Raw genomic sequence first — 57,671 nt, 5'->3', positions numbered from 1 at the left:
AAGCTGCTTCCTTTTTCGTCCGGGTGACCATACAAGTGCTACACATAATCCGCAAAAGCCACTTGTACTTACATATATTCATTTTGATGTCTCCGAAGAGGTGACGGATATTCCGCTGCCCTATCGTGAGCTTACAGAAACCGTTGAATTTGAACATCTGCTTGCTCGGTACGTTCGACTATTTCTGGTGGATACTTACGCCGCTGAGGAAGAAGGGCAGCTTGTACTGAAGCAGCTGATGATTCATCTGCTGAGGGAGGACCGTGTGAAGCCAGTAGAACGTTATGTTAGCAACCATTTGACAGAAATCATTCACGAAATAGCGAACTATGTGAGCCAACATCCGGGGATTGCACATCGAGTAGAGGATCTTGCTGCACGTGCGGGGCTTTCACCGCGGTATTTTTCAATTAAGTTCAAGGAGCTTACGGGTTCTTCTGTGCAGTCTTATGTCATCCGAGCCCGTATTGAGCGTGCTCAGCATTTACTGCTGTACGCGGGAATGAATGTTACTGAGGTAGCAGATGCGCTTGGATATCGTGACATTTTCTTTTTCAGCCGCCAGTTCAAGCAATATACCGGAAAAAGTCCATCTGAGATCCGCTGATTCACTTTTGTTGTTTCAGTTTGTTCAACCAAGGGTAAATACTTTGCAGTTTAGTTTACAGAGAATTTACATAACTTCTTGGAAGGAGACTCTTGGCATGATCATCAGACGCAGAATTTGCAACACGGATTGTAAGAGTGGAGGCGGAGGTATTTTTAGAAACCGCTTAAAACGCTTAAAGCAGGCGAATGCTTTTGTCGTGGATAGCTGGTTCTAATTGAACAAGCAAGCATAGAATTGCATGATATGACTAAAAATATAAATAGCCGGGGCCGTGAGGCATCCGGTTTTTTTGTGTTGTTAGAAAATGATATATATAATGAATTTAAGTCGAAGATTAGAGTAACTGATGGGCATTTCATCGTGCCTCACGTTGTATTTTGTACAATAGATTGAATCTAATAGCAGTCGAATTTGAATTCTGTGGCATATCTTACATTCAAATTCAGAAGAAACAGCCTTTCTAGAGATTATCACGATAATCTATTGCACGAAGTACAATGTAATGTATCTTCAAGTGAAAGTTAAGATTTTCTGTTGCACATTCTGCAATGAAGCGTACGCTCATTTACCACAATATCCACACACCATGCACGCTCCATGCACGCTCCATGCACGCCTCATTCACGTACCTTTGAGGATGTTTAATAGGCCTAACTATGAGGTAGCAGTAGATATTTATTTCTACGATTGGGTTATTACTAAGATGAGAGCTTTCTGCGATACGTTTCGCATAATGTTGTTCGTCGGTAGAAAATATAAGGTCCATAGTTGGAAGGAGAGAGAGGAAATGTACGAAATTGTACTTATACGTCATGGTGAGAGCCAGTACAATGTGCAGAATTTGTTCACAGGCTGGAGTGACCCGGATTTAACGGAGAAGGGTATCCAAGAGGCAAAGACTGCTGGCAAGCTGTTGAAGGACGCTGGGTATACATTTGATCTGGCTTTTGCTTCGGTACTCAAACGCTCGATTAAAACTCTTAACTATATACTGGATGAGATGGATTTGCTGTGGATTCCCGTGCAAAAGTCTTGGAAATTGAATGAACGCCATTACGGGGCATTGCAGGGATTAAGTAAAAGCGAGACAGCGCTAAAATATGGAGATGAGCAGCTGCATATCTGGCGGCGGAGTTTATCGGTGAGACCCCCGTTGCTGGAGCTTGATGATCCTAGGTATGCCAGAAACGATATTCGCTACAGCAGTGTTCGTCCGGGAGATATCCCGCGTGGAGAGAGCCTGGAGGACACTGTACATCGTGTAGGCGATTTCTGGGGAAACCGGATCGTACCTCTTTTGCGTAAAAAAGAACGGGTGCTTATCTCAGCCCACGGCAATACGCTGCGTGCATTGATTAAATTTATGGAGGATATTGATGAAGCGGCATTACTGGAGCTCAATATTCCTACAGGAGTACCGCTCGTGTACAAACTGGATGAGGACATGAATCCTATCAGTCGCTTTTATCTAGGAGATCCGGAACAGGTAGCGGCCAAGGCGCTTGATGTTGCTAAGCAGGGACATGTGTAATTGGCTTGTAATAAGTGTATAGGCGTAGCAGGTGTATTGAGTATAACGGGTGTGGCAGGTATAGTAAGCAAAACGGGGCGTACAGGTTAAATAAACGCAACAGGTGTAGTAGGTTATATAAGCGTAACAGGCGTAATAGGTGTAATAAGCATATTAGGGCGTAGCAGGTTGAACAAGCATAACAGGTGTATTGGGTTAAATAGGCGCAACAGGCGTAATAGGTGGGTTACATGAAAAGATAAAAGGACAGCCTTGGGGCTGTCCTTTTTGTTATTAGTGTGTTTGTGACCAATCAAATGTGCGAAAATGGCGCGTTTAAGGTCAGCTGGGTCCGATAGCGTTGAATGCTAACGTTCCACCAATTCTCCGTAGATCCTGACAATGCTCCACCAGCCCTCGACTAACGCTCGACTAGTCCTTAACTAACGCTCGACTAGTCCTTAACTAACGCTCGACTAGTCCTTAACTAACGCTCGACTAGTCCTTAACTAACGCTCGACTAGTCCTTAACTAACGCTCGACTAGTCCTTAACTAACGCTCGACTAGTCCTTAACTAACGCTCGACTAGTCCTTAACTAACGCTCGACTAGTCCTTAACTAACGCTCGACTAGTCCTTAACTAACGCTCGACCAGCCCTCGACTAACTCTCGGCCAGCCCTTAACTAACGCTCGACCATCCCTCAACTAACTCTCGGCCAGCCCTTAACTAACTCTCGACCAACCTCCACCAACGCTCTGCAAATGCTTACGGACTAAGCAGCCGCTATTTGCCCATTTATCGCCATTTGGGCGGAGTTTCGGACTCCAGCGTCGCTATTACTCGAGAATCGACTCTAATATGGTGTTTTTCATGCCAATAGCTGCGGTGGAGTCCGATAGAATCGCAAATGTGTGAAAAAGCCGCGTATAAGGTCAGCTGGGTCCGATAGCAGTAAGCGCACACCTTCCACCAGCTCTCCGTTGATTCTCGACCAACGCTCTACCAGCCCTCGACTAACGCTCTACCAGCCCTCGACTAACGCTCGACTAGCCTCGACCAACCTCGACCAACCTCGACCAACCTCGACCAACCTCCACCAACGCTCTGCAAATGCTTACGGACTAAGCAGCCGCTATTTGCCCATTTATCGCCATTTGGGCGGAGTTTCGGACTCCAGCGTCGCTATTACTCGAGAATCGACTCTAATATGGTGTTTTTCATGCCAATAGCTGCGGTGGAGTCCGATAGAATCGCAAATGTGTGAAAAAGCCGCGTATAAGGTCAGCTGGGTCCGATAGCTAACGATAGCTAACGATAGGTATACGATGGCTAGACGATAGCTAGAGGGTTCACGCCCGCAACTGTGCTCCACACTAAGTTCCAAAAATTAGAGGGCATCTCAGCAGCCATTTTATGGCTGCTGAGATGCCCTCTAATTTTTCTTGGAATTCGCCTAACTCTCCCTACAAAGGTCGATGCAACGTTCCCAGTAGCTCGCCCATTTTTACCTTCGAGTTGACCTCAAGCTTGGGTCTCGGGGTAAAGGTACCGCTTTCCGTGAGCAGCACTACGGTGGAGCCAAACTCAAAATAAGCCAGATCATCGCCTATTTGCCACTCGGCAGCTGTATCATCCGTATAACGGATACTGCTGACGTTCATTGCGCCTACCTTTACTACCGCGGTTTCTCCGTGACTCCCGGCAATATACGTAATGAGACGTTCGTTGCGGTTCAGGACACCCTTCATATGTCGCATTCCGAAATCGTTGACAGGATAGGCCCGTCCGCGAATATAATCGCTCTCCACCTTTTGTCCGGTAAGGGGAGAGTGAATCCGGTGATAATCGGTAGGACTCAAATAAAGAACGAAGAAAAAACCCTTCTTGTACAGCTCCAGATGCGGGGAGTGATTAAGGAGATCCTCGATCTTATAATCCTGCCCTTTTACATTCATAATCGTACCGGCGGTAATACCACCCATAGCAGTAATCGTTGCGTCTACGGGACTAACCAAAGCGTCAGCGTCGGTTGCAATAGGCCGCATGCCCGGCTTCAGCCGGCGGCTGAAAAACTCATTAAGAGTGTGATATTCTCCAGGATTTTTCTCCGCTTGAGCGGAGGGGATTTGATAAGTCTTAATAAATGCCGGGATAAGAAAACGGCTGATTCTACTATGAGAAAAAGATCCCATTAACCGTGAAAGCCACCGGTGTGAGGATAGCTCGGTCATCAGCCGTAGCAATTGTTTTACCATGCCCATCTCCCTTCCATAATGCAGCAGTACGGTTGTATACGGGTCGTCTCTGCTCTGCATTATATTGACATAGAATAGGAGACAAATCAATAACTGTTATATACAGTACTGTTCGTTTCTATTAAAAAACGTGCGTATCCCATAGGTCTGCGATAGCTGTCTTTCCAAATTTCCGTAAGGCCGGCTTTATGAAATCCGTAGCGTTGGTCGCGACCGTTACATTCTATAAAGAAGAGTCGTCCGTCCTTAGTAATGCCTATATCCAGTCCGATATCGGCCAGTCCGGGAAGGTCTTGCTCCAGACACCGTGCGATTGCAAGGCTAAGTATTTCGACAGACATACGGATGTGGGCCGCTGTGGATCTTGAAAAGGATTTTTCGAGCGCCAGGGAGGAGCTTAACGCTTCTCCTCCGCGGGCTATATTGGAGACAAAGCCCCCGGGGGCAGCCAGTTTGGCGAAGAGCCCTGTGACCTGCCAATCTCCTCCCCAGCCGCGCTGAACGGTGACGCGTAGATCAAAGGGACGTCCTCCAATCTCAGCAAGGGGAATACGTTCTTGTACAAGATATGGCACGGAGGTTAGGCGTGCGCGAAGCGCTTGTGGCAACGCCGCCGGATTAACGGGAATACTTCTCCAGCGCTGCATCGAAGGGGAGAGGTAGCTCAAGGTCCAACGCTGAGCTCCCTTGCGGACCAGCCGCATGACCCCATTTCCTATACTTCCACGGCAAGGTTTAAGAATGAGATCGGGATAAAGATTCATCATTTCTTTTAGGCCTGAGACTCTCGTTGTTACGGGTAAATATTCGCGAAGCTCCGTATTTTTTTCAAGCAGCTGATGGATCTCATCTTTGCCGTATCGATTACATGTATTGAAAATCAGGGGATAGTGCTTCAGCAGACGCTGCATCCCAGGGCTGTTTTTGCTGTATATTGCCCGGTTATGGATAACAGCAGGCGTAGGAACAACTACGCTTTTATATCCATTAGCTCCCTTTATATAGGCGGCACTAAAGCCTGTGTCCGTATCGATGTCCGCGAGCTTCAGGAAGCAAGGGACTAAACCGTATGCCGCCGCGGCCTCTTCATAGTTGGCAAGAGACTCCTGTCCTGTTTTTAGCCGGGGAACGCCCCGGTGCATATCGGCATTTAGTAATATTCCAACGAGCTTATGCCCCATGTTTGTTCCTCCTGTTTCATCGGTTACATGATCCCTGCTTTTTCTACTCTTGTCATAGTATGTTTGTACCCGCGTGTCAGGGTGGACGAATGCGCGAAGGCAGATGCCTTTTTTTATACATAATCTTATGAAGGCCTCATCGCAAAAGGGTGTCATAAGCCCATACCGCTGCATATGATGCCTAGGAGAAACATTAGATGGAAGGAGGAGACTGCTTGTGAGGGGTTCCAAAAAAAAGCAGCCGCGCAGTCCACAGAAACGACTCTATTTTGTAGATAATCCCAATAAAGAGGAACTGAGTATGCTGGATACCAAAAGCAGCTCTAGAAGCTCGGGGAATAACAGTGACGGAGTCAGTGAAGCAGAGATCGCGGAAGTTCAGGTAAGTGGGGGAGCAATAGCTGAAGTCGTTCTAGAGGAGCCAACTTCTACTCCAGTTCTACAATTGGAGCCGGAGCTTATAGAGGAAGCGCAGCTTCAGAAACAGGCGGATAATCTTCCTGAAACCGTATGGTTCGCTCCTCCAGAGAAAGAACGTTTTCAGCCCGTTTATACAGATGATCTTTCGGATGCAGCGGTGACCGGAGCCAAAATCGCTCCACGTACCATTGACGGTTCTAAGCTAAAGTTCGGCATTATTGGTACACCTTGGCTGCAAGATTACGCTGTACAGAGTATCAATATCGCGGACAAGGCAGTCACTTCTGCAAAAATCGCACCAGAATCGATTGTGGGCGAGCATTTAGCAGAAGGAAGCGTTAGTGGCGGTAAGCTGCTGGATCATTCGATCAGTGGAGAGAAGCTGAAAAATGGCAGTATTAGTCCAGAGAAGCTGGCTGATCGGATTATAGGCGGCGGTCAAATTGCAGATAAAGCCATTGAGAGCCGCCATTTAAGCGATTTGATTATTACTGCGGATTTACTGGAAGATGGAGCCGTTACTAGTGACAAAATAGGAAGCAGCAGCATCACAAGTCGCCACCTAGCAAACGGCAGTGTTGACCGTTCCAAGCTGGCCGATGCAGCGGTATCTGGCGATAAAATTGCTGATGGTGAAATCAGCAGCTCAAAGCTAGCGGATGCTGTCATTGAAGGCCGCCATCTTAGCGACGCTTTGATAACCGCCAGACATCTGGCCCCGGGAGCGATTGGTTCTGATCAGCTTGCCAGCAAATTGATCGGTAAAGAACAGCTGCAGACGGGTATTATCGAAGGCGGACATTTAGCTGATGGAGCCATAGGCTCCAAGCAACTTGGTGCAGATGTCGTGAGAAGCATCCATTTAAGCCCAGAAAGTGTGAATGGTAATCATATCGGTGATGGCGAAATATCGAGTCGGCATTTGGCTGACCGCAGCATCTCTTTTTTAAAGCTGGCTGAGGGTGCAGTAGGGACTGCACAGTTAGTGGAGCAAGCGGTAACCTCGTCCAAAATTGCTGACCAAAGCATTCTCCCACATAAGCTGGCAGACGAAGCAGTGACCACAAGACATATTGCTAAATCCGCCATTCGCGGACCTCAAATTGCTATGCAAGCCATAACTTCTATTCATCTGGAACGCGAAGCAGTGAATCATTCGCATATAGCTGCGGAAGCGGTCGGCTCGGAGCAGCTCAAGGAAGAAGCTATTCAGACTCAACATTTATCTTCCGGTGCTGTGACTGGAGAACAGCTGGCTTCAGAATCTGTGGGTGGGGAGCATCTTCGTGCACAGAGCGTTACTTCAGCCAAGTTGGCAGATGGAAGTGTGAATGCAGCTAAGCTGGCAGCAGGTGCAGTGATTGGCAGCGCGATTGCGCGTGAAGTAGTCAGTGGTGAACATATCGCTTTTTGTACAGTGGAGGAAAAACATCTGGCGGATGCCAGTGTGAGCGGCCGTGTATTGCAGGATGCTGTGGTAAATAAGGATCATTTGGCCACGGGAGCCGTGGAACGAAGACATCTTGGTGAAAATAGTGTGACTTCCGCTGCGATTCAATCGGGCTCAGTTTCAGGAGATAAGCTGGCTTCCGCTGCGGTGAGAGAAATTCACCTGGCAGCAGGAGCCGTGCAGCCTCATCATCTGGCCGATCATGCAGTGACCTCGTTGAAGCTTTCACCGGAAAGTGTCTCAACGGATAAAATCAGTGATTTAGCAGTCACTTCGGCTAAGCTTGCAGACGGCAGCATAGAATCCAGTAAACTGGCGGCGTCAGCAGTTCAAGCTGAGCATTTGTCGGTAAATGCTGTAAGTTCGAAAACCATAAGCGAAAGTGCCGTTCAAAGTAGACATTTGAATCCCGGCAGTGTCAGTGGAGCGCATATCCGGCCGTTGTCTATCGGGAATGGTCATATCCTTCCGAATTCTATTTCTGCGGTTCAAATCCAAGAGGGCAGTATTAATAGCTCTAAGCTGGTAAAAGGTGCCGTGGATTCTCAGCATCTTTCACCTGGTAGTGTAGACGGCAGCCATCTGTGTATCGATACGATTGAAGGCCGTCATATCCTACCGGGTGAGATCACGCTGGCTCATCTGGCGGAAGAGGTACGTAGCTCTGAGTTGCTGCCAGACGGATGCATAACTGGGGAGAAGCTGGCAGAAGGATCGGTAGATTCCATTCATCTCCTACCTGGAAGTGTGAACGGAAGCCATTTGAATTCGGGTTCTGTCGAAGGTCGACATATCCTACCGGGTGAGGTCACGCTTGCTCATCTGGCTGCAGATGCATATACCTCCGACTTGCTGCCTGAAGGCAGTATTACCGGGAAGAAGCTGGCGGGAGCATCCGTAGATTCTATTCATTTGGTGTTTGGAAGTGTGGAAGGCGGACATCTGAGTTCAGGTTCCGTGGAAGGACGTCATATTGGAAAAGGTGAGATTACCCTAGCTCATCTCGCCGATGAAACCCGAAGCGCTGATCTGCTGCCAGACGGTAGTATTACTAGAGAGAAGCTGGCGGAAGAATCCGTAAGTTCTATACATCTAGTGCCTGGCAGTGTGGATGGTAACCATTTAGGCCCAGACACAGTTGAAGGGCGTCATATCCGATATGGTGAGATCACGCTGGCTCATTTGGCAAAAGAAACACGCAGCTCTAAATTGCTGCCAGACGGTAGTATTTCTGGAGTGAAGCTGGCACATGCTTCCGTAAATTCAAATCATTTAGTACCTGGAAGCGTGGAAGGCGTTCATCTAAGTTCAGGTTCTGTCGAAGGGCGCCATATTGGAAAAGGTGAGATTACGTTAGCTCATCTGGCCGAAGAAACACGTAGCGCTGACTTGCTGCCAGACGGTAGCATCACTCGGGAGAAGTTGGCGGAAGAATCCGTAAATTCTAATCATCTGGTGCCTGGAAGCGTAGATGGCAGTCATTTGAGTCCGGACACAATAGAAGGACGTCATATCCGATACGGTGAGATCACGCTGGCTCATTTGGCCGAAGAAACACGCAGCTCCAATTTGCTGCCAGACGGTAGCATTACTGGGGAGAAACTGGCGAAAGCATCCATAAATTCAAATCACCTTGTATCTGAAAGCGTGGAGGGAACTCATCTGAGTCCGTCTGCAATAGAAGGACGCCATATTGGAAAAGGTGAGATCAAGCTAGCGCATCTGGCGGATGAGGTACGCAGCTCCGAGCTGCTGCCAGACGGAAGCATTACTGGGGAGAAGCTGGCGGAAGCTTCCGTAGAAGCAATTCATCTAGTGCCTGGAAGTGTGGATAGAACTCATCTGAGTCCGTCTGCAGTAGAAGGTCTCCATATTGGAAAAGGCGAGATCAAGCTAGCACATCTAGCGGATGAGGTACGCAGCTCCGAGTTGCTGCCGGATGGCAGTATTACCGGTAAAAAGTTGGAGGGTGGATCTATTACTGCCTACCACTTGGCTCCTGGCAGTGTCTATGGGGGACACTTAGGGGGGAATGCGGTAGATAGCCGCCATATCCGTGCTGGAAGCATTACTCTGAATCATTTGGCAGAAGAAGTGCGCAGCGCTGATTTATTGCCGGAAGGCAGTATAACAGGCGAGAAGATTGAAGTCGGGACGATCCAGTCTTTCCATTTGGCCCAAGGCAGCGTCTCTGGAGGTCATTTGGCCGGGGATGCGGTGGATGGACGCCATATTCGATCGGACAGCATCACCCTGAAGCATTTGGCAGAAGAGGTACGCAGTGCGGATTTGTTACCGGATGGCAGCATTACGGAAGAAAAACTCGCTGAAGGCTCCGTGAGTTCTTCACAATTACAACCATGGAGTGTTTACGGAGAGCATCTTGCTGACAAGATCGTGGCAGATCGGCATTTGCAGCCTGGCATCATCAAATTAGAACATCTTGCGGATGAAACGCGCAGCTCAGCACTGCTCCCGGATGGCAGTATCAACGGAGCTAAGCTGAAGGAAGGCAGTATCGAGTCCGCTCATCTGACAGAAGGTGCAGTAGGGACAACAGAGCTTCAGGATGAAGCGGTAGTAGCATCCAAAATCTCTTCGTTTGCGATTCAAGCCCGCCATCTGGAAGAAGAGAGTGTTCAGGAATATCATATTTCCCCAGGTGCAGTAAACGGGACTCATCTGGCACCGAACTCTGTAAATACAGATCATCTGTCCTTCAGTCCGATTCAGACAGCTGGGAAGCGAGAAGCACTACAGCAGTTTGGAATGACGGCATTTATGTTCAATGGGGATGCAGAGAGTGTAGAGGTGACCGTATCGTTTGATGAGAGCTTTGGGCATACGGGTTATGTGCTTGTTGCCATGACCAATCAGCCTTACTTCTATGCTTCCTTAAAGAGCAGGGCCAATGGAGAAGCGGTGATTCAAGTGGTGCGGCTGCGCGAAACTCCGCATTTCTATGGGGTCATCTCTTGGATTGCTATAGGCGCTCCCTTAGCTAAACCGGCAGCGGATGATCGCGTATTTGATTGAACCTTAAGCAGTTCCTCTTAAAAACAGCAGAGCAGCGAATCTCCTTATTGGAGATCGCTGCTCTGTTTTTTTTGGGGAGGAACGGTACATGTCAGCATCGCCGGGTTCTAATCAATCGCTGTGGCTGCGGCTCTGTCCGATAGCCTGGTAGTCTAAACATCAGATGCCACTACGGACCCAGATGGCGTTATTTGCAGGTTTATCGTTTTTTGAGGCTGGTTTCGGACTTTAGTGACGCTATTGTATAGAGCATTATTGGGTTCTTTTCATGCCAATAGCTGCTATGGAGTCCGTTAATAATCTAAAAGTGTGATAATGCGGCGAATAGGGGCAACTGTGTCCGATAGCGCTAATGTCTAAACATCCGCTGCAGATTCGGTTGTGTCCGATACTGTCCTAACCTAATCGCCCTGCCGCGGACACAATCTGCGTTCGTTACCGCCACAGATTGTGTCCGCGGCAGCTGGCTATGTGCAATGTATCTAAGCCGAAGTTTGGTGGGGAGTACATTTGTCCTGTTTTCAGAACGACAGGAGACAATTGCCGTTACCCTGTACGTTGTAGTACATAAACTGTGTTGTAACCCTCAGCCTGAAGAATTGGCTCTGTAAGGAAGGTGGATGAGCATGAAGCCCAAACGAACTTCTGCCCGCCGCACAGGACGGCGGGTCTCTCGGATGAAGCGGCGGACTTCACGCCCAGTGCGGCAAGTCGCTGTAGTCCCTATAGTTAACCATCCTAATCCCTATGTTTCGGTTATTATTCCAGCCATGAATGAAGCTCAGACCATTGCGGGAGTGATATCTGGAGCCAGAGGGGTCCATCCGCGCTGCGAGGTAATTGTGGTCGTGAATGGATCCACTGATCAAACGGCAGGGATTGCACAATCGCTGGGTGCGCGTGTTATTTCCTATGAGTTGCCGCTTGGACACGACGCTGGCCGTAGTGTGGGAGCTGAGGCAGCCAAGGGCGAAATCCTATTGTTTACAGATGGAGATTTGGTGATACATGCTTCGGGGCTGCGTCCTTACGTCACTGCTGTTAGTGGTGGAGTGGACATAGCGCTTAATGATTATTCCGGTCCGGTCCGGAAGCTGTCCCCCCATCCGGTGGTGCTGTCTAAACATGCACTGAATATTCTGCTTGGCCGTCCAGATCTGAAGGGATGTTCGATGACGGCAGTTCCGCACGCAATCAGCCGCAGAGCACTTGATATTTTAGGGAGCGATTCATTATCACGTCCTCCACTGGCGCATGCCCAGGCAATTCTTAGTGGACTGCAAGTGGTAGCCGCTCACAAAGTACCTGTAGGGAAGTTAAATGCGGTGAGGCGCAAGGAAGACGGCATAGATCCATTGCAGCAGTTGATTACAGCGGATCATATGGAGGCTGTATCCCTCTTGCTGGAACATCGGGGGAACAGAGCGGGCTTTGGCGACGGAACCCGGCGCAGAGAGATGGTGAGATGATGGTTGCAACTTTACGAGGCACAGCAGCTCGAACGGCAAAGAAACGCCCAATCCGTCACAGGTCAGCCAATCGCTCTGTAAAAGCCAACGCTGCTGCTCGCCCGCTTCTGTCTCGGCAATCGAAGGCAGGCAAGGAGACTCTGAAATTACCGAAGTTACGCGGGACTTTGTCAGTCATTATCTCCGCGCGTAATGAGGAGCAGACCTTGTCACGTCTGCTGCATCAGGTTGCACGGCTTGAACCTGCAGAAATTATCGTCGTACTTAATGGCTGCAGTGATAACTCTTTTCCTATTTCTAGACAACATCGTCAAGCCATTGTAGTACACTGCCCAGAGTCTGTCGGACATGATGTGGGTCGGGCTATCGGTGCGAAGCTGAGTCGCGGGGATATATTGCTTTTTCTGGATGGAGATATGGTCATTCCGGCCTCTCAGCTCGTTTCATTCACGGCGGCTGTAGATCGTGGGATTGATGTAGCTCTTAATGATTTAGACTCACTGATGCCTTCTTTTGGATTATGTGATGATGTCACCCGCAGCAAACTGTTTCTGAATTATGCTCTGGATAGGTACGATCTAGGGGTTAGCTCTATGACAGCTGTTCCTCATGCGCTTTCGCGGCATGCGCTTGAGACCATAGGCTACCGTGAATTGATGGTTCCACCTAAAGCCCAAGCTCGTTCTGTATTAGAAAAGTTACGGGTGGAGAAGGTAGGAACGGTAAATGTTATTAAACATAATCGGCTGCGCAAGGCAAATACAGGGGTTGGAAATGCTGTGGAAAAACTGATCATAGGAGATCATGCTGAGGCTCTACATGAGGTTCTTTCCCGGCGAAAAGCTGGCGGTCTGCTAAGTAGTGAGACACAGCGTGAGTACCGCAGACAGGTAGCCGCTTGGAGGAATCGGATATGACGCTGACGAGTATTATTATTCCAACCTACAATGCGCTGCCCTTGCTGCGGGCCTGTGTGGAATCTATTCTTGCCTACACTCCACAGCCTTATGAGATTATCGTAGTGGACAATGCTTCAACGGACGGAACAGACACCTATTGCCGTGCGAATCATATAACGTTTATTTCATTGCCTGACAATCGCGGCTTTCCAACTGCATGCAATTTGGGGCTACAGCTAGCTTCAGGTGATGAAGTTCTGCTGCTGAATAACGATGTAGTGGTGTCTCAAGGATGGTTAACTAATCTGAAGAGAGCTCTATATAGTGCTCCTGATGTAGGTATTGTTGGGCCAGTCACAAACTATGCCAGTGGACGTCAACAGGTGAAGACCGATTATGAAGGTCTGATAGGTTTTCATCAGGCTGCTGAGAGGGCGAACCTTCCAAATCCCCAGAAATGGCTGGAGACGAGACGGCTGGTAGGATTATGTTTTTTATTCAAAAGAGAGCTGCTAACTTCCGTAGGTCTACTGGATGAGAGATTCTCACCTGGACATTACGAAGATGATGATTATTGTTATCGCGCCAGGATAAAGGGATATCGGCTGCTTATCGCCGGGGATTGCTTGGTGCACCATGAAGGAAGTGCAAGTTTCAAGCAAGTTTACAATACCGGACTGCAGGAACTAGTGAAACGAAATCGTAAGGTCTTTACAGATAAATGGAATGTAGACCCTATTAATTTTATGTGAAGTGCAGATCCGAAGGCAAAGGACGTAGATAAAGAGGAGGAAAGTAAGTGAAAGGAGTCATACTGGCGGGCGGAACAGGATCTAGACTTCAACCGCTGACCCGGCTTATGAACAAACATTTGCTTCCGGTCGGCAAATATCCTATGGTCTGTTACGGCATAGACCGGCTTCGCCGGGGAGGAATTACCGACATTCTTCTGGTCATAAGCAAGCAGTCTGCCGGCCTGTACACGGATTTTTTAGGTAGCGGTGCTGCATTTGGTGTATCTCTGACCTATAAAATTCAGGAAGCTGCCGGAGGCATTGCCGAGGCGCTTGATTTAGCAGAAGGGTTCATTTTTCCAGGGGAACGATTTGTTGTATTGCTCGGGGATAATCTTTTTATGGATGATCTGAAGCCTTATGTGGAGAGTTATCTTCGTCAGCCAGCGGGCACTGCAAAGGTGTTGCTGAAGCCGGTGGAGGACGCGCGCAGATACGGTGTACCTGTGTTTGATAGTCAAGATGCGGCATGGATTGCTTATATCGAAGAAAAGCCGGAGCATCCGAAGACCAATTATTGTGTAACTGGTATTTATATGTACGATGAAGCTGTATTTGATATCATCCGGCAGGTATCGCCTTCCAAGAGGGGGGAGCTGGAGATTACCGATGTAAATAATATATACGCCGCTGATCGCAGACTTAGTTATGATGTGCTTAAGGATTGGTGGAGTGATGCGGGGACGTTCCAGTCTTTGCACGAGGCGGGGGAAAAGTTAAAAGATGCACTGCCATAAGGCAGTGCTTTTTTTGTTGTAATCCTGCTATAGATAGCCGCAAGGGCTTTGAAATCACACGTTACTCAGAGGGCTCGGGGGTTGGAAATCCTCCACCAGATTAAATCCTCAGTTTCTTTGTATCTCTCAGAGCCTAGACGCTCCAATACTTTGTGGGAGGCTGTATTATCTTTTTCTGTGTCAGCGATTACATAGACAGCTTGGGGATGGGAGAAAATCCATGCATTAATTGTGTGTAGTGCCTCTGTTGCATACCCTTTTCTTCTATATTTCTCATCAATCCCATACCCTAGAATAACCTCGCCTTTCTCATTCGGGTAACCTTTAAGGATAATGAATCCTATAATACATTGATCTTCCCGATGAACGATGGCCCAGTTCGTTAACCATAGGTAATGGTCGGGGTCCTGCTGCACCTTTTTTAGCCTGATCTGCATAGCATATTGCATTTCATCATCAAGCGCCGCACTGATGGCAACTAAGCCTAATTGTTGCTGTAGCTCCGAATAGTTATCTATTGCTAGCGAGAGCTCTGGGGCAGTTAAAGGTATTAGATCGATACGCTTGCTTTCAAGCTTCATATATTCCCCACCAACCTTTGGTAAACTCAGGATTGCGCATTTCACATTTTAATCCTTTTAAATGTACTTAGCAATAACGTAATTTTTATGTCATTCCAGTCACGAATAGAGCCTTAACTTGTCGAGGATCCCGGCACCGTCCCGGCTCCTGCCGCATATGCTGTAGCAGGGCGTTTGAGCAAAGGAGACATGAAGGTGCAGAGTAAAATAACTAAAGTCCTGCAGCACATGGCCCATACGCACGAACAGATGGCGCGGATTCTAGATGCTGAGCGCCATGTGGCTGTCCGTATGTCGCAAATTGTCCACGATCTGCCAGATGCGGAGCCTGATTTTGATGGGATCAGCGGGATGATCGAAAGCTCAACTCAGGTAAACAAGAATATTATTGCTTACTTGAATGCACTTGCAGATCTGGAAGAAGCGATGGCTGATGGGGTAGGCAGAGTGATTAAGGAATTGAACGGTCAAGAAGAAGAGTAACGCTATAGGAGCAGGAGGCGGAAGATGAGCAGAGAAAAGGCTTATCTGCAAATGCTGGAGTCCACCGCCGCCATCCAGTGGAACGTTGCGTTGATTCTGGAAGCTAAGGCGGTTGAAGCTGAAAAGGTAAAGCAGTGGGCACAGCATCATATCCACGCTAGAGCCTTTGATTCCCACAGTGAGCAACTGAAGGAGTCCCTCTCTATACACGAGGTCATCGTGGAGATGGTCGAAGGGCTGACCAAACTGGAGAACGGACTCTACAGCAATTTAAAAGCAGTGCTGGGCAGTGGTGAAGACGATGGTGGCGGGGAAGGTTTTGGAGACATGTCAGGTGATGGCTTTAGTTTTGGAGAAGACAGCAAATGAGCGGGGACCGTCTCTCTGAACATGCCGTCAAGCTGGAGATGATTCGCTCCATTTCGCGCAGTCAGGCTGCTTTGGCGGCCATCTTGGAGAGCATCGCCGAATTGACGGAGCAATCTGAGTTGACGGCCCGCAAATTGAGCGACAATATCAGGATTTTAAGTGGGTATCAGAGTGCGATGTGCCGGATGATGTCCGGGATTTCACTACATCGTCCTAAACGGGGAATTCCTGCTGCGCCATGGCTGAGCAAGGCATACGCCGTAGGAACCTCCAGAGAACATGGAGCACAGGAGGAGTAGAAGCATGAAGAAAAAAAGCCGCAGAACGCTACGTTCAGGCAGAACCCGTAGACGCACATTGCTGCTCTCGCGGAAGGCAAAAGTTCGTAAAGGGCTAGCCCGTAAATCCCGCAGAGTTCTTGCCCGGAAAACTGCTCGTTATGGGAAGTCGAAAAAAGGCCTATTGCTACGCAAGAAAAGAAGACTTCGTCGTAAGCTTGTTCGTAAAGTAAGGGTTGCGCAGCCACCGGTAATTGTGGTACCCGTGAGCGAGGCTCCGCCTGCACCACAGGTAATTCCGCTCCCCCCGGAGCTGGGCGTTTCGCCGGAAACGCCTCCGGCAGACGCCTTTCAACAGGGCTACACCGAAGCATACAACGTGGGGTTCGACGCCGGTTTCGCCAAGGGCTTCGAGGACGGGCATAAGCTGGAATTCAGCTAGGGGACACAGATGACAAGATCCGCTCCGCCCGTGAGCGGGTCTTGGGGTTTTCGTGCGGACTGGTTTGCTGCGTTGCCGATGTGATAAACTTCATAATGAAAGTGAAAATAATATGAGGTTAAGATGAAGGCAGGGATGATTCATGGGTACTGAGATTCGCAGAGCACGCAAAGATGAGATTGATGAAATTATGGAGCTGATTGCCAAATGCGTACAGGTGATGCAAGCAGGTGGCAGCGATCAGTGGGACGAGCATTATCCGAATCGGGAGATCATCTCCCTTGATATTGAACGTGGTAATCTATGGGTATGTGAGGAGAACAATGCGGTGGCCGGCATTCTAGTGTTGGACGAGCACCAATCCGAGCAGTATGAGAAGATTGACTGGAAAGAAACGCAAGGACCTCATTTAATTATGCATAGATTAGCTGTACATCCCGAAGTTCAAGGGAAGGGAATTGCACGCCGTCTTAGCACTTATGCAGAAGAATATGCTCGCCAGAATGGTTATTCAAGTATCCGTCTGGATACATATGCTAAGAACACTAGGGCACTCGCCCTATATCCAAAGTTAGGTTATGATCGCAGGGGTGAAGTAACTTTTCCGGGGCGCACCGCTAATTTTCCGGTGTTCGAGAAGGTTCTATAAAAGCAGGAAATTCGGAAGCTTAACATAGCAAGAGAACCAGAGGATATCTCATGAGCCATCAAGTGGCTGCTGGGATATCCTCTTTTTTCGTGAAATAACACCTTTCTCTAAACAAAAACTTTGTTTGATTAGGTAGCATTTGCGCTTACGGAAACCCTGCTGCTCAAAAGGCGAAAAATGTGCAAATAGCGTCATCTGGGTCCGAAAGTATCAGTGGCAGAGTATGACTCGACACTATCGGACCCAGATGACCTTAAACGTGGCATTTCACCACATTTGGAATGCTATAGGACTCCAGCGCAGCTATTGGTACAAAACACACCGCATATGGACCTGTTTCGAGGGAATAACGTCACTGGAGTCCGAAATCTTGCTCAAAAGGCGATAAATGTGCAAATAGCGTCATCTGGGTCCGAAAGTATCAGTGGCAGAGTATGACTCGACAGTATCGGACCCAGCAGACTTTAAACGCGAAATTTCCCCACATTTGGAATGCTATAGGACTCCAGCGCAGCTATTGGTACAAAACACACCGCATATGGACCTGTTTCGAGGGAATAGCGTCACTGGAGTCCGAAATCTTGCTCAAAAGGCGAAAAATGTGCAAATAGCGTCATCTGGGTCCGAAAGCATCAGTGGCAGAGTATGACTCGACAGTAACGGACCCAGATGACCTTAAACGTGGCATTTCACCACATTTGGAATGCTATAGGACTCCAGCGCAGCTATTGGTACAAAACACACCGCGTATGGACCTGTTTCGAGGGAATAGCGTCACTGGAGTCCGAAATCTTGCTCAAAAGGCGAAAAATGTACAAATAGCTTCATCTGGGTCCGAAAGTATGGAGCATTATGACTCACCAGTGGTGTGGACGTAGCGAGAGCAGTAGAAGTAGAAGCAGAAGCAGAAGCAGAAGCAGAAGCAGAAGCAGAAGTAGATGTAGATGTAGATGTAGATGTAGATGTAGATGTAGATGTAGATGTAGATGTAGCAGTGTAATAGGTGCGAGGGGAACGTAGAAGTGCAGAAATAAGAGTAGTGTAGGGACAGTAGTAGTAGCAGAAGCAGTAGAGGTAGCAGTGTAATAGGTGCGAGGGGAACGTAGAAGTGCAGAAATAAGAGTAGTGTAGGGACAGTAGTAGTAGCAGAAGCAGTAGAGGTAGCAGTGTAATAGGTGCGAGGGGAACGTAGAAGTGCAGAAGTAGAAGTAGTGTAGGGACAGTAGTAGTAGCAGAAGCAGTAGACGTAGCAGTGTAATAGGCGCAAGGGGAACGTAGAAGTGCAGAAGTAGGAGTAGTGTAGGGACAGTAGTGGTAGCAGAAGCATTAGAAGTAGTAGTAGAGTGGGCGCAAGGAGAATGTAGGAGTGCTGAAGCAGTGGAGTAGGCGTAGTGGAGAAATACAAGAAGCCGAAGCAGTGCAGTAGTAGCAGTTGAGTAGCAGTAGGGTCGGCATAGGTCAGTTAGATGAATAGAGCTTGGCGTACACTACCGGGCTCTGACCAGTCTGCCATACCGCGCTATATGCGCACAGCGGTTTACCACAAGGCGTTAGAGTAAGCAGAGATTGTCCGAAATGGCCGACCTTATCGAACGAAACGGGTGTCTCTTAAGCCATGAAATAGCTCTCGGATAGCTTATTTTCCGTGTTTTCCTGACAGTAAATCTGACGCGATTTACAGGTTAGCGTGATCGAAATTTTCTTGAAACAGAATTATCGTATTCATAAAACGAATTAATGTTATTTTATGTAACGCAAAACACTGATTTTCTTCTATAAAACAGTATTTAAAATACACAATCGATTTTATATGTAATGTATATTGACATATAACATGTCTTTAGATTATTATTGGACTATTCAAATTACAAATGAATAGTCTTTTTTTCGTATATCCTTAATAATTGGTTTAAGGGTCTCTACCGGGAACCGTAAATTTCTGGCTACGAAAATATGCTCAGGCATATTTTTGTGGCCTTTTTGTGTTACAAGCGTGAAGTTGTACTGGAATTAACTCAATGAGGGGGAGAAGGCTATGGGGAATATTTTGATCAAAAATGCCGAAATCATTACGATGAACAAGCAAGAGGAAATTATACACGGGGATGTCCGGATTAAGGATGATCTCATCGTTGAAATCGGCACTGGCCTGATCCCGCAGGGTGACGAGCAGATTATTGATGCTACGAACCGTACATTAATTCCGGGTTTTATCCAGACTCATATTCATTTATGCCAGACGTTATTCCGTGGTAAAGGGGACGATCTGGAGCTGATGGATTGGCTGCGCAAACGAATCTGGCCATTAGAGGCCGCGCATGATGAAGAATCCCTGTATTATTCGGCTATGCTTGGCATCGGCGAACTAATCACCAGCGGCACGACGACGATTGTGGATATGGAGACTGTCCATCATACGGATTTTGCGTTTCAGGCTATAGCTAAAAGTGGAATCCGGGCCTTGTCCGGCAAGGTGATGATGGATCAAAAAGGGGGAGATGTGCCTGAGGTGCTACAGGAGGATACCGCATCTTCTCTGCAGGAAAGTGTCGATCTACTGGAAAAATGGAATGGTTATGGAAACGGCCGGATTCAGTATGCATTTTCTCCACGTTTTGTGATTTCCTGTACAGAGCCTTTATTAACCGAGGTGCGGGATCTGTCCGCAAGATACGATGTGAAGGTGCATACTCATGCGTCTGAGAATTTAGGGGAAATTGAGATTGTGCAGGCCATGACTGGCATGCGTAACATCGTCTATCTGGATCATCTAGGATTAGCCAATGAACGGCTTATACTGGCGCATTGCGTGTGGCTGGATGCTGAGGAGCGGCGGATTTTGCGGGATCGAGGGGTGCATGTAAGTCATTGCCCGGGTTCCAATCTGAAATTGGCCTCCGGAATTGCCGACACACCAGGGATGCTTCATGAGCATGTTTCTCTTAGTCTGGGAGCGGATGGCGCTCCATGCAACAACAATCTGGATATGTTTAATGAGATGCGATTGGCGGCAATTATTCAAAAGCCTCATCACGGACCCACAACCATGGATGCCCGCAGTGTATTCCGTATGGCTACTATTGGTGGGGCGAAGGCCGTAGGGATGGAGGATAAGATCGGGAGTATCGAGGTAGGCAAAAAAGCAGATCTAGTGCTCCTGAATCTCTACAATTTTCATACCTTCCCCTCTTACGACGTAGATCCCATCTCTAGAATTGTATATTCCGCTACGCGGGCAGATGTGGAGACAACGATAATCGACGGGGAGATCGTGATGGAAAAAGGTTTGCTAAAGACTGTGGATAAAGAAATTGTACTAAATGAAGCTAACCGTTCTATTAAAAGATTACTCACGCATACCTCGATCGTTTGAGGGGAGAGGTTGATTCGGATATCATATCATTCGCAGGGGATCACTGATCACTGGACCCCCTGTTTTTTTATGAGAATATATGAACATAAGGGAACTAAAGTGCCTTTTGTGAGGTCGTATTAAGTGAGGTGAAGCTAATTGGAACTGGAAGGTCTTCAGCACAGCGAGACGATGAATGAACAGCAACTAAGAGAAATCATGAGCCGTTACGGAGAGGATATATGGAATTATATCTATTATCTTACCAAAAATTCTGAACAAGCCGATGATCTGGCTCAAGAAGTATTCATTAAATGTTATTACCGGATCGGAACGTACCGGGGGAATTCTTCATTTAAAGCATGGTTGCTTACGATTGCCAGGAATACTGTTTTTTCGCACCGGAAATCGCGCTTTTTTCGTTCCGGCTTATGGGGTGGTGTACAGCCATTGTCCACGGTTGATGTGAAGCAGCGGGATAAAACTATCGAACCTCTTGGCGTAGCCCGATCTGCGGAGATGGAGTATTTGGGTAATCAGTCCATTGGTGAGATATGGGATCAAATTATGGCATTGTCTCCCAAGCTGCGCGAAATATTGGTCCTGGACTTGAAATATGAGCTCTCTATAAAAGAAATAGCTGAACTGATGAACTTGAGTCACGGAACGGTAAAATCAAGATTGCACCGAGCGCGGCAAAAAATTCAGAACAAATTAAAGGAGGTAGAATGATGGAGGATCATAAACCGGAATGGTATGCTCAGGCCCGAAAAGGACCTTTTGGAAATAAAAAGTTTACTATGAGGCATGCAGACAACGTCATTCGCCGAATTCAAGAAGATCAACAGAGAGCGGAATCTTACTCAGGAAAAAGACTACCTGTGCAATTGTTGGCTGTGGCGAGTTTTATTGTATTGTTGGGCATAGGTGTATTCTTTCTGAACGGAAGGTTCCTCGGTAATGAATCAAGCAACCCTGCGCAAACTGAGGTTTCGTCGCATTTCACGGAGGCTGAGCTACAGCGGAACGCAGATCAGGTGATGCAGAGTTTGCTTGGAAAGACTTATCCGCTAGATCACCGGGAATGGCTTAAGGAGCAACAGCAGATATTTTACTCTTACCAGAAAGATGAGGACTCCGCATATATCTGGATCGATTATGAGACAGGAGAACTGGTGCAAACGAAGATGAGCGCGATGCTGACAACTGCGGAGATCGACGCTGAAATGAAAACCCGTGCGGAAGAGATCAAGGGCAAACTGGGTTATGCGAATGATTCAGCTTATGATGTGCTCAGATATGTTGAATATGATGCTAAACAACATTCTGGCGTGAAAATTGAAAATAACTTTAGGGCAGAGAAATGGCGTATCGGATTTGTAAATGGTGAATTCGATTACGCATCAGCCACGCTTGAGGCCTCGGCGGTATCAGAAGAGACGCGTCAAGCTGGGAAAGAGGCATTGAAGATATTGAGAGGTACCGGAGGTGATGAAGAGCTTAGTTTAGTATTTCGGGCTATGGACAAGGATCAGGATACGTTTACGCTGCAATACGGATCCAAGGTTTCGGTTACCTTCGATACGGTTACTAGAAGGATTGAGCAGGTTAGTGATACAAATCCTCGTGCTAGTGATAAAACAGATCCCAAACAACTAACGGTATTAGACCGTGAGCTGTCTCTAATTGATGGGGATCGCCTACGTGAGAAGGCAGCACCTCTGCTGACTAAGATATTTAGCGTTGCTGATGTGGGCGAATATAGCTTGCTTAAAAGAGATCAGGAGCCCGGGAATCTCACCTTTCATAAGCTTGGCAGTCCTGAGATCACTGTATATTATGATAGTGATTTAACGATCTGGAAGGTGAAAGAGGATTTGCCAGCGAGCCAGTCTTAGATTGAAAGGCATAACATAATAGGCTTAAATAGGGAAGTTCCACAGCCGAAAAGGTGCGGGATTTCCCTGTTTGTAATGGGAGCGAACGGTGCACATTTTTGATAAAAAAAGTAAGTATTGTTATACTAGAACAATCTGATATTTTACAGAAAAGATGAATAGATTTCATAATCAGAACAAATGAAAAGGTAAGAGGGGATTAAAACGTGAAAAAGCACGGGCCGAATCGAGCTCAGTTCTATATTGTTGTCCTGCTGCTATGGTTGAAGCTGCTCCTGCTGAGAGTGCTGTTCTTTGATAGAATTGCTTGGGAGTGGATTGCAGCAGATGTTGCTCCAGTCCTCTTCATTATGGGGATTCTGACGGTCATTACTCCTTCGCGGGTGAGAACAGCCGTCTATTGGACATTTAACGGGATATTATCGCTGCTGCTGTTCGCAGCCAGTGTATATTTCAATCACTTTGGTTCTGTTCCTACGTATCTGGCTTTATATGAACTGAATCAGGTATTTCAAGTGAAGGCAAGTGTAGAATCAACGATACAGACTATTGATTATTTATTTTTCGCTGATTTTGTGATCATGGCAATCTATGTCTTGATCCGCAGATGGAAGCATGGAAAAGCCTATCCGCGTGGGCGTGAGCGATTCAGCTCCCGGAACACACGATTGGCACATATGATGGTGATTCTGGTGGCTATTCTTGGAGGTTTTGCTTTATCGGCCAATTCTGTCAATTCTGCGCGGGGAATTACAAATGAACTTGTGCAGGCAGAAAGTGCCGGATTCCTGAATTATGAGGTCGTTGCCGCAATTAAGGTCAAGGAAGATAACAATCTCATTGGAACCGGAGATATTAAGGATACAATCGCGAAGATTGATGAACTGCAAGCTTCCTATCCTTATAGTAGTAAGGCCGCGGGCACAGCACCTGATTATTTTGGCTCGCAAAAGGGCAAAAATGTAATTGTCATCCAAATGGAAGCTTTTCAAAACTTCCCGCTGCATCAATCCCTGAAGGGTCAAGAGCTGACTCCAGTGTTGAACAAGTTGGCAGATGAGGGATTTTACTTCCCCCATGTCTACCAGCAGATTGGTCCGGGCAATACTTCTGACGCTGAATTTATGAGCAACACGTCGATTTATCCAATCGGGACGTTGGCAATGTCCACTGGATTCGGGGATAGAGAACTGCCGAGCCTACCACGTCTGCTGAGAGATAAAGGGTATGAGGCGTACACCTTTCACGTGAATCAAGTGGGCTTTTGGAATCGGAATGAGCTATATCCTGCGCTTGGATTTAACGGCTATTATGATAAAGATTATTTTACTAATGATCATTTTAATGCGTTTGGTGCTTCCGATGAACAGCTTTATATTACGGGTGTCGAGAAACTGGCAGAGCTGCAGAAGAAAGGAACTCCTTTCTACGCACAAATGGTGACGGCGTCCAGCCACCATCCCTTCCAAATCCCGGACTCTTTTAAGAAGATCTCAGTGCCTGATGAGTTAAAAAACACGATGCTTGGCGATTATTTGACTGCTATTAACTATACTGATTATGCCATTGGAACTTTAATAGAGGGTTTGAAGAAAAACGGAATGTGGGATAACACTGTGCTGGTGATGTACGGCGATCATTTTGGCTTGCAGCCGCAGGATGTGCCACCCGAGCAAGTAGAAAGTGCGCTGGGGATTCCATACGATTCCCGGATCAGCCGCTTTAATATTCCATTGATTGTTCATGCACCAGGAATGGAGCAAGGGAAGGTAGTAGAGAGAACAGGTGGACAGTTGGATATTCTTCCTACGATAGCTAACCTATTGGGGGTTTCTTTAAAGGAAGAGGGTTTTACAGCATTTGGTCATGATCTCTTGAACATTGATCGTAATGTGTTAGGGATGCGGTATTATTTGCCTTCCGGTTCTTTCTTTAATGATGATATTCTTTATGTGCCTGGTAAAGATTTTGCTGATGGTGAAGCTGTGTCACTGGATACGCTTAAGCCAGTATCGGATTTCACAAAATATCAGTCTGATTATGAGTATATTTTGAAGCTAATGAATTTGTCCGACGAATATGTGAAGCTGTTACCACAGAGATAGGGGGAATCATGAAAAAGTTCTGGAAACCGGAGTATCTCGTAGGCCTTGCCGGCTGCGGTATCATTATTTATTTGCTATTCGTAGGGCCATTTATTGGTGTTGCCGATAACGGTGATTTTCTGCGTATGATGAATACCATCGGCCTGAACTACTACGACACTGCTGCATCGTATGCCGATCAGTTTTTCAGCTTTAGCCATTCTCGGTTTGCGTATGAGGATTTGTTTAGAGGTTTTTATCCTTCTTCACAGATTTTTATAGTACTTGTGCCGAGATTGATCGGCGGGCTCATCCATGGCAGCTTTTTTGATGTTCGTTTGCTGGGTGCAGTTTATGGGCTTCTTTTACTGGCGGCAACTTGGCTGCTGGTGAAGTATAATGCTCGTGGCTCTTATGTTACAGGGCTGCTGTTGGGAGCAGCTATCTTATTTGTATTTTACGATATCGGGTATGTGGCCTATTTCAACTCCTTGTTTGGAGAACCAGTGTCGATGGTGTTTATGCTGCTGACATTTGCATTAGGATTAAGATTAACCAGCCAAGAGAAGCCAACCACTAAAGGATTAACCTTGTTTTTTATCGCGATTCTGTTTCTGGTCACCTCCAAAATCCAGAATGCACCGATTGGGATTGCCTTTGCTCTGATTTTCTTGCGGTTTATGATGCTTGACGGAGAGGGCAAATGGAGGAAGCTGGCTTTACGTTTTTCGATTGCCATCTTTCTTGTATCCATCGTTTTGTATGTGGCAGCGCCAAAAGATCTGAAGCATATTAATCTGTATCAAACGGTGTTTTTTGGGATTTTAAACGAATCACCGGATGTGAAGGGAGACTTGCAGGATCTCGGATTGCCGGAGCGGCTGGAGGTACTGGCGGGTACGAATTATTTTCAGACCGATACAGTGATTAAGCAGGATGATCCTTCGCTGGTTCCGGACTTCTATGACCGTGTATCTCATAAAGATGTGTTGTTCTTCTATCTGAAGCATCCGGACCGGTTGATAGATAATATGAAATATGCTGCGAGTAACAGCATGGCGATTCGCCCGTATTATCTAGGAAACTACGAGAAAAGCGAGAATAAACCAGCAGGTGCATTATCCTATACTTACAGTGCATGGAGCCAATTCAAAAACAAGTATATTCCGCACACGCTCGGATTTCTCTCCGTCTTCTATCTGGTGTATTTTGCGGGAGCCTTGTTTCAGTATTTCCGCAGCAGAGATATTCGCGGCAAAATTGCCGGCGAGCTGCTGATGCTGCTAGGGCTAATAGGGATTTTCTCCTTCTTGGTTCCGATTCTTGGGGACGGAAGGGCTGACATCGGTAAGCATTTATTCTTGTTTAATGTGTGCTTCGATATGATGGTTGTAGTCATGTTTGGATGGATTGTACACAAGCTGACGGGGATTGCGAGACGCTAATTTCAAGCACCTATCAAACACAAAAAAACACAAAGCAAACAGCAAGTTTCCGATTTGGAGACCTGCTGTTTTTTTAAATATAAGAATTTATATGTTCTATGTTGTAATTAAAGGGACGTCGAAGTCGTGTATGCTTATTCATCTTCAAATAACTCACGCAGCATCCCTTGACGATCGTTCATAAACGCTTTGGTCACGGTATAATGTTCGGTTTCCTCCAAGGCGACGGACCGTATTCCCTCCCCCTCCAAGAGAAAAATTTCAGCACCGGGATAGGACATCAGAATGGGGGAATGAGTTGCGATAATGAACTGTGAATCCTGTCCGACCAGCTCATGCATACGCACCAGCAGAGACATTTGACGTAAGGGGGAAAGCGCTGCTTCAGGCTCGTCGAGGATATAAAGACCGCGGCCGCCGAAACGGTGAACGAATGTAGCTAAAAAAGACTCTCCGTGGGACTGCTCATGCAGAGATTTGCCTCCGTAGGAGTCTTTGATCGGTGGGCCACCGGGTTGTTCATCCAACTCATCAATATAAGAAGCCACATTATAGTAACTCTCCGCACGTAGAAAAAAGCCGTCCTTCGGCCGTCTAACCCCTCTAGCAATTCTAAAATACTCATAGAGACTCGAATGCGAGGAACGAGTGTTAAAAGAAAAGTTTAGCGTTCCACCTTCAGGGTTAAAGCCCCAAGCAGCAGCAATTCCCTCTAACAAGGTTGATTTACCCGTGCCGTTCTCTCCAACAAGAAAGGTCACTGGTTTTTGAAAAATCAGGCGATCCAGCGTTCGAACAGCAGGCAGATGAAAAGGATAGGTTTGAAAGGATGGCACCAGATCACGCAGCAGCTCCGCGTGTCGCAAATACAACGTGGTGTTATTCATAGTTCCCCCCTTGTGAATTTCAAAAAATAATCATCTTCGGACAGATTAGACAGAGATGACAAGTTTAGTGCCTCTAGCTAGACCTTTATAGTATAACAGCATCCAGCGAGTGGATGAAATCTGACGGGGTTCGGGCAAGCCGGGCAAAAGACAGGGTACATCTGCCAATTTAGTTCTAGTAATGACAGATGTCCATGAGGCGAGTGCTGACTCCGCATATAGTTATACTGTCTTGAGAATACAACGGGGCAGGGTGAAGGCCGTGAAAGCAAAAAGGAGAAAACACAAGCGTCCGCGAGATTATCGCGACGGTTATCACGAAGGATATCGTCTCGGCATGTGTGAGGCTGTGCAGCGTCGGAGTACTGTAGAGGTCGAAGCCTGTCGGCCATTTAAGCTAATGTATGTTCCTCAAGGGTTCCATGCAATCGATACTGGGGTAATTGAGGCGCTCCAGCAGCTTGTAAGTGAGCTTGTGATAAGCACTCCAGAAGCTATGCTGGAGACCGCAGCTCGGGAGATGCCCGGGGCAGTGCTGGTTATGAATGGACTGCATGTTTTTCCGGAAAATCATTTAGAACAGATTACAGAAATCAGAAAGCTGGGCATTCGGACTGCGATCTGGTTTGTGGATGATCCTTATTTTACAGAGGATACTTCAGTGATTTGCCGGCATTATGATCACGTCTTTACGCATGAGCTCGGTTGTGTGGAGTTTTATCAATCCTTTGGGGTTCCATCCGTTCATTATTTACCGCTTTGCGTCAATCCAAAGATGTTCTATCCGCGCCGTACGGCACCGCAGTATAAGTACGATATTGTGTTTATTGGCAATGCATTTCATAATCGGACAGCGCTGTTTGATGAACTTGCCCCCTATCTAAAGGATAAGAAGGTGCTGATCGCTGGCGGCTTCTGGGAACGGCTTGCGACTTATGACCAGCTTGCCCCTTTTATTAGCAATGGCTTTATCCCGCCTGAGGAAACTGCGAACTATTACAGTGGTGCAAAGCTAGTCATTAATATTCACCGTCCGTGGGAGGAGGGGCAGGATAACCGGAATAGCTTCCGTTTACCATCACGCTCTATCAACCCGCGTACTTATGAGATCAGTGCCTGCGGTACTATGCAGCTTACGGATGTTCGTGAGGATCTGGGCAATTATTATCGTCCAGGTTATGACTTGGATACTTTTGGCTCTGCTAAGGAATTGCAGGAGAAGATTGAGTACTATCTGAAGCATGAAAAAGAGCGTCGAATATACGCTTTACGGGGACTACAGACAACCATGCGCAACCATACATTCACTGCGCGTTTGCCACATTTGCTGAATGTGATTGCTTCAAGTGTATGAAATCTATAACGGGATAAAGGAGCGAGGATGTTAATGAACAACAATGAATTTATTATGCCTGCACCACCGCTACCTCTGACACCTCCAGAGGAAGAAAAGCTTCGTGGTCGTCTGAGTGGTTTTAAGGGTGGATATGATGAGGGATATTTACGGGGACGGCTTGCGATTTTAGATGGTCGGCCAGAAGAAGTATTTCCCGTACGGAATATTCATGTAATGTATGTGGCTTCTGGTAAAGGATATCCCTACTCTCCATTAGACGATGCAGTCCTCTACGCGCTGCAAAAATTAACCACACAAGTCACGATAACAGATGTGCGTCAAAACTTAGTGGAGTTAGCCGCCGCGCAAAGACCGGATCTGGTACTTGTGCTGGATGGTATGGATTTACCGCTTGAGCAGATCTCCGTTCTTCGGGCTAGCGGAATCAAGACAGCCATTTGGCTTACAGATGATCCTTATTATACTGATTTTACAGTTAAAATTGTGGCGCATTACGATTTTGTGTTCACGCTTGAGCGTAATTGTATTGATTTTTATAAGGGACTTGGCTGCCCTGAAGTTCATTATCTTCCTTTTGCCGCTCACCGCGAGCATTACCGTCCAACTACAACACGTTCACCATTGAATCGCGAAGTTAGTTTTATTGGCTCTGCCTATTGGAACCGGGTTAATTTCTTCCGTGAGATTCTTCCGGATTTGATGAACTATAACACGGTGATTAACGGCATTTGGTGGGACCGTCTGCCTGAGGCGGCACTCTATGGAGATCGGATAGAGATTGGCAAGTGGATGTCACCACAGGAAACAGCGGTAGCTTACAGCGGATCCAAAATCGTTATTAACCTCCACCGCTCGCACATTGATGAAGTAGTGAACAACAATACACTTTCGATTCCGGCGGTATCTCCTAATCCGCGTACTTTTGAAATCGCGGCTACGGGTACGCTGCAATTAGTGGATGCCAGAGATGATATGGGATCTTTCTACAAACCTGGTGAAGAAATTGAGACTTTTGCAAGCCCTCAAGAAATGATGGATAAAATCCGTTATTACCTGACTCATGAGGAAGAACGCCGTGCGATTGCCCTGCGCGCTTTTGAACGGACGCTTAAGGATCACACCTACACTAAACGTATACACCAGCTGTTAACAGTAATTTACGGCTAGGTCATATGCCCGGAAATGGAATGGAAATGTGCGCTTACCAGGGGACAGGTGTCGTGCCGGCATCTGTTTTTCCTCGATATACTGTAGAACCGAACCTCAGCTTATGCCTGTGGCCTGATGAGAAGAAGCAGCGTCTGGAGCGGGCTTGTATAGCGGAGCGGAAGCGACTGGCTAGATTCGAGAGCAGAGGTGAAGCGAAGGGGCGAAGCTCGGGAGCGAAGTGAAATTGACTGACGAGATTCTAGAGCTAAGCGGAAGCGTTGTTGCGAGTTACAGGAGCGACTATCTTCAAGTGAGCTTTTCTGCGAAGGATAGAATTTAGCGAAAGTTTGTAAATTTTTCAAGGAGGTGAATGGCTGCTCCAGGCCCCTCGTTAGGGAGCGCCGAAACGCCATGGCTGACAAAGCTACAATCGTCCTCTTTTCACATGTATCCAATACACGCAGTATTACGGGAGCGGAGAAGCTATTGTTGTTTTTCGCTCAGGAGCTTTCTCCGTACTTTAATTGTATTCTCGTTGCGCCTCAGGACGGCAAGCTGACTTCTCAGGCTCGAAGCTGTGGAATAAGTGTACAGTTGCTTTCGATTCCTCTTTTATATGGAATGTACACTCCTTATGCAGGGTTGGAGGCAGATGCTCAGAAATTCCAGGAAAGCAGGGAGTATCACGAATTAATAGACTGGCTGAATTCCCTGCGCCCGGCGTTTGTTATTACAAGTACCTGTGTGCATGCTCTGCCAGCAATGGCTGCAAAGTCACTGGGCATTCCGGTGATATGGAAAATATCAGAGACGATAACAGACAATGAATATACACCTATTAGTGTAGGGCTGATTCATCGGAATAGTGATGAGATACTAGCAATTTCACAAACAGCTGCAGCTTGCTTTCCAGAGGACGTGAGAGCAGAAAAGGTGATCCAGCTCCCTCCCTCTTGGAATGATAAAGAGATGATGATTGAGGCTTGGAGCAAGCTTCGGAGCGAACGGCGGCGGGAATTGCGGGTTAAACCGCATGAACAGCTGGTCGGTTATATTTCTTCTTTTATCAACAAGGAAAAAGGGCTAGAACATTTTGTGAAAATGGCTGTATTTGTGCACGCGGTTCATCCAAGCTCGAAATTTGTTGTCATTGGGTCAGCTGGCGATAAAAGCTACTATGAGCGTTGTGTCCGCAAGGTGAAGCTTGAGGGACTGTACACCCGGTTTAAATTTGTTGGTTATGCTGAATGCCTTCCATCTGCCTATTGCGCCATGGATGTGCTAGTGGTTCCTAGTCTGATCCGTGAAGGCTTTGGCATGACTGCTCTGGAAGGTATGGCTTTTGGAAAGCCCGTGGTCGCTTACGACTCTGGGGGCTTGCGAGAAATTCTGCACGCAGCGGGCTGCGGCGAAAATCTCGTGCCAGCGTCGGACATTTCCGCGCTGGCAGAAAGAGTCAACGTCATGCTGGCGCAGCCGGGAATGGCGTTGACTCTAGGCAGTCAAGCGCGGGAGCGCGTCGACGCCGTCTATGGTCCGGCGGCATATCGGAGCCGCCTGCAGGGTCTTGCGGAGATGTGGAACCTCCGCTATTACAGCGCACCTGCGGTGCGCGAGGCTGACAGCGTGGTGGTGGAACCACCCGCTGTCCAGCCTGATTTACCCGCAGCGTCGCCGGCTTTGCCGCCGCGAAGCAAGGGCCTGCCAAGCCGCGTCGCCCGCAAGCGGCGCGGCAAAGCCCGGGCGCGCCGGCGAAGCGGGCGCCCGTTGGTTTTGCGCCGCGTTGCTCGCAAGCGGCGTAAAGGTTCTGCCCGGCGGCGCAGCACCGCCGGGAGCAAGCGCCGCCGGGCCCGCCGCGGTGGACGGCGGCGCGCGGCGTAAATGCCTCGATTGCAGCGAAGTAGCAAGCGGAGCGCAAAGAGGGGCATATCTGCTCTCGAATGCAGCGAATTTAGCTAGATGAGCCCAAAGAACGGTATAATTCCCGCTTATTGATCTCATTCCAGCAACCTGAGCCAAATGAGCGGTATAAATCCCGCTTATTGATCTCAATCCAGCAACCTGAGCCCAAAGAACGGTATAAATCCCGCAAAAAGAGCTCAATCCAGCAACCTGAGCCAAATGAGCGGTATAATTCCCGCTTATTGATCTCAATCCAGCAACCTGAGCCAAATGAGCGGTATAAATCCCGCTTATTGATCTCATTCCAGCAACCTGAGCCAAATGAGCGGTAAAAATCCCGCTTATTGATCTCATTCCAGCAACCTGAGCCAAATGAGCGGTATAAATCCCGCAAAAAGAGCTCAATCCAGCAACCAGAGCACAGTCCGCTGACTGAGCCAAGTCAGACCATAATTAAACAGGCAGGGGAGTGAACTCATGAAGATCATGACGATTTTAGGCACGAGGCCTGAAATCATTCGCCTCAGTGTAATCATTCCGCTTCTCGACGAACATGCTGAGCGGCACATCCTGGTGCATACAGGCCAGAACTTCACCGCCAGTCTCAGCGGGATTTTCTTTGCTGAGCTGGGACTGCGGGCACCGGATTATGTGCTGCAGGATAAACAAGCAGGACTAGGCGGCCAGCTTGCCGCCATGTTCGGAGGGTTAGAAAGTATTTTACTAAAAGAACAGCCAGATCGCGTTTTGCTTCTGGGCGATACGAACAGCGCGTTATGCGCGATTTTGGCTGAACGTATGGGAATTCCGGTGGTGCATATGGAAGCGGGCAACCGCTGCTATGACCTCCAAGTACCAGAAGAGAAAAACCGCCGTGTCATCGACGCCGTTTCGACCATTAATATGCCTTATACGCAGCAGAGCAAAAGGCATCTAATCAGCGAAGGTTTCCCCAGCAGGCGTATCGTGTTAACAGGAAATCCGATCCATGAGGTCATGACCCATTTTGAGCACAAAATCCAGACCAGCGACATTCTGGAGCAGCTGAAGCTTACCTCAGGACAGTATTTCCTAGTCACGGCTCACCGTGCTGAGAATGTAGATGATCCAGAGTCCCTTGTACAAATTATGTCGGGTCTTAACGCAGTGGCTGAGCATTTTGGAATTCGTTTAATATGCAGCATTCATCCTCGCACTCGCTCCAAACTTACTGAGCAATTTTCCCTTCCAATGAACCCACTAGTTGAATTTCATGAACCTTTCGGATTTTTTGATTTTGTCTATTTGGAACAGCACGCCTTATGTGCCATCACCGACAGCGGGACTGTACAGGAGGAATGCTGCTTGATGAAAGTGCCAACAGTTACGATTCGCAGAACGACGGAACGTCCAGAAACAGTGGATTGTGGCAGCAATGTAGTCTCAGGTGTAGATCAGAAAAGTATTCTGCGCAGCGTCAAGCTGATGACGGCGCTCAATCGGGATTGGGAGGCACCGGAAGGATACATGACTCCGGATGTTTCGGTCAAGGTAGTTAAATTCTTGCTTGGAGGGAACCTGCATGTTCAATAATAAAAGGATTGTGGTCACAGGCGGAACTGGTTCCTGGGGGCATGAACTAATTAGGCAACTTCTGCCACAAAATCCTAAGGAAATCATCGTATTCTCCCGCAGTGAATCCGCTCAAGTGGCGATGAGCCGGGAGTTTGAAGATCAACGTCTCAGCTTTATCATTGGCGATATCCGTGACAAGGATGCGCTGATTGCAGCCTGCCGTGGCGTTGATTATATCTTTCATCTGGCGGCGCTCAAACATGTTCCAGTCTGTGAAGATCAGCCTTATGAAGCACTCAAAACCAATGTAGTGGGAACTCAAAATGTGATCGAAGCTGCCATTGTAAATGGCGTCGAGAAAGCAATTTACATCTCTACCGATAAGGCTGCGAACCCATCCAACTTCTATGGAATGACCAAAGCGATCGGGGAAAAATTGTTCGTGTATGCCAATCTGATTGGCTCAAACACCCGGTTCGTTACTGTACGCGGAGGTAATGTGCTCGGAACGAACGGCAGCGTAGTGCATTTATTCATGAAGCAGATTAAAGATAAGGGTCAGGTACGCATTACGGATATGAAAATGACCCGCTTCTTTTTTACCCTACGCGATGCTATTACGTTATTATTTAAAGCTTCTGAGGTTAGCTTGGGTGGAGAAATCTTCGTCATGACTATGCCTACCTGCCGAATTATCGATCTTGCTGAGGTGCTGATTGAAGCTTCCGGAGAGTCCAATGTGAGTATTGTCGAGACCGGGATTCGTCCGGGAGAGAAAATCCACGAGATTCTGATGAGCGATTTCGAAAGCTTAACTACCGTTGTCTACGATGAGCAGTATCTAGTAATTCTCCCTACGCTGAACATGCCGGAATTAAAGGCACATTATAGCGCATATCCTCACGTCTCATTCAATAGCTTCAGTTCAGAGACGAATCTGATGGATCGGGAAGAGATCAAAAGCATCTTGATCCGGGGAGGGTTCCTGCAATGAAGCTGCTTATCCTAGGTGGAAACGGTATGGCGGGGCATATGCTGGCGGATTATTTTCGCCGCCAGGGCAAGCATCACGTCTTCCATACAACCCGGGATAAGAGCGATCTTGGCGGGCTGTATGTAGATGCGAACGATATAGCCGGAGTTGAGAAGCTGGTCGATATCGTTTCCCCTCATTGCATTATCAACGCAATGGGGGTTCTCAATCAATTCGCGGAGCGTGACAAAATTGGGGCTTACCACGTGAATGGCTTTCTCCCTCATCACTTGTGGCGAAAGGCGGAGGATGTTCAGGCAAGGCTCATTCATATCAGTACCGACTGCGTGTTCGAAGGAACACGCGGAGGGTACACCGAAGAGGATGCTCCTGATGGAACCTCTGTATATGCAATTTCTAAAAGTCTCGGTGAGGTGCAAAAACCCGGGCATCTTACGATTCGCACTTCCATTATTGGTCCCGAAATCCGCTCTGGCGGTATTGGTCTGATGGATTGGTTCCTGGCGCAGAGTGGTAAAGTTTCAGGATACCGGCGGGTGATGTGGAACGGGGTCACAACGCTCCAATTAGCCAAAGCAGTGGATGTAATGCTGGATTCCCCCGTATCGGGGCTGATCCATTTAGCGCATCCAGAGCCGGTAAGTAAATATGAGCTGCTTCAGCATATTCAGGCGGCTTTTCATAAAGAAAATGTGGAGATCATCCCTGAGGATGAACATATTCAGGATCGTACACTGGTGAATACAAGAGCGGATGTCCTCTTGCCGCTGCCTTCATATCCTTTAATGCTGCAAGAACTGGCTGACTGGATGAAACAGTCAGAGATGTATTTATGACAGGGCAAAGACTTCTGATTACCGGAGCCGGTGGATTTACCGGGCAACATGCGGTTCGATTATTTTCGGCAGGAGGGGCTGAGGTTATCGCTGTATTGCGGCCGCAATCGACAGCTGCCTCCACTCTTTTTCCAGAAGGAGTAAAGATTTATGTTTGTGATTTAAGTGACCGGAAAGCAGTAGCTGAGATGATCAAGCAAACTGCACCGGACGCTGTCCTTCATTTGGCTGGGAAGAACTCCGTACCCGAGTCATGGCTTAATCCCTTGCTTTATATGGAGACCAATGTGATGGCTACCTTATATTTATTAGAGGCCATGCGAAGCCTGCCGAGCAGTCGGATTCTAGTGGCTGGCTCCAGACTTAAGTTCAAACCGGGTGTGGTGGCTGGGCCACCACACCCGTACAGTCTTAGCAAAACAATAGAAGAGCTGGTGTCCCTCGCTTGGGGCACCTTATTTAAACAGCCGGTTCTGCTGGCTGAGCCCTGTAATCTGATTGGTCCCGGTCCTTCCACCGGCTTCTGCTCTTTATTAGCACAGCACATTGTTCGAAGTGAAGTCCAGCCAGATGAGGAAATACCTCCATTTAAGCTCTCTTCTCGTTATGCGCTGCGTGATTTTTTAGATGTTAGAGATGCCGTTAGAGCTTATGATTATATTTTGCGTAAAGGTACAAATGGAACCATCTATCGCATCGATTCAGGGAAGCAGCGGGAACTCGGGGAGATCGCGGAGCAGTTGCTCAGTCGTTCTGTAGGTCCAGTGCCAATGGACTGGGGACCCGCAGATGCTGAACGGGCTATTTCAGAGATCGCAGCCACAGCAGATAAGCAGGTTCGTTCGGAAGCATCAACCCCTGAGGCTGATGTGACTTCACTGGGCTGGCGTCCGGAAATTGGACTTAGTCAATCGTTAATGGATATTTTGAATTATTACCGAATTAGCGGGGAGGGGAGGTTGTTATGAGACCGAAAGTTTCGGTAGTGATTCCGTTTTATAATTGTCCTTATATTGAGCACGCCCTGCAAAGTGCGTTCTCCCAGTCTTGGGAACCTTACGAAATCATTATTGTCGATGACGGCTCGCATGCGCATAGCAATCTAATTACACCGTATCTTTCCCGAATTCATTATTTGGGCAAAGGCAATGGGGGAACCGCCTCCGCATTGAATCACGGCATATTGAATGCAACGGGGGACTATGTGGTCTGGCTTAGCTCAGATGATTTATTTTATCGGGATAAGATCAACAATCAGGTTCTGTTCATGGAGCAGAACCACTTGTTAATCTCCTATACCAACTTTAATTATATTAACGCTCAATCGCAGCTGGTTCAGCTGAATGCTGCGCCATTGTTTCCTAGTCACCTGGATTACTTACGTTGTTTTTTACACGGTAATCCCATTAATGGCTGTACGGTGATGTTTAAACGAGAGGTGTTTGGAGCCATCGGACTTTTTGATGAATCACTTCCTTACACCCATGATTATGACTTATGGTTCCGCGCCATTCTGAACGGATATCCACCGGTGATGTTGAATCAATCACTCACAGCTTACCGGACGCATGAGGGCATGGGAACGATCAAATATTTTGATGTAATTATGGCAGAGGCAGCTGCGACCAATGCCCGCTACAAAAATTCGCTGCAGCACTTGATTTCTTCTATGGGGGGCTGAAGGTAATGTACCGGGAAATTGAAGTGAATGACTTTCTGCCAGTCTTACTGGAACAGTTGAAATTCTGCGAGAGTATTCTGGATATCGGCAGCGGCACCGGTACCCTGCTTGAACGATATGAAGCCGCAGTAGTGCTTGGATTAGAAATTCACAGGCCGTACCTGCTGCATCGTCAATATAAGTCACCTCATATTATTCCGGTACATGCAGATGCCAGTCATATGGATAAATTATTCCTCCCCAAAACATTTTCAGCGGTTACCTTTATTGATTCAATAGAGCACTTTAATAAAAATGAAGCGAAGACTCTGCTAGGGATGGCCGAAAGAATCGCCAATAACCGAGTAGTTGTATTTACCCCTCGGGGCTTTTTTCCACAGGAGGGTATGGATCATTATCATTTGCAGGGAGAGTATTTTCAAAAGCATCGGAGCGGATGGGAGCCGGAGGATTTTATTGCACTTGGGTATGAGGTAACGGTACTTAAAGGCTTCCATCATGCCCAAAACCCATCGTTTCGTGAAGCATTCGGGGAGGGCCATGCACCAGTAGATGCCCTGCTTGCTTGTAAAACAGTATAAAAGTTGAGCTCCGGGTGAAGGAGGTGAGCGCGTATGAGTGAAGAACCTAAAGTATCGGTGATCATCCCATTTTATAACTGTTCGTATGTGGATCTCGCCATCCAAAGTGTCTTGGATCAAAGCTATCCGAATATAGAACTTATTGTAGTCGATGACGGTTCTACCCTATGGTTGGAGAAGTTGGCCCCCTTCCGTGACAGAATCATTTATATACAAAAAAGTAATGGAGGGACAGCTTCTGCTTTGAACAAAGGGATAGAAGTGGCTACCGGAACGTATTTTGCCTGGCTCAGTGCAGATGATCAATTTCACCCGGATAAAATCAAAAACCAAATAGAAAAGCTCAAAAGTACGGGTACTTTGTTTAACTATACAGCCTATTATTATATAAATGAGCAGGGAGAACGGATCTCAGATACGGTAAGTATGATTTTTAGCAGCAGAGCCCATTTTATTGAGACTATGATGTTGGGTTGTCCGGTGAATGGGAGTACAGTTCTTCTTCATATGGATATATTTCGTGCTGTAGGAACGTTCGATGAAATGTTGTTATATACTCAAGACTATGATTTATGGCTGCGTATTTTACCGCATTTTAGCTGGTCTTATATTGAGTATCCGCAGCTTGATTATCGAGTGCATCAAGAGATGGGCTCAGTGATTCATAGTGAGGCGCAGAAAAGAGAGATAGAACAGGTACAAGCAAACCATCATGGGGTTCTATCGCATCTGCTGCTAAAGGAGAGAGGGGAATGAAATTAATATTTCCTGTTCTAACTCTATCTAGGGGCGGAGCACAACGGATGCTGGCAGAACTGGCTAATCGTCTGTCAGAGATCGGTCATGAAATTACGATCCTCTTGCCCAGCGATGGTGTCGTTGAATACGAGATAAATTGTGAATTGCGTTATGCGGCAGATGGTGATTTGTCGGCCAGCGATTTTCCAGTGGGGGACGTGATTGTCTCCAACTTTTATACCACAGTCGAGGTATCGCAGCAGGCAAGTAATGAGGGGAAAGGGATTCATATTCGTTTAGCGCTTTGCTACGAGCCCACTTTTTTACCTGACAATAGCCGTTCTTTTGCATCCTATAATTTAACTAGCAATCTGCTTGTACTATCCCGTTGGCAGCAAGAAATCGTCCAGATGAATCATGGGATTAAGGGGACAATCGTGCCCATTGGTGTGAATCCTGTTTTTAGAAATTTGAACATTCGTGAACCTGAAAATAAGCTTGTAGTTTCCGCGGTTATGCGAAAGCCAGAGGGTGGATTCTCAGGCCATCGTGAACAAGACTATTTGCTTGAACAGTTAAATCGGGTCAGAAGATTTCATCCAGAAGTTGAACTGTATTTGATTATTCCTCCTGGTGAATTTGCTGAATCGACTACACTTCAAACTTTATTAGCGGATGAACGATATCATATAAGGACTCCTGCAAATGATACTGAGCTTTGTTACCATTATAGTGAGAGCGATATTTTTGTAAGCTCAAGTACGTATGATACGGGATCGCTACCAGGCATCGAGGCTATGCGTTGTGGAGCAGCACTCGTTACTGTTTACTCCGGTGGGAATATGGAATATGGCAGGCATGGCCATAACTGCTTAATGTCCTACCGGTTTGAGAATCGGCTTGCGGATGATATCATAACCTTAATTAAAGACCCGGATTTACGCCAGCGGCTGGCTCGTAAGGGGGAGCAGGATTCACAGCATTTCACTTGGGAAAAAAGCACACAATTGTTTCAGAATGCACTGTTTGAGATCGTAGCGAGGAACTCTTAATAATATGTCCTTAAAATACAAAAAACCTTCAATACCACTTGAGAAGTGGCTTGAAGGTTTTTTTGCGTGATTTCGGTTAGAAGATGGCATAGGAATTCATCATTTCACGAAAAGATTCCGCATACTTTTCTGTTCCAAAGCGTGAGACCATATATCCTCTTCCTTGCTGGCGGAGACCCTCTCGCAGAGGAATATTGTTCATAAGCTCCAGTCCTTCGTTGACGGCAGTTGGAATATTGCCTAGCGGGTAAAATTTACCCGTGACATTATGAACAATAAAGGATCTGACACCATCGGAATCTGTACTAAGTACGGGACAAGTGCAGCAAATCGCTTCGGCAACAGCATATCCAAATCCTTCTGTAATGGAGGTGGCTAACAGGAAGCCACCAGAATTAGCGATTGAGGAATAATAAATTGGCATTACATGATTAGGAATATTGGTAAAAGTACTTAGACGATCATTCAGCCCTAAGGCGTGTAGCTCCTCCTGAAAGGATTGTTTCTGATCCTCTGCGGCTAAATTAGGATCATGGAACATCCACAAATGAATATCTGGTTTATAAAGGCGAATTTCATGGGCGATTCTCAAATATTCCCGCCAATTTTTATTGCTCTCTAGCCGGCCTACCCAAGCGATAACCGGATTAGCGGGAGGTTCAGCAGGGATATGCTGAAAAGACTGGACATCAACAATATTCGGAATTACATAACGATGCAGCCAGGGACAGATTTCAATAAACAGCTCCAATAAATGATCGGTTGGCGGGATTAGTACTGCATTACAATAAGAACGTAAATAAGGGACGGCATCTCTGATCAGAGTTTCCGCATGACTGCGTTTTCCAAGGCCTTGAGATTCGTATATCATAATACCGCGGTAACCGAGTTCACGCAGACGTTTCAGTAATAAATAATCAGATGTAACAATAATGGCATCGTAATTATGGGTCTCCAGCAAATTTCTAATTTCTTCATCTGAAGATGAGACAAATACCGGAAAATTGGTCGTATTCTGGCCTGAACCCGGCATTAGATATAAAACATGGCATTCGATCCCGCTTCGCTGGAGACTTTCACATCGCAGCTTATTTAATGTCTCCACCCCGCCACTCGGTACATAAAACGTAAATAGAACTTTCATGCACAAGCCTCCTGACTTTTGCGGAGCATTACCGACTTGTTGAGATATGGCTTACTGTTTATAAGATACGCCGATCTGCACTCGCGGGTGACGGTCAAAGCGGCATAGTTCCAAATCCTTTCAGGATAGCTTGTTCTTCAGAAGGTCATCCTAACGATCGTACACTGCACACATACAACATTAGAGATGGAGGATGAATTCATGTTGCGATCCAAGATCAGTATGTCAGTCTCAGCTGCATTGCTTCTCGGCTTGGTGAGTATTACGGGGTGTGGAACCAATACGGCAGAAAAATCGAATGTGCAAACCAATAGTGTCCGGGGAGTTAATGATGGACGTATTGGTGTAAACTCCGTACGCGGCGGTACGCATAACATCACTAAGATGGAAGTCAGTCAAGAGCTTGCAGATCGAATTGCTGCTATGCCTGAAGTCCGCTCAGCGAATGTAATGCTTGCAGGAAAAAGCGCGTATGTAGCAGTTACTTTAAATGATGCAACTGCTGGCCTGCGAGCCAAAGGGACTCCATCGTATCGGGCAAAATCCTCAACCACTCCTCACAATTATGGACCGACTGGCGTAATGTCTGGTACAGGAAGAGTGAAAATTGGCCGTGATGGAATGAATGATACTGGAGCCGTAACAAATGGTATGAACGGAGCCTTAAGAGGTACTGTAAATACAGTTCCTGGTACAACAAGTACTGGACCGGCAACCAGAAATGGAATCAATGGCATGGGTAATTTGGGAGCGGGTATGTTGGGAACAGGTACTGGTACAGGTACGACAAGAAACCATACTTATAATAATGGTCCTCTGCTGAACAGCAACGGCTCGAAACATGATGTAGATATGGGGATAGGAAAAGGTATGGGAACTGGAATGGGCATGCGCAGTACCACTCCTAGTACCCATGATACGAATTACAGAAGTAATTCGACGCATATGTATAACACCAATAGCACAAATAACACAAATAACACAAATAACACCATAAATACAAGAGAAACAGAAACAGTTACCAAAGCAATTAAAGATAAAATTGCTGCAGAAGTTAAAAAACATGATGCGAGAATTAAGGATGTATACGTATCAGCAAATCCTGACTTCGTGGAACGCGCCAATGTTTATGCTGAAGAGGCTCGTGCCGGTCATCCGATAAAAGGATTTGTGGATGAATTCCGCACCATGGTTGAACGAATTTTCCCAACACGTAATTATTAATGATTTTTGTGATCTAAATAAAAAGCAACAATCTCACCATCTGGAGAGAATTGTTGCTTTTTTGTTTGGAGCTAATTTTATTAAGTGGTGATTGGACGTCCGCCGATCCATACGCCGCGAATATTAAATTCAGCATCAAGGCGCAGGATATCGCCGCGTTTTCCAGCCTCCAAGGAGCCAATGCTACGTTCCATTCCAATGGATGTCGCTGGCGTAAGGCTTGCAGCACGGGAGGCTTCTTCCAAACTGAGTCCTACCTCTTGGATCAGATAACGGAAGCCGCGAATCATCGTAAGTGTGCTTCCAGCTAGAGCAGCAGGGTTATCTTTAAGGGTGGCGATGCCATCTTGAACGAGTACAGGTAAATCACCGATTGTATATTCACCATCACTAAGTCCAGTTGCAGACATGGCATCAGTAATCAGTAATAAATTGTTCTCTTTCTTGAGACGGGTCAATATAGAAATGGCTGCGGGATGAACATGAATCCCGTCGGCTATAATCTCTGCGCGAATTCGCTTATCGAACAAAATAGCTCCAGCCGCTCCAGGCTTACGGTGATGTAGGGGTGTCATCGCATTGAACATATGCACGGCTTGGTTAAGTCCAGCATCTGCTGCGGCAATAACCTCTTCAAAGGAGGCATCCGTATGCCCAAGTGCTGCAGTTATACCGTGCTTGCGCAGCCAGAGGATAGCCTCGAGTGCACCTTCACGTTCCGGAGCAAGCGTGACTTGCCGGATCATTCCTGGATAATCGTTCTCCCATTGTGCTAGCCACTCAATATTGGCAGGAACAATATGCTCTGGATTTTGTGCGCCGGACCATTTCGGGCTGATGAAAGGTCCTTCCAGATGCATGCCTGCAATTTGTGTGTAAGGCATTTCAGCCGCGCGATAAGCGCTGACTTCGGAGAATACTTGGTCAATAGCAGACTTGGAAGCGGTCATGGTTGTAGCCAGCATTGTTGTTGTTCCTTGGGAACTATGGAACTTAGTGATGGCATTCAGCGATTCAGTATCACTGTACATAAAGTCGTAGCCAGCTCCACCATGAACATGTACATCTACAAATCCGGGGATCAGAAGATCCGTTGCTTGACCACTGGCAGGCCAATGCGCGTAACGCTCTGGAAGCCAAGCCGCATCGCCAGCATAGTGAATCTGCTCTCCAGATACGGCAATCACACCGTGCTCAATTAAACCTTGGGGAGTCAGTACCTTACCTAACAGCAACTGTTCTAATTCTTTATTTATTTCAGCCATTTGCCTGCTCCTTCATCTACGAGAACGATTACATTTGGATGGCTCTGCAGCAAGGATGCAGGGCATTGGGTTGTAATCGGGCCTTCAACAGCATTGCGGATGGCTTCAGCTTTGCCGGCACCACGAACTATTAAGAGGATTTGGCGCGCTTTTAGGATGCCTCCAATGCCCATCGTGATCGCTTGCCGAGGGACTTCGTCCAAACTGTCGAAGAATCTGGCATTCGCTTCCCGGGTATCTTCAAGCAGGTCAACGACATGGGTTTTGCTGCTGAGGTTAGCATCGGGTTCGTTGAATCCAATGTGGCCGTTGCTGCCAATACCGAGTATCTGCAAGTCAACGGGTCCGTTTTCTTCCAGCATTTTATCGTATGCAAGGCATTCTGCTTCCATATCCGCTGCGTTTCCGTTAGGGATATGTGTCTGTCCTGGATCAATATCTATATGGTTAAATAATTGCTCGTTCATGAAACTGCGATAGCTCTGTGGATGGTCGACAGGCAAGCCGATATACTCATCCAGATTAAAGGAAGTTGCTTTAGAGAAACTCACAAGTCCTTTTTGGTGCATTTCAACCAATTTGGCATAAACACCAACTGGAGAGCTTCCGGTCGCAAGACCGAGCACGGCTTTAGGATTGCTTTGCAACAGGCTGGCGATAAGATTCGCACCCGTTTGTACGAAATCTTCATCACTATGGAACTTTAGAATATTCATTAGGATTGTCCTCCTCGTTTGTTTCGGTATTGTTGGACATTGAGATAAGATTGCTCCAGTCTAGGAATAAAATCCCCAAAACGGGTGCTGACCATTCCAGTGAACAAAATATCAATGATGTGAAGCTGAGCTATGCGTGAGGCCATGTCTCCCCGGCGCATGCCTTTCTCCAAAGATGAGGAGAATAGGGGGATATCCGCCAGAGTAGCCAAGGTGCTGCTGCCATAAGAGGTTAGTGCGATAGTGCTTGCTCCGCTAGCTTTCGCGCACATCAAGGCATCAATGGTCTCGGGAGTCTCTCCCGAATAGGATACTGCGAATACGACATCACCTTCGGAGAGTGATGAAGCAGAGGTAATCTGCATATGGGAATCAGCAAAAGCAGTGCAATGTACGCCTATGCGGATCAGCTTCTGATAGAAATCCTGAGCGACAATGGAAGAGGTCGCCATCCCGTATAGATCAACGCGGCGTGCTTGGCACAATAAATTAACTGCTGCCTGCAGTCGCTCCAGATCTAACAGTGAAGTAGTATCCCGGATGGAGGTCAGATGGTTCGTCTGCATCGCTTCCACAATCACGGAGAGTGGGTTGCCGGCTACAATATCTTGATAAGAAGAGCCACCATCCTGCGGACCGGCATCACTATGAGCAATTTCTGCTGCCAGCTTCACCTTGAAATCTGGAAAGCCTTTAAAATGAAGCACTTTACAGAAACGTGTGATCGTTGCCGGGCTTATTCCGCATTGTTCTGCTAATTCTGTAATGCCCATATGAACGATTTCGCCTGGTGAGGAGAGAATTCGTTCAGCCAGCTTTCGTTCCATTTGAGAGAGCTTGGCCTTCTCATGCTCGAGTGCATGCAGTATTGGGGACATCCATTCATCCACCTCGTTTCAATGAGAAATTGAAATTATTTTTATAATTATTAACTGAATGTAGAAAATTATTTTCATACTTAGGATAAAACAAATTCCATTCGGAAGCAAGGGATAAAAATGAATACTAGAGGAGAAAATGCAAAAATAAAAAACGGCCTGCTCGCAGAAGGCTGCAAAGTGGACCGTTAAATGATGTAATTACGGAGATATAAGATGAAAGGGATACTATACTGTATTGCGTTCTATAATACGGTACTCAAGCTTGCGGTGGACGGGTTGTCCATCATTCCGCTGGATCTGATCATAGATAATCCGAAAAGCGGATATGCCCATTTCAGTTAACTGATTATCTACAGTGGTCAGACCTAACGTTCGGCCTATAGGCTGATCATCAAATCCTATGACGGCCAGATCCTCAGGAATGCGGATACCCATTTTCCAAGCTTCGATGATTAAACCAGCCGCTATATGATCGCCTGCTGAAATAATCAGGGCATCAGGACGATTTTTCATCTGCAGCAGTTGGTGAAGTACGCGGGCACCGTCCTCCTCGGTCAGACAGTTATAGATCATCCATTCATCAATGTAAGGCTGATCTGTAGCCTTTAGAAAGTCTCTAAAGGCAATTTGCCGGATTGAGCTGCTGCTGCCGTGTGGTCTTCCTTCACAGTACCCAATATGGCGGTAACCTTTATCATTCAAATATTGAAGGCCGCTGCGAAAAGCAGAATAATGCTCAATATATACAGAAGAAAATTGGCGTTCTCCTCTATCCTGACATACCACAATAGGACCATAAGCTGTATATTCTTCAATAGCTTCTGAGCTCATTGTTGAAGAGACCATAACTACACCGTCAATTTCTTTGTTCCGCAGCATCTCAAGCACCTTAATTTCTTCTTCAGTACGATAATCGGTTTGGCAGAGAACGAGCCGGTATTGAGCCAGCAGTGCTTCTTGAGCCAAGCCGGCAATAATGACTGAGAAATAAAATAAGTTGGTATACGGAATAATAACAGCTATAGCTTGAGTCCGCCCCGTGATCAGATGCACGGCATTCATATTACGCGTGTAGTTTAATTTTTCAATAGTATTTAGGACTGCGGTTCGTTTGACTTCACTTACATAAGGGTGATTATTGAGCAACCGCGAGACTGTTGTCACAGAAACACCAGCCATACGGGCAATTTCTTTAATATTAGCCATTAGAGTACAACAGCCTCCCTTTGGTGCTTGTGTATAGTCATTTTATTTTATCATATTGTCCGCAAATTACCTCCCAAATAAAAAGCTTGCTATGGAATCCATTTCATAAATTAGACTGTAAATGCAAGAGATTACCGGACTAAACCGGCGTAACCACCAGGGCGTGACGGACCGGTAGATCTATTGTATTTATAAAACTAAGCTGTTCGTGAAGCCTTTGGCGATCTGTTCCGAAGCAGCTCCCACACAATAAACAGCAGGACAAGCAGCTGTGGAAGCAAGGTTTCCCAAGTTGGATACATGCCAAGCCAGTTAATTGAAGGCAAGCCCTCTTGTACATGTGCAGGAAGTTTGCCGGCGACCTGAAGCGAGTGAATGCTCTCCCCAAGAAAGCGGAATACTAGGTAATAAATCAGAATTGTAGCTGTACGGAAGAAGGCGGCAATTGGCAATTTTGCACTCAAAGCAATAATTGCATAACCTACAATACCAAGAATAATCAGAGCACATCCAATCCCAAGCAGTAATTGAGACAGCTTGATGGATGGAGCCATGCCCACATAAAAGATTGTAGTCTCTGCACCTTCACGTAAAATAGCAAGCGCTGCAATGGAGGACAGTGACCAAAGATTTCCTTTGGCCAGCGCGCCATCAACTTGCCTACCCACGTAGTTGTTCCAATTTGCAGTGTTTGATTTGCTATGTAACCAGCGTCCGATTGTGAGCATCATAACTACCGCGACAAGACCAGTAATCCCTTCAATCATCTCCCGTGCTCCCCCGGAAGCTGCCCGAGAAATGGTATAAGTGAGCACAACAGCCAATCCGATACTTGCGATGAGGCCTACAGCTGCACCGGACCAGATCCATTTTTGCGCTTTGGCGTTGCCATCACGTTTCAGGTAAGCAAGAAGTGCTGACAAGACGAGAATAGCCTCAAGTCCTTCGCGCAACAGAATCAAAGCGGCATCCCAAGCATTATAAGTGGTCTCACCAGCCAAAGGCGTTAGTTCGCTAAGCATATTGTCCATGATGGTTAAAGCTTGATCCAGTTTAGGTGGATTTGAGAGCAGGTAACCTGTGACAGCCGCACTCTCATTTTCGATATTGTTGTAGACTGTTGGTGAGGCGATCTGGACTTGCCCTTCGGCAGAAGGCCAGGCTACGATGAATTGCTCCATGATGTTAGCGGCCTCTGTGCTGTTATTGTCTTTGGCAGCGGAGGAAGCTTTGTTCAGGTAGCTGATTAATCCCTCTATAGAAGCTGGTTCACTGGAAGTGTCCCCAGCATCAATGGTTTTGCCTTCACTGTAATCAGCCAGCAGCTGATACAGAGCTTCTGCTTCCGATTTCGCCGACTCCTCGCGGAGCGGTTCAGCCTGCAGCGCAATCCGCAGCAGGCTTATTCGCGTCTCCAGCAGGCTGTAGACGGCGGAATCGTCCGCCCGGATGTTGCGCTCCGCCGGCTTCCATCCGCTGACGATGTCGCGGTACGCTGCCGCTGCCGCGCTCCAGTCGGCGCTGCGCGCCGCATCCCGCGTGCGTTCCGCCGCGGGCAAAAGCTTCGCCGCCGTCTCGCGTCCGGCGGCTCCAGTGTCACCGCCGGCCGTGCCGGAGGCGGCGGTGACGTACGCGTCCACGCTTCTCGCGAGCGTGGACAGTGCGGTTTTGGCGGGCTCGCCGCCGCCCGCCGCAAGGGCTTTCGCCGCGTCTGCAAGCGCGGCGTCAACGGCAGCAGCCGAACCGGCGAGTGCCGGGTCCGGCGTGCCTGTGTTCGCGGTGCGCCACAGCGCAGCGAACACTTCTACATCGGCCGCGGCCGCGTCCCAGCGGCTCTGGCCGGCTTCGACGAGCGCGCTGCCGACCGGCGGCAGGAGCTCATCGACCGTGCCATCGCCCTCCGCCCCCGCGGGGCTGGAGAGCAAAAGCATACACAAAAAGCCAAACAGAATCAGCAAGGCAACCTTTGGCATTTGCCGTTTAGGATGCGTAAGAGATAACATCGGGATAATCCCCCTTCAATAATGGACAGCCATAAATTTAGCTTAGTAGTGATTCCCCGATAAAGCCGCCACTGCGGACACCCGGGAAGCAGGCAAATACCGCGCTGCCGGTGTGAGTCATATATTCGTTCAGGAGATCAGTCTTAGAGAGGCGCTGCTGAATGGCAACGAATTGTTTCATTAAATCACGTTGAAAGCTAATGAATAACAAACCTGCATCAAGCTGTCCCGTGGTGACGTCCAAACCGCTGGAAAAAGAGTAGGAGCGGCGCAGCATTTTGACTGTACCGTCACCATGCGCCAATGCGGAATGTGAATTCGCCGGAATGACAGGTTTCCCGGAAGCGTCCGCTGCTGAAAGATCCAGATCATCGAATTCATCCTTAGCTCCGAGTGGAGCTCCGGTGTGACGATAACGCCCGAAGGTAGCCTCCTGATCACTTAGCGAAGAACGATCCCAGACTTCAATACGCAGACGTACCCGGCGTACCGCCATATAAGTGCCGCCGCTCATCCAAGAAGGACCGTCACTGCTGTTGTTCCAGACCACTTTGTTCATTTCAGTGTTATCGGTTGTATCGGGATTGCCCGTGCCGTCTTTGAAACCCAAAAGATTGCGTGGCGTAGCCCCCTTGGGATCCGCTGCTCCAGTGCGTTGAAAACCTTCCTGTGTCCAGCGCAGTACAGCAGTCCCCCGGGCGATACGAGCCAGATTGCGGATCGCATGGAATGCGACCTGCAGATCATCCGCACAGGCTTGCACACAAATATCCCCGCCACACCATTTCGGATCAAGATTGTCACCCGCAAATGCCGGAAGATCGGCCAATAGGGCTGGGCGTTTCGAAGCTAAGCCGAATCTTTCATCAAAAAAGGAAGGGCCAACACCAAAGGTCAGCGTACACCTTGCAGGATTTAGCCCGTCCGCTTCCCCGGTGTCTGAGGGCGGAAGATTGGGATTGTCATTCACGTCACCAATAAGCTCGCCAGTAGTAAGAGCGGCAGCGGCAGTAGTCCATGCTTGCATTAGTTTTTTCACATCGGCCAGTTTGGTTGTGGTGAAATCAAAGGCAGCAAAATAAATAAAGTTCTGTGCAGGTGTCAAAATCCCCGCCTGATGGCTCCCATAAAAAGGAATGGAACTGGAATCACCTTCTGCGGCTTTCGTTGGCTCAGCTACAGCATTACGCGCAGCCATAATTCCACCGACACCTCCGCCCCCTAACAAAAGACCAAGGCCAGTGGCGCCAGTAAGCCGCAGCATATCGCGGCGGCTTAATTTTTTACCAAATATAGGTTCATTCTTCGATTGATCATTAAGAGCGGGACTTTCAGGATTACCTGGTACTCCAGTAAACTTGTTATGTTTATTCATGAGGGTCACACTCCTAGAATAGTTCCCATATTGGACAATGGCTCAGCCAAGGCGTCCAAATTCTGACTCAGTTTACGTACTTCATCTTCTTTCAGCTCTTCATAGGAAACATATCCATCTCCGGATTTGAAAGGGGCAAGCTCAGCTTGCAAGGCAGCGAATCGTTCACCAATGGTTTTTTCAAGCTCGGCATCTTTTTTAGCTAGTTCTGGTTTTAACAGCTCGTATATCTTTTGTGCGCCCTCGACGTTTGCGACGAAATCATACAGGTCTGTGTGCGAGTAACGTTCTTCCTCTCCGGTTACTTTGGAGGAGGAGACCTCATTTAAAAGCTCAACAGCACCAGTTACGAGCAGATTCGCGTCGATCTCAACGGTCTCAACTTTCGCACGCAACAGCTGTGCATCCTTCAGCAATTGGTCAGCAACTTCTGTCATGTCTTTAGTTGTATTGTCCTGCCAGAGTGCTTTCTCAAGCTTGTGGAAACCGCGCCATTCTGCCGCATCTACATCATTTTCCCGGGCATCGATGTTTGGGTCCAAGTCACCAAGTGCTTCTGCAATAGGCTCAATCCGTTCATAATACATGCGAGCAGGAGCGTAGAGCGCCTTAGCCTCATCAATCTTGTCCTCTTTTACAGCGTTGGTGAAACTCTCTGTTTGCTTCACAAATTCATCACATTGCTGGATGACGTATGTGCGATATTGATCTATAGCTGACGTGAAGTCAGCTGTGGCAGTCTCCGGCGCATTGGTAGCCGCAGCAGTCTCCGGTGCATTGGTGGCTGTAGTGCTGTTGGCAGCAGTATTTGTAGAATTGTTATTATTGGCGCATCCGGTGAACAGTATGGAGGCCGCAAGTAGACTTGCAGAGACAGCATAAGTAAATTTCATTAAAAAAAACACCCCTTTTTTTATATCTAAATGATAATCGTTATCAATTATACTGGACTTATCATAAGTCCGTATACAATTACTGTCAATATAAAAATGTGATGTATCTCATTGTAATAATTGCACGACAAAAAAACTCCCAGGTATGGGAGTATAGGTTGTAGCAATGTATCCGATTACAATTGAAAAAGCAGAATAGTAACCGCCCAGCGAACCAGTGAACGTACACAGTAGTATGTAACCGGCCCAGCAAACTTTTGCGCATAAGCAGTAACTAAAGGACCCAGATGACACTAATTGCAGCATTATTCGATATTTGAGTCGCTATCGGACCGCATAGTCGCTATTGGCTTGAAAAGTACCCTATATGAGCCTGTTTCTAAGGAATAGTGTCACTGGTGTCCGAAACTTCGCTCAAAAGGCGATAAATTTGCAAATAACGCCATCTGGGTCCGAAGGCCTCAGTTGGGGCTGATGAATACAGTATAGAAGCGGGCAGCCGACGGTCCACAACATAAAGTAGCGATTCCCATTAATGGCGAATCGCTGCTCTATATTGTTTACGATGTTTAAATGAAGCGAACCGTCTCATTTATAGTTAATTAAGCTGTTAATGCGACAGTCCCATTCTTTGAAGGTTTGATCTGCTTAAGAATAAGATCAAAGGTCATCTGCTTTTTATCGTTCATTATGGGATTCATGATCGGCAGAGGGTTGGTTTTCGAACACTTCTGCAGCTTCCTCTGCAGAAAATTCAGGTTCGAATTTACCTACGAGTGGTAATTTGTTTAATTTCGTAGTTTGTACTTCTGCTTTGGTAGGTTGATTGTTTTTTGAATGGCTCATACATACACCTCCTTTAATAAGGAACAACAAACCGTAGTTTGCCCTGAAAAAAGATGTTCTTATTCATGAAAATTTCAGGCTTTTGCATTTGAATGAACTAAGCCCATTTTATAATTGTTACAGCACCATTAACATCAACAATACATAATATGTTTTGACTGTATCCCTTTACCTTGTTATACCAAACAAACCCAGGGCAAGGAGGGGTGACACCATTGAAGGGGAACGAACACCACAGCAAATTTCTGTTGACTCATCGTGAGCGCGAAGTTTTTGAGCTTCTCGTGCAGGACAAAACGACTCGTGATATCGCTGGCTTATTATTTATCAGCGAAAAAACAGTTCGAAACCACATTTCCAATGTAATGCAAAAACTAAACGTTAAAGGCCGTTCACAAGCGGTTGTCGAGCTGATCAAGCTTGGGGAGCTGAAAATATAGCTGGCCATGTCTTCGGAAGTGACGCGTTTAAGCCTTCTTTTGCCCTTCGGGGCAAAGGGAGGTTTTTTGTTTACTCACCAAAACAACTGAAGAGTGAGTTAGATCACCGTATGATTTTTATGACATGATAAATTAGAGACATTAAGGTAGTTCAGGAGGATCTGCTATGACCAGATATGAACAACAAAGAAATTTTCTGAAATCCAATTTTCATGAATTCAAACATATCAAAACAGATAAAATCAAGGGAATTGCACAACCGCCAATTGTTAAGCCATTTGATTCAGATGCACTAATTATTGATTTGCCCAAGGTCAGCAAAGACGTTGTGAGTAAAGAAAATATTTTTGATTGTATAGATCAAAGAAGAAGTACACGGTTCTATTCTGAGGATACTGTTAGTCTGGAGGAGTTATCCTATTTATTATGGGCTACCCAAGGGATTAGCGGTATGAATAAGAACGGGCTTACGCTGCGGACTGTACCCTGCAGTGGGGCGACACACACCTTTGAAACCTATTTAATGATTATGCGTGTAGAGGGCATTGGGCAAGGGATCTACAGATATCTGCCTGTGGAACATAAGCTTTTATTTATGTTTGAATTAGATCAACTTGAACAAAAGATTGATGCTATTACTTTGGATCAGCCCTTTGTCCCTAACTTTGCCAAAAAAGCTTCTGTATTGTTTGCCTGGAGTACCACACCCTACCGCTCTGAATGGAAGTATGATATTTCTGCTCACAAAAAAATCCTCATCGATGTTGGACATGTCTGCCAGAACCTTTATTTAGCCAGCGAATCCATCGGTGCAGGTGCTTGCGCAATTGGAATCTATGATCAAAAGTTGGTTGATGAGATTTTAGAATTAGACGGCGATGAAGAGTTTGTTATCTATCTTGGGGCAGTTGGGAAGAAACGAGAGTAGCTATGAATGCTAGATACGGCATCGGAAGTGACGCATATAAGCCTTTTTCACTCTTCGGGGTGGGGAAGGTTTTTTGATTATAATCCAGTGTATTTGCCCAACTGCTCAGTTTGAACGAAGAGGGAATCGTAATGTTTAATTGATAATCATTCTCATTGCATATATAATTAACCCAAAGTAAGAGGAAGCAGGGATGAGCATGGAGCGAAGCAATGGACTGAAAGAAGCAGAAACGATTGATGCCCATAAGACGCTTACATGTGAAGGGGTAGATTATAATTATCGTTTTAATGGGGCTCACTTTGAGATTAAACCTCCAGTCGAAATAGGGGAAGGCAGTTGCCGCAGTCTGCTTAGCCATGGGTATATTCAGATGACAGATTTTAATCTCCGTTTTAATCGGGATATCGAAGCGAAGGGCAATTTTAGCACTCCGCGTACAGAGCTGGCATTCTGCATGGGGCATGGCATTGAGTGGGGGACCTCGCTGAAATCGGACTATTTTGTTATAGATACGGGAGAAATTGCGCTGTTTCATGGCGGGGTAAGAAGTGAAAACTGCACATACCTGAGTGGAGCGGGGTACCGATTCATCAGCATAGATATGAGTCCGGCACAATTTGAGCGGATGACCAGTGGTCTGACTGAGGATACACGGATTCGCATCGGAGCTGGTGCGGGTTTGTTTTTTGGGAAAAATAACATCACACCATCCATCCGCTTCATTCTGTCGCAAATTGCGGATTGTTCCTATAGCCATGGCATGCGTGAACTTTATCTGGAGGGCAAAATGCTGGAGCTTATGGCGGTCTATCTCAATGAATCTTTATATGAAGCAGATCGGATTCCACGCTCGGTCAAGCTGTCCAGAGAGGATATGGAGAGCTTGCGGCTCGCTAAGGAGATTTTGCAGCGTGATTATTTGCACCCGCCAACGCTTGCAGGCCTTTCTCGCATTATATGCCTCAATGAGTTTAAGCTGAAAAAGGGCTTCAAGGAAATGTTTGGTTATACCGTACATGCTTACGTTATCGAACAACGGATGCAGAGAGCGCAGCAGCTGCTGGAACAAGGGAGTATGACTGTAAGTGAAGCAGCCTCTAGGGTTGGATATGGTAATGTGAGTCATTTCTCGGCAGCCTTCCGCAAAAAGTTCGGTGTGCGTCCAGGAGAATATCTGATCAGCGGCAGGCAGCGTCTCTTCGGTATTAAGTTGTAAGTCCGTATCCTGCACAGATGCTCCTGATTTGGTTAATTATAATCCCTTAAACGGTAGCAATTGTGAACAACGTTCCTATACACTAGTGCACAGAGAATCATTCTCAGTGCACTTTTTTTGCGCGTAATTACCAAGAGTGGGGGAACAGCTGTGAGTAAAACCAAAACCGGCATGCCAAGGCTGCTGGAGATCGCCGGAGAGAAGCGAGGTTTGCTGCTCTTGTCCGGAATATTGTCATCTGTCAGCGCCGTATTAATGCTGATTCCGTTTTTGTCTGTTTATTTCATTTTAGCAGAGCTGCTGCGCCATGCTTCAACGCCTGGACAGGTCGACGGTGCGTATATGATCCGCTGGGGGTGGATTGCACTTGGAGGGTTAATCGGAGGGCTGGTGACTTCGTATTGTGGTATTATGTGCTCGCATATTGCGGCTTTTCGTATTCAATATAATTTGCGTGTGCGAATGACCGAGCATTTGGGCAGATTGCCGCTCGGTTTCCTGAATGGGACATCAACTGGCGTGGTCAAGAAAACGCTAGAGCAGAATGTCGACAAGGTGGAAAATTTCGTAGCGCATCAGCTTCCCGATTTCGTCAGCGTGCTGGCTTCTACGGTGCTGATGATCGTGGCGATGTTTTGGCTTAGTCCGCCGTTGGCGGTAGCTTGCCTGCTGCCGATAATTATAGGATTAGGTGTGCAGTCAGCGCTTATGATGAGCAGCAGAGGCAAGGCCAGTGTGAAGCAGTATCATGATTCGTTGGAGCAGATCAATACTTCGGCGGTGCAGTATGTACGGGGGATGCCGGCGGTTAAGGTGTTCGGGCAGACGGTGCATTCTTTCAGAAAGTTCTACAGTGATATGACCAGCTACCGCGATTATTGTCTGGAGTATACGGACCGTTATCAAACAGGCTATATCTTATTCAAAACATTGCTGGCGTCACCGTTTACCTTTATTTTGCCGGTAGGCGTATTTATGCTAAGCGGTCGACCGGATTCCATGTCCTTTGCGCTTGTACTGCTGTTCTTTCTGATTATGGCACCCGGCGTTTCATCTCCGCTCTACAAGCTACTTCTGCTGGCTTCAAGCACTCGGGATATTGGCGAAGGCGTGGAGCGGATGGACCGTCTCTTGGCACAGCAGCCTGTACCGGAAATAGCAGAACCGCTATCCCCGCATACTTTTGACGTTGAATTTGTGGATGTAACCTTCTCCTACAGTGAAGATGCAGAGACTGCAGCGGCGCTCAGTGAAGTCTCATTCCGTGCGGAACAAGGGAAGGTTACAGCACTGGTAGGCCCGTCAGGTTCGGGAAAATCGACGGTGGCCAGCCTGGTGCCGCGGTTCTGGGACCCGCAAGTGGGTGCGATCCGTATCGGTGGAGTCGATATTCGCCATATGGCGATCCATGAATTAATGAATACAGTTGCTTTTGTATTTCAGGAAACCTTCCTGTTCTATGACACTTTGTATGAGAATATTGCTGTCGGCAAACCGGGAGCGACTTTGGAGGAAGTCCAGGCTGCAGCCAGAGCGGCACAATGCGACGAGTTCATTACTCGGCTGCCGCAGGGATACGATACGTTAATTGGTGAAGGCGGTGTCTATCTCTCGGGTGGTGAGGAGCAGCGCATTGCGGTAGCTCGGGCTATTCTCAAAAACGCACCAGTGCTCGTGCTCGACGAAGCGACTGCTTTTGCCGACCCGGAAAATGAGTTTCATATGCAGTTAGCACTTACGGAGCTTATGCGCGGCAAGACGGTTATTGTCATTGCTCACCGACTTTCCTCTATACGTGAAGCTGCACAAATTCTGGTGCTGAGGGATGGGGAAATCGTGGAACGTGGAGAGCACGCAGGTTTGATTGAGGCGGACGGGCTTTACGCAAAAATGTGGCATGCCTACAGTGACGCCGGAGATTGGCATATGGAAAAAGGAGGGGATCAGCTATGAAGGTATTGCATAATATTACTGCCGGCAAACCGCAGCAGTTGCTGAAGCCTGTACTTTTTTCTTTGCTGGCTAATCTAGTCAGTGTGCTTCCGTTCGCGCTTGTAATTGAGGCGGTGCGGTTGATTTTTGCTCCTTATATTACTGTAGGCGCAGAACTTCAGACAGAACGCCTTTGGTGGATCTGCGCAGGGCTTGTCGCCGTCATGGTGCTGATGTTCCTGAGTGAGATTCCCGCCTATCGCACCGCTTACCGCGGGGCATACAATGTTGCTGCACAGGGACGTGCGGAATTAGCAGAACATCTGCGGAAGCTTCCGCTGGGTTACCTGACTCGCCGGGACCCAGGTGATTTAGCCAATATGATGATGGGCGATTTCACGCTCGTTGAGACGGGCATTTCACATCTGCTGCCACAGCTTGCGGGGGCTTTTGTACTGCCGATATTTGCACTTGCTGGTTTACTGTTTCTGGACTGGCGGATGGCGATTTCCATGTTCGTAGCGCTGCCGGTTGCTCTTCTGATCATGTATCTATCGGGCAAGCTGCGGCGGAGACTCGGAGCGGATCATATGAAGGCCAAGCTGAACGCTGCGAACCGATTGCAAGAATACTTGAACGGCATACGGGTGATGAAAGCCTATAACCTGACGGGAGAACGATTTGTCCGTTTGGATAACTCTTTTAAAACTTTGATGAAGGAAAGTGTGAAGCTGGAGGGGATGTTCGGTCCGGTTATTCTAACCGCTATGGCTCTTCTTCGTGCGGGACTGACCTTAATGGTATACGTAGGTGTTCATCTATTATTAGGCGGGGAGCTCGGTATTTTGCAGTTGGCAGTATTCCTTATTGTCGGCACACGTATCTATGATCCATTGACTACGGCGCTAGCCAATTATGCCGAATTCCGCTACAACGAACAAGCGGGTGAACGTATAGTAGATCTGCTCCGCCAGCCGGTAATGACAGGTGCTACGAGTCCTCTTCCTAAAAGCAGCACCATTCGGTTTGACAATGTAACCTTCAGCTATGGAGGAGAGCCTGTTCTCAAAAATTTAAGTCTGGAAATGCCGCAAGGTTCACTGACTGCAATTGTGGGTCCTTCAGGCAGCGGCAAGAGTACAGTGCTGCGCCTGATCTCACGTTTCTATGATCCCGATGAGGGAAGCGTTCTGCTAGGTGGACGCAACATCAAGGATATTGATCCAGAACATCTGCTAGGATCCGTATCGGTGGTGTTTCAGGATGTGTACCTGTTTCAAGATACCATTGGGAACAATATTGCTTTTGGGCGGCCGGGGGCGTCGCAGCGGGATATTCAGCAGGCAGCGCAAATGGCTCACTGCCATGATTTCATCATGAAATTACCGCTTGGTTATGACACGCCGGTAGGCGAAGGCGGCAGCACGCTCTCCGGAGGGGAGAAGCAGCGAATTTCCATTGCCCGTGCGATTCTCAAGAATGCTCCAATTGTGCTGTTGGATGAAGCTACTGCATCGCTTGACCCGCAGAATGAGGCCGAAATCCAGAAAGGAATTGATGCGTTGATTACGGGCAGAACCGTCATTGTTATCGCCCACCGGCTGAAAACTATACGCGGTGCGGACAACATTATCGTACTGGAAGACGGTCGGCTGGTCGAGCAGGGACGGCATGATGCCTTACTTCTGCAAGGTGGACTGTACGACCGGCTCTGGAAGCTGCAACAGCAATCCGTCGGATTCCGCATCACATCTTAGGCGAAGCTCAGCACAGTTTAGGAGGGATATGTATGGCTATAACAAAGGATGAATCCGCTTGGCCGATCATAAGCCTTAGTTTGGGGGAGGCATTTGATCAGGAGACAGTAGAAGAATATATCGCTTATTGGGAAGAACTGCTCGCGCGCCGATCTGGCTTCGGCCTGCTGATGGTGCATTCTGCTGAGAAAAACACACGTCCAGAGCGTGCGGTCACACAGCTGTATATGAACTGGTGCAAGATGAACAAGCGGGAAATCGCCCAATATTGTTCAGGCATCGCGGTCGTAATGCAGAATGCTAAGTTGCTTGCTGTCTACAAGCCAGTTACAGCGTTGTCCACTAAAAGAACCTACGGCTGCCCCGGAGGTGCTTTCTCCGGAGAGGCTGAGGCGATAAGGTGGCTGGAGGAGCAGTTGGCTAAGACACCCTCGGGTACGAAAACCTAATATAGCTGCCCATATTTTGGGGATACACATTTAAGCTTTCTTCACCCTTTTAGGTGGGGAAGGCTTTTTTTATCTAGAAAGATAAGAATCCGCCAACCCCTCACAACCAACGTGTCAGAGTAAGCTTTTTGAAATGTAAATGGGGTGTGTTGGATGAAGATAAATAATAATTATATACTATGACCAAGAAGTTTGTAGAGGAATTAGGTTTTTCAAACATTAGAGGATGATCTCTTAAAATATAGACCATTCTCTAGTCCTATGGAATATCCTTTCTTTCAATTCCCTAATCCTAGTTTAGATTGGAATAAGTGATTTAATAAACCTGTAGATGAACACTGCCAATGGGTATTTCAAGTGGTCGAAGAGATGATGGAATTCTTTATTATTGACTTGCTGAAGTTTACCTGATGACCAACCAATCCTAATAGATTTGGGAATAATGCCTGAATTTATATTACCTTTTATCCCGGAAGAGAGAATGATATGTTTTTATACATCCGATACGGAGATTGAGAAACACAGTAATAAATCTATGATTAAGTTCTCCAATGAAATAAAGAACGCTTCCACTAAGGTGGACAGGTGGACATCAAAACTATAGAAAGAACACCAAACATGAGCGTAGAAGAACAATTTAGGTTAGTTCGTGAACATTTTAAAATGTAGGGATGACCGAGAGGTATACCTGCTCAAAGAAACCATTCCTTTGTCAGG

General features: G+C 47.2%; 50 protein-coding genes and 1 riboswitch (1 of these 51 running past the window's edge). Of the genes, 37 read left to right on the top strand and 13 right to left on the bottom strand.

Translation table 11 applies throughout. From position 1 onward, the window contains the following. Positions 1-607 carry the 3' portion of a helix-turn-helix domain-containing protein gene (locus MKZ09_RS27980; protein WP_036679782.1) on the top strand. The gene continues 179 nt to the left of window position 1, outside the view, so the window shows 607 of its 786 coding nt (coding positions 180-786); the start codon falls outside the window, past its left edge; the stop codon is at positions 605-607. Positions 608-1,397: 790 nt separating this feature from the next. Next, complete coding sequence (gene gpmA, locus MKZ09_RS27975) at positions 1,398-2,141, top strand: 2,3-diphosphoglycerate-dependent phosphoglycerate mutase (RefSeq protein WP_076134210.1); 744 nt, start codon at positions 1,398-1,400, stop codon at positions 2,139-2,141. Between the two features lie 1,445 nt (positions 2,142-3,586). Here the strand turns inward: gpmA and asd are convergent. Next, positions 3,587-4,378, bottom strand: coding sequence for an archaetidylserine decarboxylase (gene asd, locus MKZ09_RS27970; protein ID WP_076208705.1), 792 nt, complete (start codon positions 4,376-4,378; stop codon positions 3,587-3,589). A gap of 86 nt (positions 4,379-4,464) precedes the next feature. After that, positions 4,465-5,559, bottom strand: coding sequence for a YheC/YheD family endospore coat-associated protein (locus tag MKZ09_RS27965; RefSeq protein ID WP_076208706.1), 1,095 nt, complete (start codon positions 5,557-5,559; stop codon positions 4,465-4,467). A gap of 217 nt (positions 5,560-5,776) precedes the next feature. On the opposite strand from MKZ09_RS27965, the gene MKZ09_RS27960 reads away from it, so the two are divergent. The 5 genes from MKZ09_RS27960 to MKZ09_RS27940 all read left to right on the top strand — a co-directional run bounded on the left by MKZ09_RS27960 (position 5,777) and on the right by MKZ09_RS27940 (position 14,364). Then, entirely contained in the window at positions 5,777-10,465 is a 4,689-nt protein-coding gene (locus MKZ09_RS27960; protein ID WP_076208707.1) for a WIAG-tail domain, read from the top strand. 626 nt (positions 10,466-11,091) lie between these two features. Beyond that, the gene (locus tag MKZ09_RS27955; RefSeq protein WP_256719347.1) at positions 11,092-11,934 is read left to right on the top strand and encodes a glycosyltransferase family 2 protein; all 843 of its coding nucleotides are present in this window, start codon (positions 11,092-11,094) and stop codon (positions 11,932-11,934) included. Continuing rightward, positions 11,931-12,851 carry a glycosyltransferase family 2 protein gene (locus MKZ09_RS27950; protein WP_111505479.1) on the top strand — a complete coding sequence of 307 codons (921 nt, stop codon included), beginning with the start codon at positions 11,931-11,933 and terminating at the stop codon, positions 12,849-12,851. Before MKZ09_RS27955 ends, MKZ09_RS27950 begins: the two co-directional genes overlap by 4 nt. Further along, positions 12,848-13,585, top strand: coding sequence for a glycosyltransferase family 2 protein (locus MKZ09_RS27945; RefSeq protein WP_076208709.1), 738 nt, complete (start codon positions 12,848-12,850; stop codon positions 13,583-13,585). The genes MKZ09_RS27950 and MKZ09_RS27945 overlap by 4 nt, the downstream gene beginning before the upstream one ends. A 47-nt stretch (positions 13,586-13,632) precedes the next feature. Next, the gene (locus MKZ09_RS27940; RefSeq protein ID WP_076208710.1) at positions 13,633-14,364 is read left to right on the top strand and encodes a sugar phosphate nucleotidyltransferase; all 732 of its coding nucleotides are present in this window, start codon (positions 13,633-13,635) and stop codon (positions 14,362-14,364) included. 65 nt (positions 14,365-14,429) lie between these two features. Here MKZ09_RS27940 and MKZ09_RS27935 read toward each other — a convergent pair whose 3' ends face one another. Then, on the bottom strand, positions 14,430-14,945 hold the full coding sequence (locus tag MKZ09_RS27935) for a GNAT family N-acetyltransferase (protein WP_076208711.1): 516 nt from the start codon (positions 14,943-14,945) through the stop codon (positions 14,430-14,432). Positions 14,946-15,140: 195 nt separating this feature from the next. Between MKZ09_RS27935 and MKZ09_RS27930 the strand changes: the two genes are divergently transcribed. The 11 genes from MKZ09_RS27930 to wsfD all read left to right on the top strand — a co-directional run bounded on the left by MKZ09_RS27930 (position 15,141) and on the right by wsfD (position 25,945). Next, positions 15,141-15,428 (top strand): hypothetical protein, encoded by a 288-nt coding sequence (locus MKZ09_RS27930; RefSeq protein WP_036679726.1) that lies wholly within the window; start codon positions 15,141-15,143, stop codon positions 15,426-15,428. 24 nt (positions 15,429-15,452) lie between these two features. Next, positions 15,453-15,797 carry a hypothetical protein gene (locus tag MKZ09_RS27925; protein ID WP_036679724.1) on the top strand — a complete coding sequence of 115 codons (345 nt, stop codon included), beginning with the start codon at positions 15,453-15,455 and terminating at the stop codon, positions 15,795-15,797. Further along, positions 15,794-16,096, top strand: a complete 303-nt coding sequence (locus MKZ09_RS27920; RefSeq protein WP_051491084.1) for a hypothetical protein — start codon at positions 15,794-15,796, stop codon at positions 16,094-16,096. Before MKZ09_RS27925 ends, MKZ09_RS27920 begins: the two co-directional genes overlap by 4 nt. A gap of 4 nt (positions 16,097-16,100) precedes the next feature. Then, positions 16,101-16,517 (top strand): hypothetical protein, encoded by a 417-nt coding sequence (locus tag MKZ09_RS27915; protein ID WP_076130443.1) that lies wholly within the window; start codon positions 16,101-16,103, stop codon positions 16,515-16,517. Positions 16,518-16,659: 142 nt separating this feature from the next. Beyond that, positions 16,660-17,166: a GNAT family N-acetyltransferase gene (locus tag MKZ09_RS27910; RefSeq protein WP_076208712.1), complete on the top strand. Its 507-nt coding sequence runs from the start codon at positions 16,660-16,662 to the stop codon at positions 17,164-17,166. A gap of 868 nt (positions 17,167-18,034) precedes the next feature. Beyond that, positions 18,035-18,166, top strand: coding sequence for a hypothetical protein (locus MKZ09_RS27905; protein WP_341041571.1), 132 nt, complete (start codon positions 18,035-18,037; stop codon positions 18,164-18,166). An 867-nt stretch (positions 18,167-19,033) separates the two neighbouring features. After that, positions 19,034-19,132: riboswitch (purine riboswitch) on the top strand. Positions 19,133-19,201: 69 nt separating this feature from the next. Then, positions 19,202-20,539, top strand: a complete 1,338-nt coding sequence (locus tag MKZ09_RS27900) for a 5'-deoxyadenosine deaminase (RefSeq protein WP_076206994.1) — start codon at positions 19,202-19,204, stop codon at positions 20,537-20,539. A gap of 138 nt (positions 20,540-20,677) precedes the next feature. Continuing rightward, positions 20,678-21,250, top strand: coding sequence for an RNA polymerase sigma factor (locus MKZ09_RS27895; RefSeq protein WP_076134223.1), 573 nt, complete (start codon positions 20,678-20,680; stop codon positions 21,248-21,250). Then, positions 21,247-22,416, top strand: coding sequence for a hypothetical protein (locus MKZ09_RS27890; RefSeq protein WP_143767358.1), 1,170 nt, complete (start codon positions 21,247-21,249; stop codon positions 22,414-22,416). Before MKZ09_RS27895 ends, MKZ09_RS27890 begins: the two co-directional genes overlap by 4 nt. Positions 22,417-22,622: 206 nt before the next feature. Further along, positions 22,623-24,521: an LTA synthase family protein gene (locus MKZ09_RS27885; protein ID WP_076134226.1), complete on the top strand. Its 1,899-nt coding sequence runs from the start codon at positions 22,623-22,625 to the stop codon at positions 24,519-24,521. A gap of 8 nt (positions 24,522-24,529) precedes the next feature. Further along, the gene (wsfD, locus tag MKZ09_RS27880; protein WP_076134228.1) at positions 24,530-25,945 is read left to right on the top strand and encodes a glycan biosynthesis hexose transferase WsfD; all 1,416 of its coding nucleotides are present in this window, start codon (positions 24,530-24,532) and stop codon (positions 25,943-25,945) included. 134 nt (positions 25,946-26,079) lie between these two features. On the opposite strand, the gene MKZ09_RS27875 is transcribed toward wsfD, so the two are convergent. Then, positions 26,080-26,832 carry an AAA family ATPase gene (locus MKZ09_RS27875; protein ID WP_076206998.1) on the bottom strand — a complete coding sequence of 251 codons (753 nt, stop codon included), beginning with the start codon at positions 26,830-26,832 and terminating at the stop codon, positions 26,080-26,082. Between the two features lie 253 nt (positions 26,833-27,085). Here MKZ09_RS27875 and MKZ09_RS27870 point away from each other — a divergent pair, with 253 nt between their 5' ends. The 12 genes from MKZ09_RS27870 to MKZ09_RS27815 all read left to right on the top strand — a co-directional run bounded on the left by MKZ09_RS27870 (position 27,086) and on the right by MKZ09_RS27815 (position 38,676). Next, positions 27,086-28,186 carry a CgeB family protein gene (locus MKZ09_RS27870; protein ID WP_076134231.1) on the top strand — a complete coding sequence of 367 codons (1,101 nt, stop codon included), beginning with the start codon at positions 27,086-27,088 and terminating at the stop codon, positions 28,184-28,186. Positions 28,187-28,240: 54 nt separating this feature from the next. Further along, positions 28,241-29,356 (top strand): CgeB family protein, encoded by a 1,116-nt coding sequence (locus MKZ09_RS27865; protein ID WP_076134266.1) that lies wholly within the window; start codon positions 28,241-28,243, stop codon positions 29,354-29,356. A gap of 53 nt (positions 29,357-29,409) precedes the next feature. Next, complete coding sequence (locus tag MKZ09_RS27860; RefSeq protein ID WP_179088875.1) at positions 29,410-29,580, top strand: hypothetical protein; 171 nt, start codon at positions 29,410-29,412, stop codon at positions 29,578-29,580. A gap of 169 nt (positions 29,581-29,749) precedes the next feature. Then, positions 29,750-31,219 carry a glycosyltransferase gene (locus MKZ09_RS27855; RefSeq protein WP_076207000.1) on the top strand — a complete coding sequence of 490 codons (1,470 nt, stop codon included), beginning with the start codon at positions 29,750-29,752 and terminating at the stop codon, positions 31,217-31,219. A gap of 498 nt (positions 31,220-31,717) precedes the next feature. Beyond that, positions 31,718-32,812 (top strand): non-hydrolyzing UDP-N-acetylglucosamine 2-epimerase, encoded by a 1,095-nt coding sequence (gene wecB, locus MKZ09_RS27850; RefSeq protein ID WP_076103696.1) that lies wholly within the window; start codon positions 31,718-31,720, stop codon positions 32,810-32,812. Further along, positions 32,802-33,788, top strand: a complete 987-nt coding sequence (locus tag MKZ09_RS27845) for a polysaccharide biosynthesis protein (protein ID WP_036679704.1) — start codon at positions 32,802-32,804, stop codon at positions 33,786-33,788. The genes wecB and MKZ09_RS27845 overlap by 11 nt, the downstream gene beginning before the upstream one ends. Continuing rightward, positions 33,785-34,624, top strand: a complete 840-nt coding sequence (locus MKZ09_RS27840) for a dTDP-4-dehydrorhamnose reductase family protein (protein WP_076130430.1) — start codon at positions 33,785-33,787, stop codon at positions 34,622-34,624. Before MKZ09_RS27845 ends, MKZ09_RS27840 begins: the two co-directional genes overlap by 4 nt. Beyond that, positions 34,621-35,592, top strand: a complete 972-nt coding sequence (locus tag MKZ09_RS27835) for an NAD-dependent epimerase/dehydratase family protein (protein WP_076207004.1) — start codon at positions 34,621-34,623, stop codon at positions 35,590-35,592. Before MKZ09_RS27840 ends, MKZ09_RS27835 begins: the two co-directional genes overlap by 4 nt. After that, positions 35,589-36,305, top strand: a complete 717-nt coding sequence (locus MKZ09_RS27830; protein ID WP_076134235.1) for a glycosyltransferase — start codon at positions 35,589-35,591, stop codon at positions 36,303-36,305. Before MKZ09_RS27835 ends, MKZ09_RS27830 begins: the two co-directional genes overlap by 4 nt. A gap of 5 nt (positions 36,306-36,310) precedes the next feature. After that, complete coding sequence (locus tag MKZ09_RS27825; RefSeq protein ID WP_076134236.1) at positions 36,311-36,886, top strand: class I SAM-dependent methyltransferase; 576 nt, start codon at positions 36,311-36,313, stop codon at positions 36,884-36,886. 33 nt (positions 36,887-36,919) lie between these two features. Beyond that, entirely contained in the window at positions 36,920-37,642 is a 723-nt protein-coding gene (locus MKZ09_RS27820) for a glycosyltransferase family 2 protein (RefSeq protein WP_076207006.1), read from the top strand. Then, the gene (locus MKZ09_RS27815) at positions 37,639-38,676 is read left to right on the top strand and encodes a glycosyltransferase family 4 protein (protein ID WP_076134238.1); all 1,038 of its coding nucleotides are present in this window, start codon (positions 37,639-37,641) and stop codon (positions 38,674-38,676) included. The genes MKZ09_RS27820 and MKZ09_RS27815 overlap by 4 nt, the downstream gene beginning before the upstream one ends. 76 nt (positions 38,677-38,752) lie before the next feature. Here the strand turns inward: MKZ09_RS27815 and MKZ09_RS27810 are convergent, their stop codons facing one another. Then, a complete protein-coding gene (locus MKZ09_RS27810; RefSeq protein WP_076207008.1) occupies positions 38,753-39,820 on the bottom strand; it encodes a glycosyltransferase family 4 protein in 1,068 nt (355 codons plus the stop codon). A gap of 201 nt (positions 39,821-40,021) precedes the next feature. On the opposite strand from MKZ09_RS27810, the gene MKZ09_RS27805 reads away from it, so the two are divergent. Further along, positions 40,022-41,044 carry a YhcN/YlaJ family sporulation lipoprotein gene (locus MKZ09_RS27805; RefSeq protein ID WP_076207010.1) on the top strand — a complete coding sequence of 341 codons (1,023 nt, stop codon included), beginning with the start codon at positions 40,022-40,024 and terminating at the stop codon, positions 41,042-41,044. Between the two features lie 80 nt (positions 41,045-41,124). Here the strand turns inward: MKZ09_RS27805 and nagA are convergent, their stop codons facing one another. From nagA to MKZ09_RS27765, 8 genes are all read right to left on the bottom strand, one after another. Continuing rightward, on the bottom strand, positions 41,125-42,309 hold the full coding sequence (gene nagA, locus MKZ09_RS27800) for an N-acetylglucosamine-6-phosphate deacetylase (RefSeq protein WP_076207012.1): 1,185 nt from the start codon (positions 42,307-42,309) through the stop codon (positions 41,125-41,127). Beyond that, on the bottom strand, positions 42,297-43,025 hold the full coding sequence (gene nagB, locus MKZ09_RS27795; protein WP_076134244.1) for a glucosamine-6-phosphate deaminase: 729 nt from the start codon (positions 43,023-43,025) through the stop codon (positions 42,297-42,299). The genes nagA and nagB overlap by 13 nt, the downstream gene beginning before the upstream one ends. Next, positions 43,025-43,903, bottom strand: a complete 879-nt coding sequence (locus MKZ09_RS27790) for a MurR/RpiR family transcriptional regulator (RefSeq protein WP_076207014.1) — start codon at positions 43,901-43,903, stop codon at positions 43,025-43,027. Before MKZ09_RS27790 ends, nagB begins: the two co-directional genes overlap by 1 nt. 228 nt (positions 43,904-44,131) lie before the next feature. Further along, complete coding sequence (locus MKZ09_RS27785) at positions 44,132-45,112, bottom strand: LacI family DNA-binding transcriptional regulator (protein WP_076207016.1); 981 nt, start codon at positions 45,110-45,112, stop codon at positions 44,132-44,134. A 197-nt stretch (positions 45,113-45,309) separates the two neighbouring features. Then, positions 45,310-46,914, bottom strand: coding sequence for an FTR1 family iron permease (locus MKZ09_RS27780; RefSeq protein ID WP_256719259.1), 1,605 nt, complete (start codon positions 46,912-46,914; stop codon positions 45,310-45,312). Between the two features lie 238 nt (positions 46,915-47,152). Next, complete coding sequence (efeB, locus tag MKZ09_RS27775; RefSeq protein WP_076207018.1) at positions 47,153-48,490, bottom strand: iron uptake transporter deferrochelatase/peroxidase subunit; 1,338 nt, start codon at positions 48,488-48,490, stop codon at positions 47,153-47,155. A 5-nt stretch (positions 48,491-48,495) separates the two neighbouring features. Next, on the bottom strand, positions 48,496-49,383 hold the full coding sequence (gene efeO / locus MKZ09_RS27770; RefSeq protein ID WP_076134249.1) for an iron uptake system protein EfeO: 888 nt from the start codon (positions 49,381-49,383) through the stop codon (positions 48,496-48,498). 678 nt (positions 49,384-50,061) lie between these two features. Beyond that, complete coding sequence (locus MKZ09_RS27765) at positions 50,062-50,229, bottom strand: hypothetical protein (protein WP_169744806.1); 168 nt, start codon at positions 50,227-50,229, stop codon at positions 50,062-50,064. Positions 50,230-50,444: 215 nt separating this feature from the next. Here MKZ09_RS27765 and MKZ09_RS27760 point away from each other — a divergent pair, with 215 nt between their 5' ends. From MKZ09_RS27760 to MKZ09_RS27735, 6 genes are all read left to right on the top strand, one after another. Further along, positions 50,445-50,669, top strand: a complete 225-nt coding sequence (locus MKZ09_RS27760) for a helix-turn-helix domain-containing protein (protein ID WP_019908812.1) — start codon at positions 50,445-50,447, stop codon at positions 50,667-50,669. Positions 50,670-50,835: 166 nt separating this feature from the next. Continuing rightward, positions 50,836-51,597 carry a SagB/ThcOx family dehydrogenase gene (locus tag MKZ09_RS27755; protein WP_076207020.1) on the top strand — a complete coding sequence of 254 codons (762 nt, stop codon included), beginning with the start codon at positions 50,836-50,838 and terminating at the stop codon, positions 51,595-51,597. A 193-nt stretch (positions 51,598-51,790) separates the two neighbouring features. Then, positions 51,791-52,816: a helix-turn-helix transcriptional regulator gene (locus tag MKZ09_RS27750; protein ID WP_076207022.1), complete on the top strand. Its 1,026-nt coding sequence runs from the start codon at positions 51,791-51,793 to the stop codon at positions 52,814-52,816. 171 nt (positions 52,817-52,987) lie between these two features. Continuing rightward, positions 52,988-54,769, top strand: coding sequence for an ABC transporter ATP-binding protein (locus MKZ09_RS27745; protein ID WP_076207072.1), 1,782 nt, complete (start codon positions 52,988-52,990; stop codon positions 54,767-54,769). Beyond that, a complete protein-coding gene (locus MKZ09_RS27740; RefSeq protein WP_076207024.1) occupies positions 54,766-56,505 on the top strand; it encodes an ABC transporter ATP-binding protein in 1,740 nt (579 codons plus the stop codon). Before MKZ09_RS27745 ends, MKZ09_RS27740 begins: the two co-directional genes overlap by 4 nt. A 32-nt stretch (positions 56,506-56,537) precedes the next feature. After that, positions 56,538-56,954, top strand: coding sequence for a hypothetical protein (locus MKZ09_RS27735; RefSeq protein ID WP_081394349.1), 417 nt, complete (start codon positions 56,538-56,540; stop codon positions 56,952-56,954). Positions 56,955-57,671: the final 717 nt, after the last annotated feature.

The sequence above is a fragment of the Paenibacillus sp. FSL R5-0908 genome (assembly GCF_038006245.1).
Classification (GTDB): domain Bacteria; phylum Bacillota; class Bacilli; order Paenibacillales; family Paenibacillaceae; genus Paenibacillus_AQ; species Paenibacillus_AQ odorifer.
Note: the sequence above shows the minus strand (reverse complement) of the source record. Positions and strands in the feature narration are given on the sequence as shown.

What these genes read in the sequence shown, in the direction of transcription:
- gpmA (WP_076134210.1), top strand. Translation starts at nt 1,398, where the DNA reads ATGTACGAAATTGTACTTATACGTCATGGTGAGAGCCAGTACAATGTG.
- asd (WP_076208705.1), bottom strand. Translation starts at nt 4,378, where the DNA reads ATGGTAAAACAATTGCTACGGCTGATGACCGAGCTATCCTCACACCGG.
- MKZ09_RS27965 (WP_076208706.1), bottom strand. Translation starts at nt 5,559, where the DNA reads ATGGGGCATAAGCTCGTTGGAATATTACTAAATGCCGATATGCACCGG.
- MKZ09_RS27955 (WP_256719347.1), top strand. Translation starts at nt 11,092, where the DNA reads ATGAAGCCCAAACGAACTTCTGCCCGCCGCACAGGACGGCGGGTCTCT.
- MKZ09_RS27950 (WP_111505479.1), top strand. Translation starts at nt 11,931, where the DNA reads ATGATGGTTGCAACTTTACGAGGCACAGCAGCTCGAACGGCAAAGAAA.
- MKZ09_RS27945 (WP_076208709.1), top strand. Translation starts at nt 12,848, where the DNA reads ATGACGCTGACGAGTATTATTATTCCAACCTACAATGCGCTGCCCTTG.
- MKZ09_RS27935 (WP_076208711.1), bottom strand. Translation starts at nt 14,945, where the DNA reads ATGAAGCTTGAAAGCAAGCGTATCGATCTAATACCTTTAACTGCCCCA.
- MKZ09_RS27925 (WP_036679724.1), top strand. Translation starts at nt 15,453, where the DNA reads ATGAGCAGAGAAAAGGCTTATCTGCAAATGCTGGAGTCCACCGCCGCC.
- MKZ09_RS27920 (WP_051491084.1), top strand. Translation starts at nt 15,794, where the DNA reads ATGAGCGGGGACCGTCTCTCTGAACATGCCGTCAAGCTGGAGATGATT.
- MKZ09_RS27915 (WP_076130443.1), top strand. Translation starts at nt 16,101, where the DNA reads ATGAAGAAAAAAAGCCGCAGAACGCTACGTTCAGGCAGAACCCGTAGA.
- MKZ09_RS27910 (WP_076208712.1), top strand. Translation starts at nt 16,660, where the DNA reads ATGGGTACTGAGATTCGCAGAGCACGCAAAGATGAGATTGATGAAATT.
- MKZ09_RS27900 (WP_076206994.1), top strand. Translation starts at nt 19,202, where the DNA reads ATGGGGAATATTTTGATCAAAAATGCCGAAATCATTACGATGAACAAG.
- MKZ09_RS27890 (WP_143767358.1), top strand. Translation starts at nt 21,247, where the DNA reads ATGATGGAGGATCATAAACCGGAATGGTATGCTCAGGCCCGAAAAGGA.
- wsfD (WP_076134228.1), top strand. Translation starts at nt 24,530, where the DNA reads ATGAAAAAGTTCTGGAAACCGGAGTATCTCGTAGGCCTTGCCGGCTGC.
- MKZ09_RS27875 (WP_076206998.1), bottom strand. Translation starts at nt 26,832, where the DNA reads ATGAATAACACCACGTTGTATTTGCGACACGCGGAGCTGCTGCGTGAT.
- MKZ09_RS27865 (WP_076134266.1), top strand. Translation starts at nt 28,241, where the DNA reads ATGCCTGCACCACCGCTACCTCTGACACCTCCAGAGGAAGAAAAGCTT.
- MKZ09_RS27855 (WP_076207000.1), top strand. Translation starts at nt 29,750, where the DNA reads ATGGCTGACAAAGCTACAATCGTCCTCTTTTCACATGTATCCAATACA.
- wecB (WP_076103696.1), top strand. Translation starts at nt 31,718, where the DNA reads ATGAAGATCATGACGATTTTAGGCACGAGGCCTGAAATCATTCGCCTC.
- MKZ09_RS27845 (WP_036679704.1), top strand. Translation starts at nt 32,802, where the DNA reads ATGTTCAATAATAAAAGGATTGTGGTCACAGGCGGAACTGGTTCCTGG.
- MKZ09_RS27840 (WP_076130430.1), top strand. Translation starts at nt 33,785, where the DNA reads ATGAAGCTGCTTATCCTAGGTGGAAACGGTATGGCGGGGCATATGCTG.
- MKZ09_RS27835 (WP_076207004.1), top strand. Translation starts at nt 34,621, where the DNA reads ATGACAGGGCAAAGACTTCTGATTACCGGAGCCGGTGGATTTACCGGG.
- MKZ09_RS27830 (WP_076134235.1), top strand. Translation starts at nt 35,589, where the DNA reads ATGAGACCGAAAGTTTCGGTAGTGATTCCGTTTTATAATTGTCCTTAT.
- MKZ09_RS27825 (WP_076134236.1), top strand. Translation starts at nt 36,311, where the DNA reads ATGTACCGGGAAATTGAAGTGAATGACTTTCTGCCAGTCTTACTGGAA.
- MKZ09_RS27820 (WP_076207006.1), top strand. Translation starts at nt 36,920, where the DNA reads ATGAGTGAAGAACCTAAAGTATCGGTGATCATCCCATTTTATAACTGT.
- MKZ09_RS27815 (WP_076134238.1), top strand. Translation starts at nt 37,639, where the DNA reads ATGAAATTAATATTTCCTGTTCTAACTCTATCTAGGGGCGGAGCACAA.
- MKZ09_RS27810 (WP_076207008.1), bottom strand. Translation starts at nt 39,820, where the DNA reads ATGAAAGTTCTATTTACGTTTTATGTACCGAGTGGCGGGGTGGAGACA.
- MKZ09_RS27805 (WP_076207010.1), top strand. Translation starts at nt 40,022, where the DNA reads ATGTTGCGATCCAAGATCAGTATGTCAGTCTCAGCTGCATTGCTTCTC.
- nagA (WP_076207012.1), bottom strand. Translation starts at nt 42,309, where the DNA reads ATGGCTGAAATAAATAAAGAATTAGAACAGTTGCTGTTAGGTAAGGTA.
- nagB (WP_076134244.1), bottom strand. Translation starts at nt 43,025, where the DNA reads ATGAATATTCTAAAGTTCCATAGTGATGAAGATTTCGTACAAACGGGT.
- MKZ09_RS27790 (WP_076207014.1), bottom strand. Translation starts at nt 43,903, where the DNA reads ATGTCCCCAATACTGCATGCACTCGAGCATGAGAAGGCCAAGCTCTCT.
- MKZ09_RS27785 (WP_076207016.1), bottom strand. Translation starts at nt 45,112, where the DNA reads ATGGCTAATATTAAAGAAATTGCCCGTATGGCTGGTGTTTCTGTGACA.
- efeB (WP_076207018.1), bottom strand. Translation starts at nt 48,490, where the DNA reads ATGAATAAACATAACAAGTTTACTGGAGTACCAGGTAATCCTGAAAGT.
- efeO (WP_076134249.1), bottom strand. Translation starts at nt 49,383, where the DNA reads ATGAAATTTACTTATGCTGTCTCTGCAAGTCTACTTGCGGCCTCCATA.
- MKZ09_RS27765 (WP_169744806.1), bottom strand. Translation starts at nt 50,229, where the DNA reads ATGAGCCATTCAAAAAACAATCAACCTACCAAAGCAGAAGTACAAACT.
- MKZ09_RS27755 (WP_076207020.1), top strand. Translation starts at nt 50,836, where the DNA reads ATGACCAGATATGAACAACAAAGAAATTTTCTGAAATCCAATTTTCAT.
- MKZ09_RS27750 (WP_076207022.1), top strand. Translation starts at nt 51,791, where the DNA reads ATGAGCATGGAGCGAAGCAATGGACTGAAAGAAGCAGAAACGATTGAT.
- MKZ09_RS27745 (WP_076207072.1), top strand. Translation starts at nt 52,988, where the DNA reads ATGCCAAGGCTGCTGGAGATCGCCGGAGAGAAGCGAGGTTTGCTGCTC.
- MKZ09_RS27740 (WP_076207024.1), top strand. Translation starts at nt 54,766, where the DNA reads ATGAAGGTATTGCATAATATTACTGCCGGCAAACCGCAGCAGTTGCTG.
- MKZ09_RS27735 (WP_081394349.1), top strand. Translation starts at nt 56,538, where the DNA reads ATGGCTATAACAAAGGATGAATCCGCTTGGCCGATCATAAGCCTTAGT.